We start from the raw sequence: 57135 nt of genomic DNA, 5'->3' as shown, positions 1-57135 counted from the left end.
ATGGCGAGCACGATCACGGCCATCTGCAGCGCCGGACCCGCCGCCGCTCCCGTGCCAACATCCACCTGGCCGGGCACCGAAACACCCTGGAGGACGTAGGACCGGAGCACCACCTGCAGCGGGTTCATGGAGCTGTCATTGATGTAGAGGATGGCGTTGAAGAACGCATTCCAGTAGCCCACCCCGTAGAACAGCGCGATGACGGCGGTGACGGCCTTGGACATCGGCAGCACGATCTGCGTCAGGGTGCGCCATTCGCTGGCGCCGTCAATCCGGGCGCTGTCCAGGATCCCCCGGTCAATGCCCATGAAGAAGCCGCGCAGGATGATGATGTTGAACACCGAGATGCTGCTGGGCAGGATCAGTGCCCAGTAGGTGTTGATCAGGCCCAGGCCGGACACCAGCAGGTAGGCCGGGATGATGCCGGCGCTGAAGAACATGGTGATCAGCAGTGTGAACAGGATGGGCGTGTGGGCGAAGGACCCCGGCCGGGACAGGCCGTACGCGCAGAGAATGGACACCACCATGCTCAGCGCCGTGCCGGTGGCCGTGACGCCCACGCTGACCAGCACCGCCCTGGTGACCACCCCGCCGCTGAGGATCTGCTGGTAGGCGGCGAACGAGATTTCCCCGGGGACCAGGACCAGCCCGCCGGCCTGGGTGATGGTGGCCTGGGAGGAGATGCTGGTCAGCACGATCGTGTACAGCGGCCCCAGGACCGCAAGGACGACGACGGCGAGCACCACGATCTTGCCGGCCTTCGCCGCCGCTCCGGGTTCTTCATCCCAGATGGGGCGTTCCGGTTTGGTGCGCGGCTGCCTGGGCAGTTTGGCGCCTGCTGGAGTGGGTGCCTTGCTGGTTAGTGTGCTCATTTGGAATAGACACCGCTCTCACCGAAGATGTGGGCAACTTTGTTGGCAGTCAGGATCAGGGCCAGGCTCACCAGGCCCTTGATGAGGCCGGCGGCGGCCGCGTAGCTCCAGTCGCCGTTCTGCACGCCGGTGTAATACACGAAGGTGTCCAGGACTTCGGAGGCCTCCGCGCCCACGGCGTCCCGCTGCAGGATCATCTGCTCGAAACCAACGGTCAGCGAGTCCCCCAGCCGTAGGATCAGCAGCAGAACGATGACGCTGCGGAGTCCGGGAAGGGTGACATGCCACATCCGCTTCCACCGGCCGGCCCCGTCCACGGCGGCTGCCTCGTACTGGGCGGGATCGATGGCGCTGAGGGCTGCGAGGAACACGATGATGCCCCAGCCGGCGTCCTTCCAGACGGCCTGGGAGGTGAGCAGGAACAGGAACGTGTCCGGGTTGGTCATGATGTCCACGGCCTGCCAGCCGTTGGCGCGCAGCGACTGGTTCAGCAGCCCTGCCCCGCCGAAGATCTGCTGGAACACGGAGACCACCAGGACCCAGGAAAAGAAGTGCGGCAGGTACACCACGGCCTGGATGGCCGCCCTGAGCCGCGGGTTGACCAGGGAGTTGAGCAGCATGGCCAGGGCGATGGGGATGGGGAAGAAGAACACCAGCTGGAACGCCGTGATCACCAGGGTGTTCTTGACGGCGTGCCAGAAGTCGGGGTCTGCCAGCACCCGCGCGAAGTTGTCCATCCCCACCCAGGGGCTGGCCGGAATCCCCACATACGGGGAGTAGTCCTGGAAGGCCACCACGTTGCCCAGCATGGGAAGGTAGGCGAAGATCGCCAACAGGATCACGGCGGGCAGTGCCATGAACACCAGGGAACGGTCCCTGTTAAACCGCAGTTTGAGGTTGGCCTTAGGCCTCAGCGCAGGCGCGGCCGTGCTGCCGCCACCTGAGCCGCCGTCACCCCGCGGCCCGGCATCCTGCGCCGCAGCACCCAACCCGCCAGCCGCCGTCGTACTTCCTGCCGAGTGCCCACCGTCCTGCGCCGCGGCGACCTCCTGCCGCGGCGCTGCTGTGCGCTCTGTTCCGGTGCTCATCCGTGCCATCGCCTAGGCCAGGAATCCGGCGTAGAAGTCCCGGAGTTCGTCGCCGCCCTTGCTCTTCCAGGTGGCGAGTTCTGCGTCGAGGTCCTTCATGCTCTTGCGTCCGCGGATGATGTCCTTGGCAAGGTCGTCGAACGGCTTGGACAGCGAGCCGAACTTGGCCGGTTCCTGGATCTGCATGCCGAAGAAGGCGTCCTCCACAACGTTGCGTGCCTGTCGCGCCTCCCACTGGGACTGGGACTGCACCAGCCCCGGGTACTGGACCATGGAGTTTACGATCGGGGCGTTCACCAGGAACGCGTAGGTGCTGGTGACCTCCTCGGTGCCCTTGGCCGTGGCCTTCGGGATGCCCTGGGCGTCCCGGGTGAAATGCACGCCCTCCACGCCGTTGTTGATCAGCACGTTCTCCTCGGTGCCGAACGGGGCCGCCATGAAGTTGGCCAGCGCCAGCATCTCCTCCACCTTGGCGGGGTCCGTTTTCTTGATGAAGCTGAAGATCGCTGCCGGCTGGGCCCGGAACAGGGTGGGTTTGCCGCCGTCCGGTGCGAAGTAGTCCATGGGCTGCATGTTGAACGTCGGGTTGGAGGGAAGGACGCGGGCCAGGGCCTCGTGCCAGGAGCCCATGCCGTCCGAGGCCATCAGGGAGGCGCCGGATTCGAAGCGCTGCTTGGACTGCTGCGCGTTGCCGGCCACGGCGTCCGGGTGGACCGAGCCGTCGGCGAACAGTTTCGCCGTCCACTCAAGCGCAGCGCGGTACTCGTCCGTTTCCACCTTGTTCTGCAGCTTGCCGTCCACCTGCTTCCACTTGGGGACAACGCCGTGCATGATCTGCGCGCCGGTCCAGACGTCCTCGGAACCCCAGCGGTTCTTGGATTCGTCCGTGAGTTCCTTGGCCAGCGTGCGGTATTCGTCGGCGGATGTGGGCGGCTTGACACCGAGCTCCTCGAAGAGGTCAGCGCGGTAGAAGATGGCGTCCGAGATCAGGGCACCGGGGTAGGGCAGTCCGTAGAGGCCGCCTTCGAAGCAGCCCATCTTCCATGCCGCCGTTGGAATGTTTGCCAGGTTGGGGTACTTGTTGACCTTGTCCCCGGCGATGAACTCGGAGAGGTCCTGGAAGACGCCCGCGGCTGCCTGCCCGAAGCGCGGTGGCAGGTTCCATCCCGGAATGACCATCCAGTCCGGGACGTCCTTGGGCGAGGCCAGGACTGTCTGCACCTTGTCCGCGTAGGCGTTGCCGTCGTTGACCTGGAAGTTGATGGTGGCGCCGAGCTTTTCGTTGACCGCCTGGTAGTAGCTGTTCTGCGGCAATGCGGGCGGGACAGCCCACCAGGCGGGCGTCATGGCGGTGTAGGTTCCGCCGCTTCCGGGAGGGGTGGGGACGGACTTGACCAGGGACGAGGGGATGCTGGTGAAGCCCGGCGTGGAGCCCTTCACGGAGGGGATGTCCGGGGTGACCAGCTCCAGCGGCTTGTAGGCCGGCACCAGCTTGGCCACCGTCTCGGCCAGGCTGCCGGAGGTGGTTGCCTGCGGCGCGGGGCCGCTGGAGCAAGCCGTCAGCGCAGCCGGTGCAGCGGCGAGGAAGACCGCACCGCTGAGGATGCCAAGGAAGGAGCGGCGGTTGACGCCGGCGGAGGCCTCGTTGAGCAGGCGGCTGGCGGATTTATGGGGGCGTCCCCTTGACGGGTCTACCTGGGAACCAAGCATGACGGCACTCCTTTGTGTGAGCCAATGAGGGAAGGATTCAACGATTCATCGAACCGATTCGACTTAGGCCAGCGTATGACACCCGCACGGGATCCGGCAAGGGCAAATGTGTTGCAACTCACAAGCGGGAATGCAACACTGGGTGTCGCCAAGATTTGTATAAGCGATTCGATACCCGCCGATTGGACTGCCGTGCGTTTAGAACCCGCCACCCTCGCCTCCCCGGCCGCCGACGCCGGGACTGGATATGCTGCAGAGCTGGCCCACCAGATCCTCAACACGCTGTCCCTTGAGCAGAAGGTGGCCATGCTGCACCAGCACGCTCCGGCTGTTCCGGAGCTGGGGCTGGCGCCTTTCCACACGGGCGCGGAGGCAGCGCACGGTGTTGCCTGGCTCGGACCGGCCACCGTCTTTCCGCAGCCGGTGGGCATGGCCGCCACCTGGGATGTCGGCCTGATCGAACGGCTCGGCGAGGCCACTGGCCGTGAGCTCCGCGGGAAGAAGGCGGAGGATCCGTCCGTGGGCCTGAACGCCTGGGCGCCGGTGGTGAACCCGCTCAGGCACCCCTTGTGGGGGCGCAACGAGGAAGGCTTCTCCGAGGACCCGCACCTCACGGCGGAGCTGGCCGGCGCCTACTGCCGCGGCCTCAAAGGCAGGGACTCACACACGTGGCTGACGGTTCCCACCCTCAAGCATTTCCTCGGCTACAACAACGAGCTGGACAGGAACGTCACCTCCAGCAACCTCAGCCCCCGGGTCCTGCACGAGTACGAGCTCCCCGCCTACCGCTCCCCCATCGAGGAGGGCGTGGCAGGGGCGGTGATGCTCTCCTACAACCTGGTCAACGGCCGGCCCGCGCACGTCTCCGATCTGGTGAAGTCCGAGCTGCGGCAGTGGCACAACGGGGAGTCGGTCACCATCGTGACGGACGCCGGCGCGCCCGGCTCCCTCTTCCGGGCGGAGAAGTATTTCGACGACGGCCCGGCAGCCTATGCGGCCGCCCTCCACGCAGGAGTGGACAGCTTCACGGACGACGGCGACAACCCGGCGCCGTCCATCGCCTACCTTAACGAGGCGCTTGCGAAGGGCCTGATCAGCGAGGCCGACATTGACCGGGCGGTGCTGCGGCTCCTCACGCTCCGTGCCAGGACTGGCGAGTTCACGCCGGAAAGTGATCCCTATGCCTCCATCGGGGCGGACGCCATCGGCGCGCCCGCGCACGTGCAGCTGGCACGGGAAGCAGCCGCAAAGTCCGTGGTGGTGCTGCGCAACGATGCCGGGACCGGGGCCGCCTCCGGCACCGGCCTGCTCCCGCTGGGCAGCGAGCCCGGAACCATCGCCGTCATCGGGACGCTGGGGACACGGATGCTGAGCGACTGGTACAGCGGAACCCTGCAGGACGAGGTCAGCATCGCCGAAGGACTGGCCCGCCGCTACGGCGGAAGCACGGGAGCCGGCGTCGTTGCCGAGGAGGGTGCCGACGTCGTGGCCCTGCGGAGCATCCGGACCGGAGGCTACCTGGGCGGGGACGGCACTGCTGTCCTGACCGCAAAGGCCGCTGTTCCGGGCGCGGCGGAGCGTTTTATCGTCAAGGACTGGGGCAAGGGCGAGCTGACCCTCCAGTCCGGACTGACCGGAAAGTTCGTGACGGACACCGGGGACGGGTACCTGCGCGCCACGGCTGGCCGTGTGGGCGGCTGGGTGGTTCAGGAGACGTTCCGGCTGGACCGTGCCGCAGACGGCACGGCCGCGCTGCAGCATGTGGGGACCGGGAAATGGCTGCGTGTTGAAGCCGGCACGGCGAGCGCTGCCCTTGTTCCCGACGCCGGCACAGCCGACCGCTTTGTGCTCCGTACGCTCAAGTCCGGCCACGAGGCCGCCCGGCAGGCCGCCGCGAATGCCCGCACCGCCGTCGTGGTGGTGGGAAACGACCCCCACCTCGGGGGCCGGGAGACGCTGGACCGCACCACACTGGACCTTCCGCTGGCAGACCAGGAACTGGTCCGCGTGGTGCGTGAGGCCAACCCGCGCACGGTGCTGGTGGTTGTGTCCTCCTACCCTTATGCCCTCGGGGCGCTCGCGGATACGCCGGCCACCGTCTGGACGTCCCACGGCGGGCAGGAGCTGGGCAACGGCGTGGCGGATGTCCTGAGCGGTGATGCCGAGCCGTCCGGGCGGCTGCCGCAGACCTGGTTCCACGGGGACGGGGACCTGGCCGACATCCTTGACTACGACATCATCACCTCGCGCTCCACCTACCTGTACAGCCGCGCGGAACCCTTGTACGCGCTGGGGCACGGCCTGACGTATGGCGAGGTGCACTACGAGTCCCTGGCCCTGCGCGAACTGCCTGGCGAAGGCCCCCAGGGCCCGGACCAGGCCGAACTGGCGGTGGAGCTGCGCAACACCGGCACGCGCCCGGCGTCGGAACTGGTGCAGGTGTACGCGTCGGCACCGGGCCACCGTTTCAAGTTCCCCCGCCGCCTGCTGGTGGGCCACCAGCGCGTGGAGGTTCCGGCGGGAGGCGCGGCCACGGCAAGGATCCGGGTTCCGCTTCACAGGCTGGCAACCTACAGCGTGGTGGAGGAGCGGATGCTGGTGGAACCCGGTACGTACCAGCTTCTGGTGGGTGCGTCCGCGGAGGATCTTCCGCTGGCCGTGCCGTTCACCGTAGCCGGAAAAGCCCGTCCCGGGCGCCGCGCCGGGCAGTGGTTCCGGGCGGAGAACTTCGACTCCTGCCACAACCTGGCTCTGGTGCCCGAGACACCACTGGCCGGCACAGCGGTAGCTCCGGCGGACACCACCCGGCCCGGCTGGGCGGTCTACCGCGGCTGGGAGCCGGCCCCTGCCGACGGCAGCCAGGTGCTGCTTGACGTAGCTTCCAGCGAACCCGCAGGCTCTGCCGGCCTGGCGCGCATCCAAGTACCCGGACCAGCGGACACCTGGAACACCGTGGGGAGCGCCAAGGTTGTTCAGGGCTACAACGGTGAGCTTCGGATCCGGCTTCGTTCCGGCACAGCCATAGGCGAAGGCAACGGCGCCTTCCGGCTGGTTCTGGAAGGCGCCGCTACGGTGAGCCGGGTGCAGCTGGCCTAACCGGCCGGGACGGCCGTCCTAGGCGTCGGCCATCTCAGCGTCCGCTTCTTCGAACTCCACGGCTGCCACGATTTCCTGTGTTTCGGGGTTGATCATGAAGGCCTCGTCCTCCTCCTCGACCATCAGGAACCCGCCGTGGTCGGTTGAGAAGTGCCAAGCCAGGGCACGTTCGCCGTTGTGGACGTAATTGGGATCGCCCATGGTGATCGTCAGGAGTTCATACCCGGCAATGCTGCACAGTTCACGGATGATGACCTCGAAGTCGGGCGCGTGCTCCAGGGCCTCGGCGTCCGCCTGTGCCTGGCGCTCCGGCAGATCGGGAATCATTGACGCAAGCCGCTCGATGTACGCGCCGACCTCTTCGTCGTCCAGCACCAGCAGCTCGGCCTGGCCGCGGAGCCAGGCGGCGTTGAGTGCCGTAATGTTCTCCCGTTCCAGCAGCTCCTCAAACTCGCCGTCGAGCTCCTCCATCCGGAGGACGCCGTCGGGAACTTCCTCGGAGTCCTCATCCAGGCCGCCGTCCAGGTAGCGCTCCTCATCCTCCTCGGACAAATCATCAAATGCCTCCACTGCCCGGTTGAACAGGTCAAGATGGGCAGGGGCGCCCATGCCCGCCATGCCTTCCCGGACCAGGGTGTCCGTTTCGGAGCGGTCGACGGCGGTGAACACGTACTGCGCGAAGCCTCCCTCCAATGCCTGGGCCAGGTAGAAATCCACGTAGTAGCTGCGGACGGCGACAGGCGACATCTCCTCGGTCCGCAGCAGGGCGGCGTGCATGGCATCCACAATGCCGACGTTGGCCTCCACCACGTCCTCGTCACTCGAGTCGATGCTGCTGCTGGTCAGGACGACGGGCTGCTGGCTGGTGATCATGGCAATCCTCACGGCTTTGGCGGATGGTTCTCGGAACGTTTTTCACGCTACGCGGACCGGGCATGCTCACCGTTGAGGGGGAAATGAACGTCCGGCGAAGTTTACGTCGCCGGCAGGTTTTCCTTCCGCCGGCCGTGGTGGCTGCCCTTGCCGCCGGACGGCCCGCCCACCGAGCCGCGCTTGACGAGGGTCGCGGCGAATTCGGGTTTGGCCGCCGGCGCCTTCCTGCCCTGGATCTGCCGGATGAGGGCCTCTGCGGCAGCAACGCCCATCTCGTACACAGGCTGCGCGATCACCGTCAACGGCGGCCTGGTGAGGCGGGTCCAGGCGAAATCGTCGTACATGAGGAACGAGACGTCATCCGGGATAGTGAGGCCGAGGTCCTGGATGGCCTCCATAACACTGAGTCCGATCAGGCCGTCGGAGGCGATGATGGCCGTTGCAGGGTCCGGCAGCTGCAGCAGTTCACGCGTGATCTTCTTGATGGTTTCCGGCCCGTCGGCATTGAAGCGCACCAGATCGTCGGGTTCCTTGAGGCCCGCTTCCCGGAACGCCCGCATGATTCCGTCCCGCCGGTCCGAGATCTGGGAAGAGCCCAGGGACAGACCCGTAGCGTAGGAGTCATCCGTCCGGAGCGTAGAGATGAAGGCGATCCGGCTGTGTCCGGCCTCAATCAAATAACGGGTTGATTCATGGGAGATGCTTTCCATGTCCACGGCCACCGTGTCCACGTTCAGGCTCCTGGCCGTGCGGTCCAGCAGGACCAGCGGCCTTCCCGAATGGTGGACGTCCTGCAGGTGCCGGGTCTCAACGGAGGAAGCGGGGGCGACGATCAGGCCGTCAACCCGCTTGTCCAGCAGCACCCTGACGGCGTCCACTTCCGCCGCCCAGTCTTCGTCCGTATTGACCAGGATGACGTTGAAGCCGCTCTTCTTGGCGGTGTCCGTGATTCCCCGGGTGGCCAGGCCGAAATGGGGGTTTTCGATGTCGCCCACCACCACGCCGATGGTGTTGGACTTTCCCGTGTTCATGCTGCGGGCAAGCTCGTTGGGCCGGTAGTTCAGCTCCTCCGCTGCAGCCAGCACCCGCTCGCGCACGTCCTCGCTCACCGCCCCGTAGTTGCCCAGGGCGCGGGCGGCCTGGGCTTTGGACACCTGCGCGGCTTTGGCGACGTCGGCAACAGTGACGTCGCGTCGACGTGAAGCATCAGTACTCATGTCGGCCTTTCGTAATGGACCCTTGACGCCCTTAGTGGCGTCGATTACATTTCTATCCATCGATGTGAGTCCGGTCTCAATCGTAGGCATTGAGACCGGACTCAGCAAGGGTTTCCGGCAAACCCGCCACGGCGGATCTCGATCCTCCATCTCCCCGCATCCTCACGATTGGAAAACTCGCTGTGATTACTCGAACCACTGTGCGCCCCATGGCGCTCATTGCCGCGGCTGTTGCCGCCGTCCTGGCACTCTCCGGTTGCGGAGGCTCCTCATCAGCCTCCTCCTCACCGGCCGAAAACCCCTACGGCCTGATTGAGCCCGGGTCCATCCGCGTTGCGAGCCTCGGCGACTCGAAGCCCTACACCTTCACGGACGCCCAGGGTAAGTTCACCGGCTTCGACGTGGAGCTCTTCACGGACGTTGCCGCCCGCGCCGGCGTGGACAATGTGGTCTTCACCGGGCAGGACTTCTCGGGCCTGCTGGCCGCCGTCGCAAACGGGCAGTTCGACGCCGGTGTGGCCGCCATCGGCATCACGGACAAGCGCAAGGAAACGGTGGACTTCTCTGACGGCTACCTGGCCGGATACCTGACGGTCATCACCACCAAGTCCTCCGGCATCAACAACGCCGACGGACTGTCCGGCAAGCGCCTTGGCGTGGTGCAGGGAACGCTGCAGGAAGCCTACGCGGTGAAGAATTTCACCTCGGCAAGCCTGGTGCGGTTCCCGGACAACAACACGGCGGTCTCGGCCGTCAACAGCGGTTCCGTGGATGCGCACTTCCTGGACTACGAGGCCGCAAAGTCCTACCAGGAACAGTTCGGCCTGGTCAGCGCCGCGGACATCCCGTCCTTCGACGCGCCGGCCGGGTTCGCCGTCGCCAAGGGCAAGACCGCCCTCAAGGAAGCCCTGAACAAGGGCCTGGCCGAGGCCATGGAGGACGGCACCTGGAAGAAGCTCTACGAGAAGTGGTTCCCGGGTTCCCCAATGCCCGAGCAGTACCTCCCGAAGGCAGAACAGACCGCAACCCCGGCCCCGACAGCAAGCAAGTAGACCACGGGTATGCCCGGGCGGGCCGAACGTTTCCACACCAAGGCCCGCCCGGCTGCCACCGGCACAACTAACACCTGAGAGCATTCAATGGACTGGCTCAACACCATCATCCGCACCTTCTTCGACTTCGGCGCCATGGCCGAAGTCCTGCCCCAGCTTCTGGCGGTAGGCCTCCTCAACACCCTCATCATCTCCGTCGCCGCCACCGTTATTGGCGTGGTCCTGGGCATGGTGGTGGCCGTCATGGGCATTTCACCGTCCAGGTGGCTGCGCATCCCGGCCCGCATCTACACGGACCTCTTCCGCGGCCTGCCGGCCATCCTGACCATCCTCCTGATCGGCCAGGGCTTTGCCCGGCTCAGCCAGTCGATCTTTGGCCCCTCGCCGTACCCCCTGGGCATCATCGCCCTAAGCCTGATTGCCAGCGCCTACATCGGCGAAATTTTCCGCGCCGGCATCCAGAGCGTGGACAAGGGCCAGGGCGAAGCATGCCGCGCGCTGGGAATGAGCTACGGCAAATCCATGGCACTGGTGGTCATCCCCCAGGGCATCCGCCGCGTACTGCCGGCGCTGGTAAACCAGTTCATCGCCATCGTCAAGGACTCCTCGCTGGTCTACTTCCTGGGGCTGCTGGTCAGCGAACGCGAACTCTTCCGTGTTGGCCAGGATGCCGCGGTACTCTCCGGGAACCTCTCCCCCCTGGTGATGGCGGGCGTCTTCTACCTCATCATCACCGTGCCGCTCACCCACCTTGTCAACTACTTCGACAGCCGCTTCCGCGCAGGAAAACGCCGCCCCTCGGCCCCCACCAGCGGCCTCAACGAAGTCAAGGAACTCGACGCGGCATCGCCGCTCACTACCGGGAGCAACACATGATCACCACCACCAGCGCCAACCCCACCGCTGACATCGACACCTTCCACGGCTCCAGCCTGGAGCTGAAGAACCTGACCATGGCCTACGGGGACATAGAGGTCCTCCGCAACGTCAGCCTTACCGTGGCACCCGGCACCACCACCTGCATCATCGGCCCGTCCGGTTCCGGCAAGTCCACCCTCCTCCGTGGCGTCAACAGGCTGCATGAACCCAAAAGCGGGGATGTTGTCCTGGCCGGGGACAGCGCACTGAAGGTCAACCCGGACATCCTGCGCAGCCGGATCGGGATGGTGTTCCAGCACTTCAACCTCTTCCCGGACCACACCGCCCTGGAGAACGTGGCCCTCGCACTCTGGAGCGTCAAGAAGATGTCCAAGGCGGAGGCAAGGGAACGTGCACGCCGCCGGCTGGCCGAAGTGGGACTCGCCGAACGCGCCGACCACCGCCCCCGGGACCTTTCGGGCGGGCAGCAGCAGCGCGTCGCCATTGCCCGCGCCCTCGCCATGGAACCGGAAGTGATGCTCTTCGACGAAGCCACCAGCGCCCTAGACCCCGAGCTCGTCAAAGGAGTCCTGACCCTCATGGCCTCGCTCGCCAAACGGGGAATGACCATGGTGGTGGTGACGCATGAGATGGGTTTCGCCCGGAAGGTTGCCGACCAGGTGGTCTTCATGGATGAAGGCGAAGTGGTGGAATCGGGCACGCCCGCGGAGATCTTCGACAACCCACGCAGCGAACGCCTCCAGCGCTTCCTTTCCGAGGTCCTCTGATGGGCACCGCAGTACAGGGACCTATCCGTACCGCCGTCGTCGGCTTTGGCATCTCGGGACGGGTCTTCCATGCACCCCTGATCGAGGCGGACCCCGCTTTCTCGCTTGATGTGATCGTCACCGCGGACCCGGATCGCGCCGCCGCAGCGGCCTCCCGCTACCCGAAGGCGCGCATCGTGCCCACGGCGGAGGCCATGTTCGCGCTGGCGGCAGACCTGGACCTGGTGGTCCTGGGAACCCCTCCGGCCACGCATTTTGGGATGGCTTCGACGGCGATCGCCCACAGGCTGCATGTGGTGGTGGACAAGCCGTTCGTCACCACCTCGGCCCACGGGGAGGAACTCATGGGCCAGGCGGCCGAGGCTGGGGTGCAGCTGACGGTCTTCCAGAACCGCCGCTGGGACGCTGATTTCCTGACCCTCAGGAAGCTCCTGGATGCAGGCGCGCTGGGCGAGGTCCGGACGTTCGAATCGCGCTTCGAGTGGTGGCGCCCCGAAGGCTTCGGGAACTGGCGCGACTCCGCCACCACAGCCGAAGGCGGCGGGATCCTCCACGACCTTGGCGCCCACCTCATTGACCAGGCGGTCCAGCTCTTCGGACCCGTGGCGCACAGCTACGGCGAAACAGCACACCGGGGGCTGGCCCCGGACGCGGCCGACACGGAAGCCTTCGTGTCCCTGCTGCACCATTCGGGGGTGCGCTCCCGGCTGTGGATGAACGGCATGGCTGCCCAGGCAGGCCCGCGCTTCCACGTCCTGGGCTCACACGCCGGCTACACAAAGTGGGGACTGGACGGCCAGGAGCCCGCGCTCGACGCCGGACTGCCGCCGTCGGACCCGGCATACGGCGTTGAACCCCAGGAGTCTTGGGGGCTCCTGGGAGTCGACGGCGCAACGCGCGCCGTGCCCGCCGAGCGGGGCGCGTATCCCCAGTTCTACCGGCTCCTCTCCGGAGCCCTCCTGCACGGCAGGCCGGTCCCTGTTGACCCGGCGGACGCCGTCGCGGTCCTCAAAGTCTTCGAAGAAGTCCATGCCCTCGCCTGACGTACGTCGCCACGGCACATCTTCACACCACCAATCTTCCACACCAGGAAAGCGAGCCACCATGTCCTCCACGAGCCCCGCCAGGAAAGTCGCCGTCATCGGCGGCGGAATCCTGGGCGTTTCCACCGCCGTCCATCTGGCAAAGGGAGGCGCCCAGGTAACGCTTGCCACGTCCGGCCCGCTGGCGAGCGGAGCCTCCGGCCGCTCGATCGCCTGGCTCAACTCCTCCGGCGCCCGCTCCGCCGCGTACCACTACCTGCGGATGCTTGCGATCGACCGCTACCGCACCTGGAGCGCACACCATCCCGAAAGCCGCGGCTACCTGAGGTTCGATGGTGCGCTGAAATGGGCCGGCCCGGACGAAACCTTCCGCGAAACCTTCGCCTTCGAGCGGTCGGGCGGATACCACTCCGTCTGGGTGGACAGCACGGACGTCGCCCGGATCGCCCCGGATGTGGACGCCGCTGCCGTGGCCGGCGAGGGTGCCATCTATAACCCTGGTGAAGGCTGGGTCAATATGCCCGACTTCATTGCGGCATTGGCTTCCGAGGCGGCGGACAACGGTGCGGTGATCATCGAGAACGCCGGGGATGTCCGGGTGGATGTGCGGGACGGCGCCGCGGCCGGCGTCATCCTCGGTGACGGGACGCGGCTGGAAGCCGACCAGGTGGTGCTGGCAACCGGCGGTGAGGTCCCGGCCCAGCTCGCAGCCCTGGGTGTGACGGTTCCAGATGCCACGCCGGCCGCCTTCGTGGTGTTCACCGAACCGCTCGACGTGAAAGTCCAGACCGTGCTGAACACCCCCCGCGTCGCTGTGCGGCCCATGCCTGACGGCAGGCTGGTACTTGATGCGGACTGGGCAGAGCAGTCCGTGATCATCGAAGATGACGGATCCTTCACGGTTCCCGAGGAGTCCGTCCAGGGCCTGCTCGAGGAGGCCTCGAAGGTACTCGCGGGGAATCCCCGGCTGACCGCCCAGCGGGTGGCTGCCGGCCTGAAACCCATTCCCGGTGACGGTGAGCCGGTGGTGGGCCCGGTGTCTTCGATACCGGGCCTGCACACGGTTTTTACCCATTCGGGCGCGACGCTGGGGCTGATCCTCGGTGAGCTCCTCGCGGAGGAAATCCTGACCGGAACCCCCTCTCCCGTGCTCGCCGCCTTCCGGCTTGACCGGTTCGACGGCGGCACCCCGGACCGGGATGCCGTGGGGACGGGCGCCTGGGCGCCGGTGCACCAGAGCTGACAGGCCGGGAGGTGGTGCGGGCCTGGGCCCCACCCCTCTCGGGCCGGTTGCGGCATCCCGGCTGCAGTTGCATCCCTGGTTGTCCGTCTGATCCCATCCTGCGCCCTCAAAGAGCCGGCGGCGCTCCCCGCCCCGCCGGCGAACTAAGATGGATCAGATGACCAACCACCGGCCCGGCCCCGCCGTGGCCTGCTGAAAGTAGCGCGCACCATGCCATCCCAACCGGACGAGAGTGCGGCACTGGCAATACAGACTCCCGCCATCAACGACCGCTCCCTGGCGGCCGGGCTGGCGTATGCCATGGGAAGCCGCGTCTCGGGCATCTCGTTCGACGCCGCCACCGGGCTCATGCTGGGCAAGGTCCGCGGCGGCGCGGATCTGCCCTACTCCACCACGGCCAAGCTGGTCCGCAAGGGCGGCGGCTGGAGCTGCACCGTGGGCGTGTGCAGCTGCCCGGTCCGCAAGGACTGCAAGCACGTGGCAGCGCTGCTCTTCGCCGCCGAGGACAACCCGGCCATCCGGGTCCAGCTGCTCACGCCGTCAACCTCCACCCAGGTGTCCCGCAACCCCTCCGTTTCTGCGCTGTCCGACTGGGAGCAGGCCCTCAGCCCGCTGATCTCCCAGCCGGGAGCCACCCCGTCCAACGCCGGGGTTCCGCTGGCACTCCAGTTCGAGGTGGAAGAACCGGCGCCGCACTTTTCCTACACAGGCCGGCGTGATCCGCAGCGCAGCGTCCGCCAGCTCAAGGCCCGGCCCGTCATCATGGGCGCCAAGGGCAAGTGGATCCGCGGCGATGTCTCCTGGACCACGCTGAACTACCTAAACTTCCGGCGCGAGTGCAACCCCGCGCACGTGGAATGGCTGCAGGAGTTCCTGGCTGCCCATTCCGCCGCGGCCAACCGGACGTACAACTCCTCCGGCTTCTGGCTGGGGCTGAACTCCTTCGCAGGGAAGAACCTGTGGAGCCTGCTGGAAGACGCCGGCAAAATCGGCCTCGCACTGGTCCACTCGCGCGGCACTGAGCCGGTGCGCCTCGCAGCGTCGCCCGCCGCCGTCGGCCTTAATCTGAGCCGTTACGGCTCGCCGTTGGCCGCCCCTTCCGCAGCGGACGAGACGGCACCCGCTGCAGCGGCCAAGGACCAGTCGTCCGACGGCGGGCTGGAACTTTCGCCCACCATCGCCGTTGAGGGCGTGGAGATTGATCCGGCGTCAGTGGGAACCATCGGCCGCCCCGCCCACGGGATTTTCTTCACCACCGATGCCCTGGCCACCGACGGCGGTGCGCTGCCCGGCGTTGGCGAGGCCACTGCGGGCGAAAACGTGATTACGCTGGCTGCCCTGGAAGGTGGCCTGAGCGAGGAACTTCTGACGTTCGTGACCGCGGGCAGCACGCTGCATATTCCGGCCAAGGACGAGTCCCGGTTCCTGACGGGCTTCTACCCGAAGCTGAAGCAGACGGCCCGGGTCACCGCCCGGGACGAGTCCGTGGAGCTCCCGGCGCTGGCCGTCCCGACCCTGTCCCTGCTGGCCAACTACGGCGCGGACCACAGGGTGCGGCTGCACTGGGAGTGGCACTACAAGAGCGGAAACCTGGTCACGGCGCAGCCCCTCTGGCGGCACCCCGGCGACCACGGCTACCGCGACGACACCGCCGAGGCCCGGATCCTGGAAGGCCTGGGCCAGCCGTGGGACGTGGTACCGGCCCTGGGTGAGTCCGCCACCGGCGGCTGGGGCACGCCGCGGCTGGCGGCGTCCGCGGAACTGAAGGGCCTGGACACCCTGGCGTTCACCGAGGAAGTCCTGCCCCGGCTGCGCGAAGCCCCGGACGTCGAGGTGGACACCGTCGGCGAGATTGCTGAGTACCGTGAGGCCGAGGAAGCGCCGGTGGTATCCATTTCCACCAAGGCCACCGAGCAGCGCGACTGGTTCGACCTCGGCATCCAGATCACCCTGGAGGGGCAGCCGGTCTCCTTCGCGGCAGTCTTCTCCGCGCTGGCGTCCGGCCAGACCAAGATGCTGCTGCCCAGCGGCGCCTACTTCTCCCTGGACCTGCCCGAGCTGCACCAGCTGCGCGCACTGATCGAGGAGGCGCGCTCCCTGCAGGACAACAAGGACGCACCCCTGCAGATCAGCCGGTTCCAGGCCGGGCTGTGGGACGAGCTTGCCCAGTTGGGAATCGTGGATGAGCAGGCGGCCGCGTGGCGTTCAGCGGTGGGCGGCCTGCTTGAAGGCGGCGTGGACGGCCTGCCGTTGCCCGCCACCCTTAATGCAGAGCTCCGGCCGTACCAGCTGGAGGGCTTCAACTGGCTCACGTTCCTGTACCGGCACAGCCTGGGTGGAATCCTCGCCGACGACATGGGCCTGGGCAAGACGGTGCAGGCGCTCGCCCTGATGTGCGCGGCAAAGGAGCTCTCGCTGGCGGCAGCCGGGCAGAATGCGGCGTCCGACGCCGGTGCTCCCTTTTTGGTGGTTGCCCCCACCAGCGTGGTGGGCAACTGGGCAGCGGAAGCGGCGCGTTTCGCCCCGGGCCTGAAAGTCCACGCCGTCAGCGAGACGTTCGCCAAGAGCAACCAGGCCCCGGCTGAGGCACTGGCCGGCGCCGATATTGTGATCACCTCCTACGCCCTGTTCCGGATCGACTACGAGGCCTACGCCTCCCGCACCTGGTCCGGCCTGGTGCTGGACGAGGCGCAGTTCGTGAAGAACCACCAGTCCAAGGCGTACCAGTGCGCCCGCAAACTCCCGGCGGCTTTCAAGCTGGCCATCACGGGCACGCCGCTGGAGAACAACCTGATGGAGTTCTGGGCGCTTACCTCGATCGTTGCGCCCGGACTGTTCTCCAGCCCCAAGCGCTTTGCCGAGTACTACCAGAAGCCCGTGGAGAAGAACGGTGACAAGGGGCAGCTGGACAAGCTCCGCCGTCGGGTCCGTCCGCTGATGATGCGCCGCACCAAGGACCAGGTGATCAAGGACCTGCCGCCCAAGCAGGAGCAGATCCTGGAAGTGGTGCTCAACCCGCGCCACCAGAAGGTGTACCAGACGCACCTGCAGCGCGAACGGCAGAAGATCCTGGGGCTGATCGAGGACGTGAACAAGAACCGGTTCACAATCTTCCAGTCACTGACCCTGCTGCGGCAGCTCAGCCTGGACGCCTCTCTGGTGGACCCGGCGCTTTCTGCAGTGCGGTCAAGCAAGCTGGACGTGCTGTTCGAGCAGCTGGAGGACCTGGTGGCAGAGGGGCACCGGGCACTGATCTTCAGCCAGTTCACGGGGTTCCTGGGGAAGGTCCGGGAGCGGCTGGACGAGGAAAAAATCGAGTACTGCTACCTCGACGGCGGCACCCGCAACCGTGCGGACGTGGTCAACGAGTTCAAGAACGGCAGCGCTCCGGTGTTCCTGATTTCGCTGAAGGCCGGCGGGTTTGGGCTGAACCTCACCGAGGCCGACTACGTGTTCCTGCTGGACCCGTGGTGGAACCCGGCTTCCGAAGCGCAGGCCGTGGACCGGACCCACCGCATTGGCCAGGCACGGAACGTGATGGTCTACCGGCTGGTTGCCAAGGACACCATCGAGGAAAAGGTCATGGCGCTCAAGGCCCGGAAGTCGCAGCTGTTTTCCGATGTCATGGAAGGCGATGCCCTGGCCGGCGGCGCCATCACGGCGGAGGACCTCGCGGGGCTGTTCAAGGAGTAGCGGGGAAGGCGGGGCTTTGGGCCCTACGCCTGCACCAGGACTGGACCTAGTCTGGGACCAGCAGAGCGACTGGCGGGCGCCTGCCGAATCCCGGGAGGCAATCCGTGAAATCGGCCAACGCGAGCATCATCGCCGGCATCGTCCTGATCTCGGCGGGCGTGCTGCTGCTGCTGGACCTGCTCAATGTCATCGAGAGCGCCGCCTATGTGCCGATGCTGATCTTCGCCGCCATAGGGGCCGTGTTCCTGTCCGTCTTCATCCGTAGCCCGGAGAACTGGTGGGCCGCGATCCCCGGCTCGGTGTTCCTGGGCCTGGCAGCCGTGATCGCCGCCTCCCAGTTTACGGACGGCGGCGCCGGCGCGAGTTTCCTGTTCCTCTTCATGGCCGCCGGGTTCGCCGCGGTCTACCTGCGCCAGCGGGGCAACTGGTGGGCTGTGATCCCCAGCGGCGTGATGCTCACGCTGGCAGTTATTGTTACCCTCCCGCAGGATCTGCAGGGCATGCCCGTGGCCGCCGTCCTGTTCCTGGGCCTGGCGGCCACCTTCGGTGTGCTGTCACTGGTTCCCGTTCCCGACGCCGGTCCCGCCGGGCGGATGAAGTGGCCCCTGATCCCGGCGGCCGTCCTGGGCGTGCTGGGCGTGATCTTCGCCCTGCAGTCGACGGCACTGCTCATCGCCGCGGACATCCTGGTCCTGACCCTCATGCTCATGGCGGGCATAGCTTTGTTGGTCTACGCTTACCGCGCCCTTCATGGCGGCCACGGCAAGGCGCACGGCTAAGCTGAAGGCTCCAAGGAACTACAACGTTGGAGAACCAGTGCAAGAGCCCCTCACTCCCCTGCGCCCGGACGCCTTCGGGACGCCCTACCGTGACCCCGTTTGGGACGGCCCAACGGATCCCATCCTGGTTCCCGACCACCTCACCGGCGACTGGGTGCTTTTCTACACCCAGCGCCGGGCCACGGCGCCCGGGTTGTCAGGCGTGGAGTGGGTGCACGGCACGGCCATCGGCGCGGCCCGCTCATCCGACGGCGGCGCAACCTGGGAGTACCAGGGCACCGTGGGCGGACTGGTGCCGCCGGAGACTGAACTTCCGGCAACCCTCTGGGCGCCCGACGTCGTACGCATCGGCGACGAGTGGCTGATGTACATCAGCGTCCTGGGCGGGGTGCGGAAGGACTGGACCGGCAACGCAGAAATCGTGCAGTTTGCCAGCAGGGACCTGGTGCACTGGGAGCATCTCGGCCCCATCAACCTCGATTCGCCACGAGTGATTGACGCCGCCGTCGCACGCTGCGGGGATGGCCGCTACCGGCTCTGGTACAAGGACGAGGCACGCGGCTCCAACACCTACAGCGCGGTGAGCGATACCCCGCGCGACCCCTCGTCCTGGACGCTGGAAGGCCTCACCATTCCCGGCCGTCCGCACGAAGGGCCCAAGGTCTTTGCGCTTGAGGGAACGTACTGGATGATCGTGGACGAGTGGCGGGGCCAGGGCATTTACCGTTCGGCGGACGGCACGGGCAACTGGGTCCGGCAGGAGCACCTCGACGGCCTGATCCTCACCCAGCCGGAGCACGTGGACGGGCGGCCCGTCGTCGGACGCCACGCGGACGTGGTGTCCCTCGAACCGGGTGATGACGGTAAAGAGCGGGCCCTTCTGGCCTACTTCACCCACCCTCACTGGGGCGGCGAGGACATCGACACCATGGCCATGGACCCCAAGATCTGCCTGAGCCACGTCCGCGGTGCCGTTTTGGAGGTCCGGGACGGGAACCTCGTCTGCAGCGAGCACTGAACAACATAGGCATGACAAAGGGCCAAACCCCTGGAACTATAAGCCGGCTGCTGCCGGCACCGGTCCAGGGGTGGCCCTCTGCCTGACTCGTGCTCCGGATAACGCCCATCCGGAATCTTTGCGAAACCTAAGCGCGCTGCGGAGAGCCCAGCTCCACCGGATCCTCATCCGTAAGGTAAGCGAGCTCGGAATGTGCCGCCAGGTCGATGCCGCGCATCTCGTCCTCCGGGTTGATCCGCAGGCCGATCGTCTTGTCCAGGATCTTGGCGAGCACCCAGGTGATGCCGAAGGAGTAGACCAGAACGGTCACCGTTGCCAGGGACTGGACGCCGAGCAGTTCCACGCCGCCGCCGTAGAAGAGCCCGCTGACACCGTTCGGCGCCACATCGGTGGCAAAGAAGCCGATCAGCAGCGTGCCCAGGATGCCGCCCACCAGGTGGACACCAACGACGTCGAGCGAGTCGTCGTAGCCCAGGCGGTACTTCAGTTCAATGGCCAGCGAGCAGACGGCCCCGGCGATCGCGCCGATGGCCACCGCGCCCAGCGGGCTTACCGCACCGCAGGCGGGGGTAATGGCCACGAGTGCTGAGATCAGGCCGGAGGCTGCACCCATGCTGGTGGCTGCGCCGCGGCGGAGCCGTTCCACCAGGGCCCAGGCCAGGAGGCCGGCCGAGGCAGCCACAGCGGTGTTGAGGAAGACCACCGACGCCGAGTGGCCGGCAGACAGCGCCGAACCGGCGTTGAAACCGAACCAGCCGACCCACAGGAGGCCTGCACCCACCAGCACCAGCGGCCGGCTGTGCGGCTTCGCGTGCTCCACCTTGGGCCAGCCCGAGCTCTTGCCCAGGACCAGTGCCAGGGCCAGGGCGGCCGCGCCGGCGTTCATGTGCACCGCGGTGCCGCCGGCAAAGTCGATGGCCTCGATGCCGCTGGCAATCCAGCCGCCGGTCACGCTGCCGTCCTCGGAGGAGAACGCGAACACCCAGTGCGCCACCGGGAAGTAGACGATGGTGGCCCAGATGCCGGCGAACAGCATCCACGCGCCGAACTTCATGCGTCCGGCAGCCGCGCCGGCCACCAGCGCGGTGGTGACGCAGGCGAAGAACAGCTGGAAGGCCGCGAACAGGGCCACCGGAATGGACGCCTCTGCGTCCTCAGCCATCAGCTGCCCCAGGCCGGGGAACTCTGTGACGTCACCGATCAGGCCCAGGCCGCCCACTGAATTGCCAAAGGCCAGCGAGTATCCGAACAGTGCCCAGAGGACGGCCACCAGGCTGGCGCCGCCGAAGCACATCATCATCATGTTGAGAATGCGGCGCGAGCCCACCATGCCCCCGTAGAACAGGGCAAGGGCGGGGATCATCATGCAGACCAGCGCTGCGCTGGCCAAAATCCAAGCGACATTTCCCGAATCCATGGGAAACCCCTTTCGTGATGCGAGGAGAGAACGCCAAATCGCCCGTTGGAGCCACTCCGGAGGAGGGACGCGGAGTCAGTACCACGTTCATCGGAGGGCAGCTATTGCCGTCTGGTTCCAACTGTATGGCGGCAGGAATGGGCTGGGTTTCCGGTGTGTTAAATGATCGTTTCGGTCATCCACACGCGAGTTTCAGCCGTCCCGCTGACCGCAGGAGTGCTGGCCAGGGGTGGGGAAGCCGGAGTGCTGGGCCGGAGTGCTGGGCCAGAAGGACCCTACTTGGCGGAGATGGCCAGGAACGTGATGGGAAGGTCCAGCAGCTCCAGCGGCCCGTGCGGCCCTTCGCCGTCCAGCAGCAGGGAATCGCCGGGCTCCATGGCGTACTCGTAGGAGCCGTGGCCGTACACCATCCTGCCGGCGAGCATGTAGATGAACTCCGTGCCGGGGTGCTGGAACAGCGGGAATACGTCGGAAGCGTCCGTGAGCGTCACCAGCGTGGGTTCCAGGGCATCGGTCCGGCCCTTCAGAGTGCCAAGGACGCGGTATTCGTGGCCGTGCTGGGTGCCGCTGCGGACGGTGAGGCTTCCCTGGCCGCTCTTGGTGAAGGTGGCGTCGCGGTCCGTGTCCGCGCCGCGGAACAATGCGGTGACCGGCACTTTCAGTCCGTCAGCAAGGCGCTGCAGCGTGGTCAGGGAACATGAGGTGGTGGCAGTTTCCACACGCGAAATCATTGCCTTGGAGAGGCCTGTCCGGGCGGCCAGTTCCGCCGAGGACAGCCCGGCCGCCGTGCGGTAGTGGCGCACCTGGGCTGCGATGACCTGCTCCAGCCGGCCTGCAGCCTGCCCGTCAGCCCGCGCCCCTTCGTGCGGCGCTTCCGGCGCCTCTTCCTGCCCGCTGGCGGAATCGGCTGCCTGTTCGGCTGCGTGGTCGGTCATAGCAGCCATCTTAGGCACGGAACCGGGAGGGAGGACGACGACGGCGGCGCTACCTGGGTGCGCGGGTGTCGCCTGCCAGCCCCGCGAGGGAGTCCGCCAGCGCATGTGCGCCGGCCTCGGCATCCCGGTCCTCCACCAGCTCTTCGGGGGAATGCGAAATGCCGGTGGGATTGCGGACGAAGATCATGGCCGTCGGCAGGTGTGAGCTGAGGACGCCGGCGTCGTGCCCTGCACCAGTGGCCAGAATTGGCGCAGCCGGAAGCAGTTCCTGCAGCCGGTCGCGCAGCCCGCCGTCGAAATGCACGGTGGGGCTGAGCGATTCCATGGTCAGGTCCGCGGTGCAGCCCTCCTCCGCGGCGAACACCTGCGCAGTCAGCCCGATGGCTTCCACCAGTGCCGCGGTGACGGAGTCGTCAGGGTGCCGGGCATCGATCCACAGGTCCACGCGGGAGGCGATCACATTGGTGCCACAGGGCACCGGCTGGACCCTGCCCACGGTGGCCCTGGCGTCGCGGTACTTCCGGGCGGTATCTCGGATGCCGACCACCACTTTGGCTGCCGCAATCATCGGATCCCTGCGGTCCTTCATCAGGGTGGTGCCGGCGTGGTTGCCCTGGCCGCTGATGCTCAGCTTCCAGCGGCCGTGGCCCAGGATGGAGGAGCCGATTGCCACGGGCTGGTCCAGGTCAATCAGTCCCCTGCCCTGTTCCACGTGCAGTTCCACAAAAACGCCCAACTGCTGGAGCGTCCCGTAGTCCGCTCCGACCAGGCGCGGGTCCTGGCTGTTCGCAGCGGCGACGTCAGCATAGGTGTTGCCGTCGGGGTCCTTGAGCCGGCGCGCCTTGTCCGGGTCCAGGGCTCCGGTGAGGAGTCGGGAACCCAGGCAGGCAACGCCAAACCGGGAGCCTTCCTCTTCCGGGAAGACCGCGATGGCCAGCGGGCGCCGGGGCCGGAGTCCGCGGGTTTTGAGGATGTCGACGGCGACCAGCGCCGATGCGACGCCGAGCGGGCCGTCGTACTCGCCGCCGCCGGGAACGGAATCCAAGTGGCTTCCGGTGACGACGGCGTCCTTCCGGGTGCGTGCTGCGGTATCCCACCAGGCCCAGATGATGCCGTTGTGGTCCGTGTGGACATCCAGGCCGCGCCGTTCTGCCTGCTCAACGAACCAGCCGCGGAGGTCCGTCTCGGCGGTGGAGAACACCGGACGCGAGTACCCGCCCCGTGAGGCGTCCCTGCCGATGGTGGAGATGTCACGAAGGAGGCCGGCAACAGTGGGGGTGCTTGTCCGGCCCGAAGGCAGGGCATCCGCCGTGGGGTCCGTTGTGGCATCCGCCGTGGGTATTGTCTGTGGAAGGCTCACTGGTATCCGTTCTAGGTGGTCACAGCTGCTGGGGACGCGGTCCGGAACCGGTCCGGAACACCGCCGGAGCCGTCGGCCAGATCCGCCGCCCACTGCCCGATCAGCGGCGCGAATTTGGCGCCGTGGCCGGAACAGGGGGAGACGATTGTCAGGTTGTCCACGCGGTCGATGAGGAAGTCCTCATTGGGCGTGTTGGTGAACAGGCAGGTTGTTTCGGCGTAGGGCTGCGGGTCCAGGCCGGGCAGGTAGCGCTGCACGTACTCCACGACCCGGCGGCGGTTGGCGGGGTCCACTTCGCCGGTCTGCCGTGCCGCGGAAGGAATCAGCTTGCCGCCGTTGTACTCCGCCACTTTCTGCCCGGCGAAGCCGGCATCCCGCCCGCCGGGAAGGCCATAGGCCTGGATGTCCGCAGCCTTGTGGATGAAGGTAGGCCGGCACCCGGCACCCGGCGCAGCGCCGCCGTCGTCATCCTTGGAGGCGTCATCCTTGGGGGCGTGGTCCGCAGGGGCGTGGTCCCGGTATTTGAAGTGGAAGGCCTGCTCCTGCCGGACGGTGACCTCCGGGAGCCCGGCCAGGAAACCTGCCGGAAGGGACAGTTGTCCCAGCAGCGCCGGCAGCCAGCCGCCGGCGCTGATCACTACATTGCCGGCGTCGTGCGTTTGCCCAGTGGTTGAGTGCAGCCGGTAACCGGCACCCGTCCGCTCCACCCTTTGCAGCTCCCAGTTCGCCAGCAGCCGGGCGCCGTGCTCGACGGCGAGGCCTACCATCGCGTTGACGGCGCCTTCCGCGTCGATCACCCCCGCGCCGGGGTGCCAGAGGACTTCGGTGTCGAAGGCGATCTGCGGCCAGCGTGCGCGGGCGTCGGCCGCGGACAGGAGTTCGTGCTCGATCCCTTCCCCAGCCAGCACCGAGGCCAGCAGCCGGGGATTGCGCTCCGGGCCGTAGTCCACGGCGCCGAACGGAGTGATCAGGGGCGCCCCGCACGCGGCAGAGAGTCCGTCCCACAGGCCCTTCGATTCCACCACCGCGCGGGTGTAGAAGGGGTCGGGGTAGGCGTAGCGGAAGATCCGGGCGGACCCGTGGGAACTGCCGTCGTGGCTGGCCGGGACGTTGCGTTCCAGGATGGTCACCTGGTGCCCCCGGACGGCCAGCTGCCAGGCGGTGGCGGCACCGGCCAGCCCGGCGCCCACCACCACAAAATCTGACGCGCCGGAAAAAGCCTCAGGCATCAGAAGCTTCCCTGCACTCCGGGGATCCACGAGGTGCCGGCCAGCGGCACGCGGGCCATGGCGGACGCCTCGATGGTGAGCGCCACCAGGTCCTCGGGCTCCAGGTTGTGCAGGTGCGACTTCCCGCAGGCCCGGGCAATGGTCTGGGCCTCCATGGTGAGGACGCGCAGGTAGTTTGCCAGCCGCTTGCCGGCAGCCACCGGGTCCAGCCGGGAGGACAGTTCCGGATCCTGGGTGGTGATGCCGGCGGGGTCGCGGCCGTCCTGGAAGTCATCGTAGAAACCGGCGGCGGAGCCGAGCGCGGAGTACTCGGCGGCAAAACGGGGATCGTTGTCGCCGAGGGCGATCAGCGCAGCCGTGCCAATGGCCACGGCATCAGCGCCGAGGGCCATGGCCTTGGCGACGTCCGCCCCGGTACGGATGCCGCCGGAGACGATGAGCTGGACTTTCCGGTGCACACCGAGCTCCTGCAGTGCCTGGACGGCCTGCGGGATGGCGGCAAGGGTGGGGATCCCGACGTTTTCGATAAACACCTGCTGCGTCGCCGCCGTCCCGCCCTGCATGCCATCCACCACAACAACGTCGGCGCCGGACTTCACCGCGAGGGCGGTGTCGTAGTACGGCCGGGAAGCGCCGATCTTGACGTAGATGGGGGTCTTCCAGTCGGTGATTTCGCGCAGTTCGCCGATCTTGATTTCAAGGTCGTCCGGGCCGGTCCAGTCCGGGTGGCGGCTCGCCGAGCGCTGGTCGATCCCGACCGGAAGGGTGCGCATCCCGGCGACGCGTTCGGTGATCTTCTGGCCCAGCAGCATGCCGCCGCCGCCGGGCTTGGCGCCCTGGCCAAGCACGATCTCGATGGCGTCGGCCTTGCGGAGGTCGTCCGGGTTCATGCCGTAGCGGGACGGGAGGTACTGGTACACCAGGTGCTTGGACTGGCCTCGCTCCTCAGGCGTCATGCCGCCGTCGCCCGTTGTTGTGGAGGTTCCCACCTCCGAAGCGCCGCGGCCCAGCGCCTCCTTGGCGTTGGCGGAGAGCGCGCCGAAGCTCATGCCGGCGATGGTGACCGGGGTCTGCAGGTGCAGCGGGCGGGTGGCGTGCCGGTCGCCGAGGACGACGTCGGTATCGCACTTTTCGCGGTAGCCCTCCAGCGGGTAGCGGGACATGGAGGCGCCGAGGAACAGCAGGTCATCAAAGTGCGGGACCTTGCGCTTGGCGCCCCAGCCGCGGATGTCGTAGACGCCGGTGGCGGCGGCGCGCTGGATGTCCGCGATGGTGGCGCGGTCGAACGTGGCGGATTCGCGGAGGCCCAGTTCAGCAATGTTCTGGGTGGGCGCCTGCTGCGGAACGGAGGTGATGGTCATGGTGGGCTCCTAGTACGACGTCGAGTTGTCGACGTGGAAGTGGTAGAGGTTCCGGGCTGAGCCGTAGCGCTTGAAATCGGAAGGATTGTCCGTGCGGCCGGCGGCGGCGAGCAGCTCCGCGAGTTCTGCGAGGTGCTCTGGCATCACCGGTTTTTCGATGCAGTCCGCGCCGAGGGAGGCCACGGTGCCTTTGACGTAGATCCGTGCCTCGTAGATGGAGTCGCCCAGGGCGTCCCCGGCGTCGCCGCAGACCACCAGCCGCCCGGCCTGCGCCATGAACGCGGACATGTGGCCGATGTTGCCGCCCACCACGATGTCCACGCCCTTCATGGAGATCCCGCAGCGGGCGCCGGCGTTGCCGTCGATGACCACCAGACCACCGTGGCCGGTGGCGGCTGCTGACTGGGAAGCATCTCCCTTGACGTGGACGCGGCCGGACATGATGTTCTCCGCAAGGCCGACGCCGGCGTTGCCGTTGATGGTGACGTCGCCTTTCTGGTGCATCCCGGCTGCGTAGTAGCCGGCGTGGCCGTCGATGGTCACCTGGATGTCCGCGTCGATGCCGACGGCGAGGCTGTGCTTGCCGCCGGGGCTGGCCACGGCCCAGGATTGACCGTCAACCGCGTTGTGGACGGCCTGGTTCAGTTCCCGGACGCTGGTGGCGGCCAGGTCCACGGTGGTGGCCTCCGGCTCCCGGGCTTCCGGGGCGGCGGTTGCCGTGCTTTCGGGGGCTGTCAGAGTGACCATGTGTAGACCTTTCCGGGTTCCGGTTCAAAGATGCGGGCGTTGCTGATGCCGGGAAGGCCGGCCAGGGCGCGGTATTCGGAGGCCATGGCCACGTAGTCGTCCGTTTCGGCGATGATGGCCGGTTTACAGGCGATGGGGTCGCGGACCACGGCCATGCTGTCCGCGGTGGTGACCACCAGGGTGTAGAAACCGTCCAGGACCTTGCCGAGGTTCACCAGGGCTTCCTCCAGGGTGTCGCCCTGCTTCAGCCGGGAGGCGACGTAGCGGGCGCCCACTTCGGTGTCGTTTTCGGAGTCGAACACCACGCCTTCGCGCCTGAGCTCGCGGCGGACAGTGGCGTGGTTGGAGAAGGAGCCGTTGTGGACCAGGCAGAGGTCGTCGGCAACCGAGAACGGGTGGGAGCCGCCGGCGGTAACAGCGGACTCGGTGGCCATCCGGGTGTGGGACAGTCCCTGGCTTCCCGCCATCGCCTCCAGTCCGTGCTCGGCGGCGATTTCCATGGGGTGGCCCACGCTTTTCATGACCGCTACATGCTCGCCGCGGCCAATGATGGTGGCGCCGGGCAGGGTTTCGCTGACCGCTTTCACCAGCAGATCAGTCCCGACGGCGGCGCTCACCAGGGTGGTATCGCCCACCACTTGGACGGCTGCTGCCGCACCGGCCGGAAGCGCGCCGGCAAGGAGAGCCGCGACGCCGGCGGTGATGTCCGCCGTCGTCATTCCCTGGTCCTTGCCCAGCAGGCTGAGGGTGGACGTACCCGGGGAAACCAGGCCGGGGGTGTTGTAGACGGCCAGGCCGGCGGAGTCCGGTCCGCGGTCCACGATCTGGCACAGCATGGAGGACAGCAGGCTGCCCATTTGGGGGTGCAGCGAGGGGTTGCGCAGCTGCAGCGCGGCGATTCCGCACATGGTGGGGTCCTTACTCAATAGCGTCTGGTGGTGTGACTGGATGGAGGACTGGTCAGATCGACGTCAAATACGTGCGTATTTCCCAGTCGCTGACCTGGTTGTGCCAGCTCAGGAATTCCTCTTCCTTGGCGTCCGCGTAGTACCTGCCGATCTCCGGGTTGCCGCTGAGGCTGGCCAGGATGACGGGGTCCTGCCGCAGGGCTTCCACGGCGTGGAGAAGGGTGGCCGGCAGCTGGTGCGCGTCAGGCCGGGACTCGCCGGGACCGGACGGGGCACCCGGATCGGAGGCTTTCTCCACGCCGTCCAGCCCGGCGGAAATCGCGGTGGCAATGGCCAGGTACGGGTTGGCTGAGCCGTCCCCGGAGCGCAGCTCGATCCGCTTGTTGTCCGGGACACGGATCATGTGGGTGCGGTCGTTGCCGCCGAAAGATGCCTTGCGGGGTGACCACGTGGCACCCGAGGAACTGGTGGTGGCGCCTGTCCTTTTGTAGGAATTCACTGTCGGGGCGAGGAACGCCTGAAGTGCCGGAGCGTGCTCCAGGATGCCGGCGATGAAGGAGTAGGCGAGGCCGGAAATCCCAAGGCCCCTGCCGTCGTCGTTGCTTCCCCCGCCGGTTGCGCCGCCGTCGCCTGCACCGCTGCCCGCTGCCGGAAACAGCGCCTCCGCGCCGGACCACAGGGACAGGTGGAAGTGCAGGCCGGTGCCGGTGCGGTCGGTGAAGGGCTTGGGCATGAAGGTGGCCGTCATGCCGCGCTGTTCGGCCAGGATGTTCAGGATGTAGCGGAGGGTGACCACCCGGTCCGCCGTGGTGAGGGCATCGGCGTAGTTGAAGTTCTGCTCGAACTGGCCGGCAGCGTCCTCGTGGTCATTGGCATAGTTGCCCCAGCCCAGGCCGTTCATCGCTTCGGAAATGCCGGTGAGGTGGTCATACATGCGGGTGACGCCGCGGGCGTCGTAGCAGGGGCGGGGCGAATCGTCCCGGCCGTCGGCGGTACTCAGCGTCCCGTCGTCGTTCTTCTTCACCAGGAAGTACTCCACCTCGGCCCCCACCTTTGCCTGCATGCCCTTCTCCGCCAAGCGGGCCAGGGTGTTCTTCAGGATCACCCGAGGGGCGTAGGGCCAGGGCTTGCCGTTGACGTGCGGGTCGCAGTGGATGATGGCCAGGCCCTCCTTGATGAAGGGGACCGGGGTGAAAGAGGCGAGGTCCGGCACGGCGATCAGGTCCGGGTCCTGCGGCTTCTGGCCCATCAGGCCCGCAGCATAGCCAGCGAAGCCCATGGCACCGTCTTCGAGTTCGTCGGCGGCTTCAACGGGGACCAGCTTGGCGCAGGGTTTGCCGGTCATGTCCACGAAGGTGGCCAGCAGGAAGCGGACGCCGTGGGCCTTGGCGATGTCCGCCAGGGAAATCGTGGGCGCCCCGGAAACCTCGCGTTCTTCGGCGAAGGGCGGAGCGGTTACAGCAGGGGTTGCGACACTGGTCATCGAAACGTTCCTGTTCATTGGGTTAGCTATCAGTAAACCTTGTTGCACCAGAGTATCCAAAGTGGTGTTTCGCGTGATCGGCGGCAATGTTAATTCGGTGTTTCGTGGCGAGCTCGCCGGCGCCGGGGCAGATCCGGCAGGCAGCAACACCTCCCGCCCCATGCCAACCGGACCCCGGCAGACAGCTAAGCTGGGGAAACCCGGCAGCACGGCGAGTGCACCGCACGGGTTCGGCGGGTCCGGCAGTGAGGATCCCCGTCACTGGCCGCGGGAGGAATACGTAATGGCGCGAGCGACAGTCCAGGACGTCGCTAAGACGGCCGGCGTCTCCGTGGGGACCGTCTCCCGCGTCCTCAACGGCAGCCCGGCCGTCAGTGAGTCGAGCAAGGCAAAGGTGGCCGCGGCTATCCGCCAGCTCAACTACCGGCCCCTCGCCTCCGCCCGCGACCTGCGCCGCGACCGCACCATGCGGATCCTCGCCCTGGCCAAGAACTTGTACTCGCCGGTCATCAGCGAAGTCTTCCGCGGCGCCGGGGATGCTGCCGCCTTGTCCGGCTACGTCACCCTCATCGCCCCGACAGCCGGGGACAGGGAGCGCGAACAGCAGCTGGTGGACATGCTGCGCAACGGCTCCGTGGACGGGCTGATCATGTTTTCGCCAACAATGCCGGACGAAGACGTCGAGGAGATGGCTGAACAGCTGAGCGTGGTCCAGGTCTGCGAGATCGCTGACGCCGAGGCAGCATTCGGCGTCTCCATCGACGACCGGCAGGCAGCCTTCGACATCACGAGGCACCTCATCAGGACCGGCGGCCGGCGGATGGCGATGATCGGCACCAGGGTGGCCCGGTCCGGCCGGCTCCGCGAGGAAGGCTTCCGCAAGGCTGTGGCCGAAGCGGGCTTGTCTCCCGACCACATGCTTTTCACGGACGGGGACTTCGATTTCCATGCCGGCCGGCGCCTCGCCCGGGAGCTTCTCAGCTTGCGCCCCCTGCCCGACGCCGTGTTCTGCGGCAGCGACACAGTGGCTGCCGGATGCGTCCGCGAAATTACCGACGCGGGGTTGCGGGTACCCGGCGACATTGCCGTCGCAGGGTTTGACGACTCCATCCAGGCGGAGATGTGCGTCCCGGAGCTCACCACCATCAGGCAGCCGGCCTACGCCATGGGGCAGCTGGCTTTTGAAGCACTCCTGGCGCGCATGACCGAGCCGGAAGGGTACCGCCGCGGGCGGACCTTCCTCCCCCACGAGCTGGTGGTCCGGGACTCCACCAACGGCTGAGGCCAAGGGTTGACAGTCCAACGTGGCTCCTGTCACACTTCTTTGGAATCGATTCCAAACACGGGCGGGCGTTGCTTTTCCTCCATTGTGGAATCGATTCCAAACTGACCCTCGAAAAAGAAGCCAGCCAGGCAAAGGAGCCACTCGTGGACTTGATTCGACCTACCTCTCCGTTGCAGGAGGACACCACCGCCGCATCCGTGCCCAGCGCGAGCAAGAGCGGGACGGGCGGCGCATCCCGGCGGCGCACGCGCATCACCGCTGCCGCGGCTGCGGCCATGGCTGCCGGCCTGCTGCTGACCGCGTGCGGTGGCGGAGCTGCCACCCAGGCAACGGAGGCACCCGCCGCGGATCCGGCGTCGGCCGCCAACGCCACCGGCAGCCTCAACGTCTGCGGCGGCAAGGACGCCTCCGGCATCTACAAGGGCACGGTTGAGGCCTTCACCAAGGCCAACGGCAAGGTCACCGCCAAATACACCGAAATCGGGGCCACCACCGATGAGGCCCGCACGCAGGCCGTGCAGCGGCTCGAAGGCAAGTCCTCGGAGTGCGACATCTTCGTCACGGACGTCATCTGGACCTCCGAGTTCGCATCCCAGGGCTGGATCCTTGACCAAACCGAGCTCGTGGAGACCAACAAGGACCGCTTTATCCCCTCCACGGTGGAGACCGCCAAGTACGAGGACAAGTACTGGGCTTCCCCGTTCTTCACCAACGCCGGACTGGTCTACTACCAGAAGGACAAGGTGGCCAAACCCGAAACCTGGCAGCAGCTCTATGCTGAAGCGGCCGGGGCTGAGGGGAACAGCTTCGTCTACCAGGGCAAGCAGTACGAGGGCCTTACGGTGAACTTCCTTGAAATGCTCTACAGCGCCGGCGGAGAGGTGCTGGACGAAAACGGCGAAGTCAAGATCGATTCACCGGAGACCCGTGAAGTCCTCGACTTCATGGTGCAGGGCCTCGAGGACGGCGCGGCGGACCGCGCCGTGCTGACCTACAACGAGGACCCGGCACGCCTGGCCTACGAGTCCGGCAACTTTGGCTACCAGCGCAACTGGCCGCACGTCTACCGCCTGCTCAACGCCACCCCGCTGGCGGGCACCTTCGGCGTTGCCCCGCTTCCGGCCTGGGAAGGCGGCAAGGCCTCCGGCGTCCTGGGCGGCTGGAACCTGGCCATCTCGGCCCACTCGGCAAACCAGGCCGGCGCTGTGGCCTTCATTGATTTCGCCACCACCCCGGACTGGCAGAAGCACGTGGCCATGGACTTCTCGCAGGCCCCCGTCAGCGAGGCAGCCTATGCAGACCCCGAGGTCCTGGCCAAGATGCCGTTTGCCACCGAACTGCTCGCCTCGGTGAAGGGTGCCAAGCCGCGCCCGATCTCCCCGGTCTACCCGCAGATCTCCCAGGCGATCTACAAGAACGTCTACGCCGTGCTCTCCGGCACCGCCACCACCGAGGATGCGGTGAAGACGATGGCCGAAGAGCTCACGGCCGCAAAGGCGAGCTTCTGAGCATGGCAACCAAGTCCCTGTCCCCCGTCCGCCGGGGATCCAGCCGCGGCGTCAGCGGCCGTGACCGGGAGGAGCGGCGCCTGGCGTTCCGGATGACCGCTCCGTCCCTGGTCCTCATGGCCCTGGTGGCGGCAGTCCCCATCGGCTACGCCCTCTGGCTGTCCCTCAACCAGTACAGCGTCCGTACCGCCGGCCTGTCACGCTTCGTCGGGCTGGACAATTACATCGCAGCCCTCACCGGGCCGCACTGGTGGGCTGCCTTCGGCCAGACCTTCCTCTTTGCAGGGCTTTCGGTCTCACTCGAACTGGTGCTTGGCACGGCCATGGCACTGCTGCTCAACCTTGCCTTCAAGGGCCGCGCACTCCTGCGCGCCGTGGTGCTGCTGCCCTATGCGGTGGTGACGGTTGTCAGCGCCATCACCTGGGAAACGATGTTCCAGCCCAACCTGGGCCTGGTCACCAATGTCCTGTCAACGCTGGGCCTTCCCGGCGGGGACGTCGTCTGGCTCGGCGAGCACGGCTATGCGATGGCCGTGATCGTCCTTGCCGATGTCTGGAAGACGACGCCGTTCGCGGCCCTCATCATCCTGGCCGGTTTGCAGGTCATTTCGGCCGAGACCTACGAGGCCGCGGAACTTGACGGCGCCAGCAAGTGGCAGGCCTTCCTTTACGTCACCCTGCCCCTGCTCCGCCCGGCGATTGTGCTGGCGGCGATCTTCCGCACCATGGATGCCCTGCGCGTCTTCGACCTGCCGTTCGTGCTCACCCGCGGGGCCAACGGCACCGAATCAATGTCCATGCTGGCCTACACCGAGTTGCGCGAAAACCGGCTGGTGGGTGAAGGATCGGCCCTGTCCATCCTCACCTTCCTCACTGTCATGGTGGTCTCAGTGGTGTACATCCGCTTTGCAGGGGGCAACATCCGTGAAGTTGCCAAGGAGGAACAATGAGCACGCTGACCCCACAGCGCACGGCGGCGGAACCCGCCGCCCCAGGCGCACGGACACCCCGGCGCAGGCCGCGCGGCAGGGCGGAGCTGCATCCGGTGGTGTGGGTATTCGTCATCGCCGTGATGGGCTTCTCGCTCATACCGTTCTACTGGCTGGTCAACACCTCCCTCAAGAAGGGCGTGAGCCTGTCCCAGGGGGAACTCTTCCCAAGCCAGCCGACCTTCGAGAACTATGCGGCCGTGTTCCAGAACGCGGAGTTCCTCCTGGCCCTGCGCAACTCGGTGATCATCGCCGTCGTCACCACCACGGTGGCCCTGGTGCTGGCATCCTTCGCCGCCTATGCCCTGGCCAGGCTCAAAATGCGCCGCAAGGCGCTGATCCTTACCCTCGTCCTCTCTGTCACCACCTTCCCGGCCATTGCCATCGCGGCTCCGCTGTTCTCCATCTGGCGGGAAATCGGCCTGTACGACACACTCCTGGGCCTGATCATCCCGAAACTGACCTTCGCCTTGCCCCTGGCGATCTACACGCTGACCTCCTTCTTCAAGGAGATCCCGCGCGAACTGGAGGAATCGGCTTACATGGACGGTGCCACGCCGTTTACCGCCTTCCGCAAAGTCATCCTGCCCCTGGCCGTCCCGGGCCTTGCCACGACGGCGATCCTCGTGTTCATCTCGGTATGGAACGAATTCCTGCTTGCCGTCACCCTAACCACGTCCCCCGAGGCCCGTCCGGTCCCCGTGGCCATAGCGTTCTTCAGCGGGACCAGCGAATTTGACCAGCCGCTGGGCACCATCAGTGCGGCCTCGGTGATCATCACGGTCCCGCTGGTAGTCCTGGTGCTCCTGTGCCAGAAACGCATTGTCTCCGGCATGACCGCCGGCGCCGTCAAGGGCTAAAACCCAAAAGTTCCCACCCACAAGAAAAGGAAAAACCCCGTGAGTAACGAGCAGTCCCCCAGCCTGCAGGCTTCTGCCCTGCAAGAACCACACTCCAAGGAACTGAGGGTAGGCGTTGTCGGCATCGGCTGGGCCGGACAGCAGCACCTCATGGCCTACAACGCCCTGGACGGCGTCCGCATCGTGGCGCTGGCGGGAATGGAGGAGGAACTCCGCAACTCCCTGCAGGCCGAATATTCCATTCCCAACGCGTTCGCTGACTGGAAGGACATGCTGGAGCACGGCGGGCTGGACGCGATCAGCGTGGCAGTGCCCACCTTCCTGCACGCGCCCATCGCCATCGCCGCCCTGGAACGGGGAATCCACGTGCTGAGCGAGAAGCCCATCGCACGCAACGCCGTCGAAGGCCAGGCCATGGTGGATGCCGCCCGCAAGGCGGGGCGCGTCCTGGACGTCGCCTTCAACCACCGCCGCCGCGGCGACATCAAGGCGCTCAAGGGTGTCATTGACGACGGCGGGCTGGGCCGGCCGTATTATGCCAAGGCCTCCTGGCTCCGCCGCTCCGGCATCCCCACGCTGGGCAGCTGGTTCACCAACCCGGAGCTCGCCGGCGGCGGACCGCTGGCGGACATCGGCGTCCACGCACTGGACTATGCCCTGCACCTTCTCGGTGAGCCCAAGGTGGTGGCCGTCTCCGCCGCCACGCACTCTGAGCTGGGCCCCCAGGGGCGGGGCGGCGGAAGCCGGTACTCGGCGCAGGCCACCAGCCACGCGTTCGAGGTTGAGGACTTCGCGTCGGCATTCCTCCGGCTGGAGGGCGGCGGCACGCTGGTGATCGAGGCCAGCTGGGCAACCTACCGGGAAACGGACGACCTTTTGGACTTCACCGTCTACGGCACCGACGGCGGAGCCGAGCTCAAGGTGCAGGGCGCGCCCTTCCCGCCCGTGGGCCAGCTGCGGGTCTTCACCGACAAGGAGGGCGAATCCGCCGACTACGTGCCGCCGGTGCTTCCGGGCCGCGCCCATGACGCAGTGGTGGAAGACTTCGTAACGGCAGTGCGCGGCGGCGAGCAGGCCTGGGGCGAGCACGACGGCTCCCTGGCGCTGTACCGGGCACAGATCATCGATGCGTGCTACCAATCGGCACGCGAACAGAGGGAGGTTCGTCTCTAATGACCGACAAGCTGAGAATCCGCGTCTGGAACGAGGGCGTCCACGAGGCCATCAACGAGCCCTCCCACATCGGGGAGATCTACCCCGACGGCATCCACGGCGCCATCGCGGCAGGGCTCCGCTCCCACTACCCCGAGGCGGAGATCACGACGGCGGTGCTGGCCACCGACGACGAGCACGGCCTGGACGAGGAGGTGCTCGCGGAGACGGACGTCCTGCTCTGGTGGGGACACATGGCCCACCACGAGGTGAGCGACGCCGTCGTCGAACGCGTCCACCGGCACGTGCTCGGCGGGATGGGGCTCATCGTGCTCCACTCGGGGCACTTCGCCAAGGTCTTCACCAAGCTGCTGGGCACCACCTGCTCGCTGGCATGGCGGAACGACGGCGAGCGGGAGCTTGTGTGGACCGTGAAGCCGTCACATCCCATTGCCGAAGGCGTGGACAGCCCCATTGTCATCCCCGAGCAGGAGATGTACGGGGAACTGTTCGACATTCCGGACCCGGACGACCTGATCTTCATCAGCTCGTTCGCAGGCGGCGAGGTGTTCCGTTCCGGCGTGACCTTCACCCGCGGCAAGGGACGCATCTTCTACTTCAGCCCGGGCGACCAGGAGTACCCGGTGTACCACCACCCGCAGATCCAGCGGGTCCTGGCCAACGGCGTGAAGTGGGCGGCCCAGCCGGAGCTGCACCGCGCCGTCCCGGAGGTCACCAACCCTGCGCGGAACTGGTTCGGGGAGGCCTAGGACTCTTGTCCAGGTATGCAGGCTTCCGAGGCCTCTAAGTCGTCTTATCTGGACAAAAACTCCATTGCCGCGGCGGATTTCCCCATAGCCGGGGCGGGTTCCAGCAGGTAAAACTGAGAGATGACTACCCCAGAGCTGGTGCTAGGCCCCATGATGCGGTACGTGGACCAGACCTCGGCGAGCATCTGGGTGGAAACCCGGGACGCCGCCAGCGTGACGGTCAGCGCCGGAGCCGGGGAGTGGGAAGCGCGGACCTTCGCCGTCCACGGCCACCACTACGCCCTGGTGGAAGTGGACGGCCTGGAGTCCGGAACGGTGACGCCCTACACGGTGGCAGTCAACGGAATCCCAGTATGGCCCGAGCCCGGAACGCGGTTCCTGCCGCCGGTGATCGCCACGCTCAAACCCGGCAAGCCCCTGCGCCTGGCCTTTGGTTCCTGCCGCACCAGCGTCCCCCATGACGAATCGGGCAACCGGAGCCACGGGGTGGACGCGCTGCGGGCCTACGCCCTGGAAATGGGCTCCGGCGGCAAGGAGCCCTGGCCGGACCTGGTGGCGTTCCTGGGGGACCAGGTGTACGCCGATTCCACCAGCGACCAGATGCAGGAATTCATCAGAGCCCGGCGGGACATCACGGCGCCTCCGGGCGAGGAGCTCAAGGACTTCGAGGAGTACGCACACCTCTACTACCTGGCCTGGTCCGACCCCGCCAACCGATGGCTGCTGTCCACGCTGCCCAGTGCCATGATCTTCGACGACCATGACATCCGTGACGACTGGAATGCGTCGCTGAGCTGGCGGGAGGCCATGGAGAAAATGGACTGGTGGCATGGGCGGATCGTGGCGGGGCTTGCGTCCTACTGGGTGTACCAGCACCTGGGAAACCTGTCCCCCCAGGAGCGCGCCTCGGATGCGATCTGGCAGAAGATTGCCGCCCACCGCGGGGACGGAGAGCCGGACGTCAGCACCGAGCTCGACAGTTTCGCAGAACGGGCGGACCAGGATCCGGAAACCTACCGGTGGAGTTTCTGCCGCGACTTTGGCGACACCCGGCTGCTCGTGGTGGATTCCCGCGCCGCCCGGAACCTGGACCCGAACCACCGCGCCCTGCTGGATAAAGCCGAGATGGCCTGGCTGGATGCCCGGATGCGCGGCGGTTTCCGCCACCTGCTGGTGGCAACATCCCTGCCGTTCCTCCTGCCCATGGGACTGCACCACCTGGAGGCCTGGGACGAGGCAGTCTCCGAAGGCGCCTGGGGCAGGCTCCCGGCGCGGCTCGGTGAAAAACTCCGCCAGGCCGCGGACCTGGAGCATTGGGGCGCCTTCCAGGAGAGCTTCCGGCGGGTGGCCGCGATGGCCAAGGAAGTGGCCGACGGCGGGCGCGGGCCTGCCCCGGACAGCGTCACCTTCCTGTCCGGGGACGTGCATTTTTCCTACGTCTCCGAGGTGGAGCGGACTGCGGGCAGCCGCATCATCCAGGCGGTCTGCTCACCCATCCGCAATCCGCTCCCGCGGCTGATGCGGTCCTTCGGCGCCGTGATGTCCTACGGCCTGGCCACGCCGATCGGAGCATTGGCCGCACGCTCAGCCAAGGTCCCGGACCCGCCGTTCCGCTGGTCCGGGATCAAGGGCCCGTGGTTCGACAACAACCTGGCCTGCCTCGAAGTGGTGCCGGAAGGGCTGAAGCTGTGGTGGCAGCGGGGCGTCGTGGAGGGAGGCGACAACCTCAATCCGCGCCTGGAACGCGTGGCCGAAATAACCGTCACGTCACGCAGTGCGGGGCGTGCTGCCGTTACGCCCTCTTAGATCAGGCCCTGGGCCAGCATCGCGTCGGCAACCTTCACGAACCCGCCGATGTTGGCGCCGAGCACGTAGTTGCCCGGATCGCCGTACTCGTCAGCCGTGGAGGCGCACCGGTCGTGGATGCCCACCATGATCTCCGTGAGCCGCTCTTCAGTGTGCTCGAAGGACCACGAATCACGGCTGGCGTTCTGCTGCATTTCCAGCGCCGAGGTGGCCACCCCGCCGGCATTTGCCGCCTTGCCGGGGCCAAAGAGCACGCCTGCGTCCTGGAAGACTGACACGGCCTCGCGGGTGGACGGCATGTTGGCGCCTTCCCCGATCGCAAGGAGCCCGTTGCGCACCAGCCTGGCGGCAGCGTCGCCGTCGAGCTCGTTCTGCGTGGCGCAGGGCAGCGCCACGGACGCGTCCACGTCCCAGACGGAGCCGCCCTCCACGTAGGAGACGCCGGCGCGGCGTTCGGCGTAGTCCTTGAGGCGCCCGCGTTCCACTTCCTTGACTTCGCGGAGAAGCGCGACGTCGATGCCCGCCTCATCCACCACATAGCCGGAGGAATCGGAACAGGCCACCGCGGTGGCACCCAGGGACTGGGCCTTGGCGATCGCGTTGATGGCCACGTTGCCGGAGCCGGAGACCACCACGCGCTGGCCGTCGAAGGACGCCCCGCGGGTCTTCAGCATTTCCTGCGTGAAGATTACCGTTCCAAAACCCGTGGCTTCCGGCCGGACCAGGGATCCGCCCCAGGAAATGCCCTTCCCGGTGAGGACGCCGGATTCGTAGCGGTTGGTGATGCGCTTGTACTGGCCGAACAGGTATCCGATTTCGCGGCCGCCCACGCCGATGTCACCGGCCGGAACGTCCGTGTATTCACCAATGTGCCGGTACAGCTCGGTCATGAAGGACTGGCAGAACCGCATGACCTCGCCGTCGCTGCGGCCGCGGGGGTCGAAGTCCGAGCCGCCCTTGCCGCCGCCGATCGGCATGCCGGTAAGGGCGTTCTTGAAGATTTGTTCAAAGCCCAGGAACTTGACGATGCCCAGGTAGACCGAGGGGTGGAACCGCAGCCCGCCCTTGTACGGGCCCAGCGCCGAGTTGAATTCCACCCGGAAACCGCGGTTGATCTGCACCCGGCCTGAATCATCGGTCCAGGGGACGCGGAAGATGATCTGGCGCTCCGGTTCGCAGAGCCGCTCCAGGATGGCCGCCTCAAGGAATTCAGGGTGCCTGTCATGGACGGGCCCCAGGCTTTCGAAGACCTCAACTACTGCCTGATGGAACTCCGTTTCGCCGGGGTTCCTGGCCAGGACGGTGTCCCTGATGGCCTCCAGCCGTGCATCCATGAACTTTTCCTTACCGTGGCGCAACGTGGACGGCCGCACGGGGGCGGCATCGTCCCAAATAGTTTACGCTTCAACCTAACCTATTATGACCGGACATAGTTAAGCCGCCCGAAAGCTATGCCCTAATGTCCGTATTGTGACAGAAATATTCCGCTTAGTGATAATTGCCGTGACGATTCCGACTGGATCCCGCTGATGCCGCACGTCTGCCTCCTCCTCTCCGGCGCCGCCCTCCTGGTCAACGGGCTCGCCACCCTGGGGCACCTGCCCCGCCGCGACGCAGCCGTCCTGAGCCTGCTGGTGGGAACCGTGCAACTGGTGCTCGGCGTCGTCGTACTGTCCCTGGACGGTGCAGGCGGCACAACACCGGCAGCCGCCGGGATCCTGCTCTTCGGGTTGACCTACGCCTACGTGGGCCTGGCCACCCTGCTGGACCTTGGACCAAAAGGGGTGGGCTGGTTCTGCGGGATGGTTGCGTTCGTTGCCGTGCTGCTTGCCTTCTTCTGGCTCCCTGCCGATCTCCTCCTCGCGGTGCTGTGGCTGGCGTGGGCGGTGCTCTGGGGCCTGATGTTCGCCTCCCTGGCGCTGGGCCGGAGCCGGCTGGACCCCTTCATGGGCTGGGCACTGGTCCTGGCAAGCCAGGTGACGGCCACTGTACCGGCCTTCCTGGGGATCGCCGGGCTCTGGCCGTACAGTGCCCAGGTTGCCGCTGCCGCCGCCGGCCTGCTGGGACTCCTGTTCCTCGCCGCAGGGGTATTGGCCCGGCGCCGGCCGGCAAGGGAATTGCCCGAACCGGACAAACCCGGAACCCTGGCTGCACTGCCCCGGGAGGCACGGCGCTAGGAGGCACGCAACTGGCAGGCCCGGGACTGGGCGGCACAGCACTGGGCGCCGTGGCATACTGCCGTAACCAGTGCCTGCCGGATCCGCCGGCTGATGGCCGGAAGGGGTTTCGATGCAGGAATTCGTCATGGTGGACGAAACGGTGCGGCAGCATGTCCTTGACGCCCTGGCGCGGGCGGGCAACTCCGCAGATCCTGACTTCCTTCGGAGGTTCGAGGCTCACTTCCCGGAACTGTACCGCCTGTTCCGGTCCCTGTACGAATCCCGGCAGGACTGGCTGGACCAGCTGATTGCCCTGGTGGTGGAGAGCGCCCGCTCGTGGCAGGAGCGCCCCGCCGACCTGAAGGCCCTGGACGCCCGGCGGGAGGCGGACAGCGGCTGGTTCCTGTCCAACGCCATGCTGGGCGGCGTCTGCTATGTGGACCGGTATGCGGACAGCCTGGACGGGCTCCGCAAGCACATCCCGTACTTCAAGGAACTGGGGCTGACCTACCTGCACCTCATGCCGCTGTTCCTCGCGCCGGAGCCGCACTCCGACGGCGGCTACGCGGTGTCGAGCTACCGCCAGGTCAACCCGAAGCTGGGCACCATGGAACAGCTCCGCGACCTTGCGGCTGAGTTCCGCGGCCACGGCATCAGCCTGGTGGTGGACTTCATCTTCAACCACACCTCCGACGAGCACGAGTGGGCCCGGCGGGCCGCTGCCGGCGACCCGAAGTACAGCGACTACTACTGGATCTACCCGGACCGGACCATGCCGGACGCCTTCGAGCAGAACGTGCGCGAGATCTTCCCGGAGAACCACCCGGGGTCCTTCATCCGGATGGAGGACGGCCGCTGGGTGTGGGCCACCTTCCACACGTACCAGTGGGACCTGAACTACTCCAACCCGGACGTGTTCCGGGCGATGGCCGGGGAGATGCTGTTCCTGGCCAACCAGGGCGTGGATATCCTGCGGATGGATGCGGTGGCTTTCATCTGGAAGCAGCTGGGCACCCCCTGCGAGAACCTGCCCGAGGCCCACATCCTCCTGCAGGCCTTCAACGCCGTGTGCCGGCTGGCCGCCCCCTCACTGCTGTTCAAGTCCGAGGCGATCGTGCATCCGGACGAGGTGGCGCTCTACATCGATCCCGCCGAATGCCAGCTTTCCTACAACCCGCTGCAGATGGCGCTGATCTGGGAATCCCTGGCCACCCGGGACGTCTCGCTCCTGGCCCAGGCACTGGAGCGGCGGCACAACATCCCGGACGGCACCTCCTGGGTGAACTACGTCCGCAGCCACGACGACATCGGCTGGACGTTTGCCGACGAAGACGCAGCGGAACTGGGCATCAACGGCTTCGACCACCGCCGCTTCCTGAACTCCTTCTACGTCAACCGCTTCCCCGGCAGCTTCGCCCGCGGGGTGCCGTTCCAGGACAACCCCAAGACCGGTGACTGCCGCATCTCAGGGACGACGGCGTCGCTGTGCGGCATGGAGGTGGAGCCGGCTGAGGCGGTGGAGCGGATCCTCCTGGCCCACTCGGTTGCCTTCAGCACCGGCGGCATCCCCCTGCTGTACCTCGGCGACGAAGTGGGACAGCTCAACGACTACGGGTACGCGAAGGAGGAAGGGCACGACGCCGACAGCCGCTGGGTGCACCGGCCCCACTATCCGGAGGAGCAGTACGCCCGGCGGCACGACGCTGCCACGCCGGAAGCGGCGGTATACGCGGGCCTGAAGCGGATGATCGAGGTGCGCGCGGCCGCTCCCGAACTCGCGGGAACAACGCTTCTCGATTTCGGTACCCACAACCGGGGCGTCCTGGCCTACCAGCGGCCGGCAAGTGCAGCCGACGGCGGCGAAACGCGGGTCCTGGCCCTCGCCAACTTCAGCGACGAACCCCAGTCCCTGCCCGCCGAAACCTTCTCCGGGTTCTCGGGCGCCGCCGTCGACCTTCTCTCCGAAGCGGCGCTGCAGCTGGACGAGGGCGTCACGCTCCTCCCCCGCCAGTACCTCTGGCTGCGCGTCACTCCCGTTTGACCCCGCCCCTCCCAACTGGGTCGCAGCAGATGTCCTTTTGGGCCCCGAAACCGACATCTACTGCTACCCAGTTGGGCCTGCGGGGGCGGGTCGTGAAACCATACGGATCATGGCCCAGAAGATTGCGTACCAGGGTGAGCCCGGCGCCAACTCCAATATCGCGTGCAAGCAGATGTTCCCGGACATGGAAAGCGTGCCCTGCGCGAGTTTCGAGGATGCGTTTGAACTCGTAGCCAGCGGCGAGGCGGAGCTGGCCATGATCCCCATCGAGAACTCCATTGCCGGGCGGGTGGCGGACATCCATATCCTGCTGCCCCAGTCCAACCTGCAGATCGTGGGCGAATTCTTCCTGCCCATCCACTTCGACCTGCTGGGCATCCCGGGCAGCACCATCGGGGACGCCACCGAGGTCCACAGCCACATCCACGCCCTGGGCCAGTGCCGGAAGCTCATCCGCGAGCACGGCCTCAAACCCGTCATCGCCGGCGACACCGCAGGTTCTGCCCGGGAAGTGGCCGAGTGGAACGATCCTCGCAAGCTGTCCCTGGCGCCGCCGCTCGCCGCGCAGATCTACGGCCTGGAAGTCCTGGCCTCACGGGTTGAGGACGACCCCTCCAACACCACCCGCTTCGTGGTCCTGGCCCGCGAAAAGGAGCTGCCGGCCCGGGATGAACTCTCCGGACCGGCCGTCACCAGCTTTGTGTTCCGCGTCCGCAACGTCCCCTCCGCCCTGTACAAGGCACTGGGCGGCTTCGCCACCAACGGCGTGAACATGACACGGCTGGAAAGCTACATGGTGGGCAACGAGTTTGCCGCCACCATGTTCATGGCCGACGTCGAAGGCCACCCCGGGGACCTGCCGCTCAAGCTTGCCCTTGAGGAACTGGACTTTTTCACCACGGAGGTGCGGATCCTCGGCGTCTATGCGGCCGCGGAGTACCGGACGGGTCAGACGGTCAGCGGCTGACCTGCCCCGTGCCGCTTCAGGAGCGGCCCGAAGAACTCCGCCAGCTCAGTGGTGGCCGTCAGCGGCAGGACGTTGGCCACGTACTGGTCCGGCCGCACCACCACCACAACACCCCCGCGGTCCAGGCCCCGCAGCTCGAAGATGTCAGCTTTGGGGTCGGTGCCGTAAACCTTCTCGTAGTCCGTCAGCTTGAACGGGCCCACCTGGGGCTTGAAGACTGACGGCACCGCGTTGATGTCCAGCTCTGTGTGCGGCTGCTGGTAGACCACCTTCACGTCGAACCAGGCGTCAGGATCAGCGTCCGACGGCGTTGCGGCCAGCGGCGATTCCGTCGCCTCCGCGAGCCATGCGGCCAGCTTGTCCGTGGCGGACCCTGTGCCGGGGAGGGCGGGATCGGCGAATACGTAGATCCGCCACCGGCCGTCCGCCGTGGCGTGGTGGCCCAAGTGGATGGGGTTGGTGTCGCCCACCCGCACTACGGGGGCCGACTTGAAGCGTTTACCCACCGGGAAACCTGCGGCCAGGTCCTGGTGGTCCGGGCTGCCGACAATGAGCGACGGGGTGTACTGCGTCATGAAGCCGGCCGGGAACTCGGCGGTACTGACGTAGAAATCCTCCAGGTCCGAAGGGTGGGCGAACTCCTCGGGCTTCTTGGCCATCATGGTTGACCACTCTTTGTCGAAGTCGATGAGGTTTTTCGCCACCACCTGGCGCTCCTCCGAGTAGGTGGACAGCAGGCTTTCCGGGCTGCGGCCTTCCAGCACGTGCCCCAGCTTCCAGGCCAGGTTGAAACCGTCCTGCATCGATACGTTCATGCCCTGTCCCGCCTTCGCGCTGTGCGTGTGGCAGGCGTCGCCCGTGATGAACACCCGCGGCGTCTGCTTGCCGCGCTGGTCCGGAAGGACGTCGTCAAACCTGTCCGTCAGGCGGTGGCCCACCTCGTACACGCTGTGCCACGCCACGTTCCGGACATCAAGGGTGTAGGGGTGGAGGATCTCGTTGGCCTGGTGGATGATCTGCTCAATGGTGGTGGCGCGCACGGCGCCCTTGTTGTCCGGATCCACCACGCCAAGGTCCACATACATGCGGAAGAGGAAGCCTCCCTCACGGGGGATCAGCAGAATGCTGCCCTTTTCGCCCTGGATGGCGCATTTGGTGCGGATGTCCGGGAAGTCCGTAACCGCAAGGACGTCCATGACGCCCCAGGCATGGTTGGCGGCATCGCCGGCAAGGTGGCACCCGATCGCGTCCCGGACCTTGCTCCGCGCGCCGTCCGCACCGATGACGTACTTGGCGCGGACCACCCGCTCCTGGCCTTCGCCGGCCCCGTCGGAGTGCGCCAGGGTCACGGTGACGGGATACTCCCCCTGTCCGGTGACCTCAAGGCCGCGGAACTCGTAGCCGTAGTCCGGCACCATGCGGGTGGGCGAGTTGGCCATGAACTCCGCGAAGTAGTCAAGGACCCGGGCCTGGTTGACGATCAGGTGCGGGAACTCGCTGATTCCCATTTCGTCGTCCACTGCGCGGGCGGCCCGGACGATGCGGGAGCGGTCCTCGGGGTCCGGCTTCCAGAACGCCATCTCGGTGATCCGGTAGGCCTCGGCGATGATGCGCTCGGCGAACCCGAAGGCCTGGAAGGTCTCAACGCTGCGGGCCTGGATCCCGTCAGCCTGGCCGATGGGAAGCCGTCCCGCCCGGCGCTCGATAATGCGCGTGGTCACGTTGGGGAACTGCGAGAGCTGTGCGGCGGCGAGCATGCCGGCGGGCCCGGTGCCCACAATGAGCACGTCAACCTCGTCCGGGAGCTCAGCTGGGCGGTTGATGCCGACGCCGGCTGCCGGCCTGACGCGCGGGTCTCCGGATACATAGCCGTGGTGGTGGAACTGCACGGGTTTCCTCACTTCGTTGTGTGGGTGTTCAGGCGAATCAATGTTCGATAATAGAATTTCAGTTTCCATATAAGAAAGCTGTGCGACTGAGCACCACAGTACGCCACCTGTGATGCGGACGACAAGGGTGCCCGGATGCGCCAAAATTCGGGGTTGACGGACGGCCCGGCGAGCGCGATAGTGATCGTATACGATTTCGTACCTCGCAAGGAGATACATTGGAGCACGTCCACGGAGACACCCTGGCAGGGGCCCGCAAGGTGATCGCGGTGCACATCAACTACCCCAGCCGGGCAGCCCAGCGGGGGCGCACTCCAGCGCAGCCGTCCTACTTCCTGAAGCCGCCGTCGTCGCTCGCCCTCAGCGGCAGCGCTGTTGAACGGCCGGCGGGATGCGAACTGCTCGGCTACGAAGGCGAGATTGCCCTGGTCATCGGCAAGGCCGCCCGGCGCGTCAGCCTGAAGGACGCCTGGAGCCACGTTGCCGCCGTGACCGCCAGCAACGATCTTGGCGTCTACGACCTCCGCTACGCGGACAAGGGTTCCAACCTGCGCTCCAAGGGCGGCGACGGGTTCACGCCGGTGGGCCCGGCACTGATCCCGGCAGACGCCGTCGACCCCTCCCGCCTGCGCCTCCGCACCTGGCACAACGGCCAGCTGGTCCAGGACGACACCACCGGGGACCTGCTCTTCCCGTTCAGCCGGCTGGTGGCGGACCTTTCGCAGCTGCTCACGCTCGAAGAAGGGGACATCATCCTCACCGGCACTCCGGCGGGCGCGTCCGTGGCAAGGCCCGGCGATGTGCTGGAGGTGGAGGTGGGCACCGTGGACGGCAGCCTCACCACCGGCCGGCTGGTCACCCGGGTGGAGGAAGGCACGACGCCGTTCGCGGACTTTGGTGCCTGCCCCAAAGTTGATGACCTGCAAAGGGAGGAGGCGTGGGGTTCGCGCGAGGCTGCGGGGCTGTCTGCCCCTGCCAGCGTCCTTACCCCTGGGCTGAAAGCCAAGCTGGAGTCCGTGGCCACGGCCACCCTGTCCTCGCAGCTGCGCAAGCGCGGCCTCAACAACGTGAGCATTGACGGCCTGCAGGCCACCCGGCCTGACCGCCGCGTGGTGGGCCTGGCCCGGACCCTGCGCTACGTGCCCAACCGGGAGGACCTCTTCAAGACCCACGGCGGCGGTTTCAATGCCCAGAAACGGGCCATCGACTCCGTGAACGAGGGCGAGATCCTGGTCATGGAGGCGCGCGGCGAAAAGGGCACCGGAACCGTGGGCGACATCCTGGCCCTGCGTGCCCAGGTCCGCGGCGCCGCAGCGATCATTACCGACGGCGGCGTCCGCGACTACACCGCCGTTGCCGGGCTGGAGATGCCCACCTACTTCGCCAACCCGCACCCGGCGGTGCTGGGCCGCCGCCATATCCCCTGGGACACGGACATCACCATCGCCTGCGGCGGGGCCACCGTCCAGCCCGGGGACATCATCGTGGCCGACTCCGACGGCATCCTGGTGATCCCGCCGGCCATCGCCGAAGAACTCGTGGAGGACTGCATCGCACAGGAGCAGGAAGAAGCCTTCATCTTCGAGATGGTCAAGCAGGGCAACAGCGTGGACGGCCTCTACCCTATGAACGCCGAGTGGCAGGCACGGTATGAGGAGTGGAAAGCAGGCAAGGCCAATGGCTGAAACAGTGCTGGCCGCAGGCAGCAAGTCCCAACAGGCCTACGAAGCGGTGAAGGCCCGGATCGTGGAGGGCACCTACTCCCCCGGCTACAGGCTGGTCCTGGGGAGCATCGCCAAAGACCTGGGGGTCAGTGTGGTTCCGGTCCGGGAAGCCATCCGGCGGCTGGAGGCAGAGGGGCTGGTGACGTTTGAACGGAACGTCGGCGCCACCGTGGCCGGGATCGATCCCACCGAATACCTCTACACGATGCAGACCCTGAGCATTGTGGAGGGTGCCGCCACCGCGCTGTCCGCTCCACTGATCGATACGGTGGCCATTGCCCGTGCCCGGGTTGTGAATGAGCAGATGCGTGAATGCCTCAACCACTTTGACCCCGTCAGGTTCACTAGGCTCAACCAGGATTTCCACAGCATCCTGTTCGAACACTGCCCCAACCCGCACATCCTGGACCTGGTCCACCGCGGCTGGAACCGGCTGGCAGCGCTGCGGTCCTCCACCTTCCGTTTTGTCCCGGGCCGCGCCCATGAATCGGTGAACGAGCACGAGGCGCTGCTCCAGCTCATCGAGTCCGGAGCCGCCGCCGACGAGATCGAGAAAGCCGCGCGGCTCCACCGCTCCGCCACCTTGGACGCCTACCTGGCACAAAGCAAGCAGTAAACCTACAAGTTAGGACCCAATGATGACCTCTCCCGTAGAAACGCCCAGCACCCATTACGTGCCGCAGGACCTGCCCACCTCCATCCAGCACTACATCAACGGCCAGTTCGTTGATTCCGTGGGCGGAGCGACCTTCGATGTCCTGGATCCGGTGTCCAACAGGAACTACGCCACCGCCGCGGCAGGCCAGAAGGAGGACATCGACCTCGCCGTCGCCGCCGCCCGCGAAGCTTTCGTCAACGGCCCCTGGCCGAAGATGAAGCCCCGCGAACGCGCCCGCATCCTGAACAGGATCGCCGACGCCGTCGAGGCGCAGGAAGCCCGGCTCGCCGAGCTCGAGACCTTCGACACCGGGCTGCCCATTACCCAGGCCAAGGGCCAGGCGCTGCGGGCGGCGGAGAACTTCCGGTTCTTCGCGGACCTGATAGTTGCCCAGTTCGACGACGCCATGAAAGTCCCCGGCTCACAGATCAACTACGTGAACCGCAAGCCGATCGGCGTCGCCGGGCTGATCACCCCGTGGAACACGCCGTTCATGCTGGAGTCCTGGAAGCTGGCACCGGCCCTGGCCACCGGCAACACCGTGGTCCTCAAACCGGCCGAGTTCACCCCGCTGTCGGCATCGCTGTGGGCCACCATCTTCAAGGACGCAGGCCTGCCCGACGGCGTCTTCAACCTGGTCAACGGACTGGGCGAGGAAGCCGGCGACGCCCTGGTGAAGCACCCGGACGTCCCGCTGATCTCCTTCACCGGCGAGACCACCACCGGCCAGACCATCTTCCGCAACGCCGCCGCCAATCTTAAGGGCCTGTCCATGGAGCTCGGCGGCAAGTCCCCCTGCGTGGTGTTTGCCGACGCCGAGCTGGACGCCGCGATCGACTCTGCACTCTTCGGGGTCTTCTCCTTGAACGGCGAACGCTGCACCGCCGGCTCCCGCATCCTGGTGGAGCGCGCCATCTACGACGAGTTCTGCCAAAAGTACGCCGCGCGTGCCAAGAACATCGTGGTCGGCGACCCGCACGACCCCAAAACCGAGGTGGGCGCCCTGGTCCACCCGGAACACTACGAAAAGGTGGCCTCCTACGTGGAGGTCGGCAAGTCCGAAGGCCGGCTGCTGGCGGGCGGCGGCCGCCCCGACCACCTGCCCGAAGGCAACTACATCGCACCTACCGTGTTTGCCGACGTCGCACCCGATGCGCGGATCTTCCAGGAGGAAATCTTCGGTCCAGTCGTGGCCATCACCCCGTTCGACAACGACGACGAAGCCCTCGCCCTGGCCAACAACACCCGTTACGGCCTGGCCGCCTACATCTGGACGCAAAACCTGACCCGGGCGCACAACTTCTCCCAGAACGTGGAGGCCGGCATGGTGTGGCTGAACAGCCACAACGTCCGTGACCTGCGCACCCCGTTTGGCGGCGTCAAGGCCTCCGGCCTGGGCCATGAGGGCGGCTACCGTTCCATCGACTTCTACACCGACCAGCAGGCCGTCCACATCACGCTCGGCACCGTCCACACGCCCAAGTTCGGCAGCATCGAGGACTCCGCCGCCAACGAAGGCTGAGCACCGGCACCCACGCCAGCCCGCCGGCGTCGTCCTTTCCCAAAAACCTTTCAAAGAAGAGAGACCATCATGACCAACTTCGTTCCCACCCCTTCCGTCCCGGCACCGGACATTGTCCGCTGCGCCTACATGGAAATCGTGGTCACCGACCTCGCCAAGTCCCGCGCCTTCTACGTGGACATGCTCGGCCTGCACGTCACCGAAGAGGACGAGAACGCGATCTACCTGCGGACCCTCGAGGAGTTCATCCACCACAACCTGGTGCTGCGCAAGGGACCCGTCGCCGCCGTCGCTGCTTTCGCCTACCGGGTGAAGTCCCCCGCCGAGGTGGACGCCGCCGAGGCGTATTACAAGGAACTGGGCTGCCGCACCGAGCGCCGCAAGGAAGGCTTCACCAAGGGGGTGGGCGACTCCGTCCGCGTGGAGGATCCGCTGGGTTTCCCATATGAGTTCTTCTACGAAGTGGAGCACGTGGAGCGCCTCACCCAGCGCTACGACCTCTACTCCGCCGGCGAACTGGTCCGCCTGGACCACTTCAACCAGGTCACCCCGGACGTTCCCCGCGGCCGCAAGTACCTGGAGGACCTGGGCTTCCGCGTCTCCGAGGACATCCAGGATTCCGACGGCGTCACCTACGCCGCGTGGATGCACCGCAAGCAGACGGTCCACGACACCGCCCTGACCGGCGGCAACGGCCCCCGGATGCACCACGTCGCGTTCGCCACCCACGAGAAGCACAACATCATCCAGATCTGCGACAAGATGGGCGCCCTGCGCATCAGCGACCGGATTGAACGCGGCCCCGGCCGGCACGGCGTCTCCAACGCCTTCTACCTCTACATCCTGGATCCGGACGGCCACCGCGTGGAGATCTACACGCAGGACTACTACACCGGCGACCCGGACAACCCCACCATCACCTGGGATGTGCACGACAACCAGCGCCGCGACTGGTGGGGCAACCCCGTCGTCCCGTCCTGGTACACCGAGGCCTCCCTGGTCCTGGACCTGGACGGCAAACCCCAGCCCGTCATCGAGCGCGAGGAAAAGTCTGAGATGGCCGTCACGGTGGGTGCCGACGGCTTCTCCTACACCCGCAAGGATGGAGCTCCTGAAGAGGACCGGACCGGTTTCAAGCTTGGGGCGCAGCTGTAGCCATGCTGGATGACAAGACGATCGAGGCCATCGCGGACGAGCTGGTGGAGGCAGGCCGGAACCGGAAGCCTGTTCCGCGCCTGACGGCCCGGTACCCGGACATGACCGTGGAGGACTCCTACGCGGTCCAGCAGTTGTGGCGGCGGCGGAACGAGGAAGCCGGCCGGACCCTGGTGGGGCGCAAGATCGGCCTGACGTCCAAGGCCATGCAAGCCGCTACCGGCATCACAGAACCGGATTACGGCGCCATCTTTGATGACATGGTGCTGGAAACCGGGTGTTCCGTGGAGTGGGACAAATACACCCATCCGCGGGTGGAGGTGGAGCTGGCGTTCGTGTTGAAGGACGGGTTGAAAGGCCCCGGTGTCACTATCTTCGATGTCCTGAATGCCACCGACTACGTGGTTCCAGCCCTGGAAATCCTTGATTCGCGGATCGAGATGGAGGGCCGGACCATCGTGGACACCATCTCGGACAACGCCGCCATGGGCGCCATGGTGGTGGGCGGACGTCCCGTCAAGCCCGACGCCGTGGACCTGCGCTGGGTTTCGGCCATCCTCTACAAGAACCAGACAGTGGAGGAAACCGGGGTGGCCGCGGGAGTCCTGGACCATCCGGCGAACGGCGTGCACTGGCTGGCCAACAAGATCGCCGCCCACGGGGATTCACTGCAGGCCGGTGACATCATTCTGGCAGGGTCCTTCACCCGCCCGCTCTGGGTGTACAAGGGCGACACCGTGCACGCCGACTACGGACCCCTGGGGAGTGTCACATGCCGTTTCGACTAGGGGACACCTTCCGGGATGCACTTGCTGCACAAAAAGGTGAAGCTGGCCGGCCGCTGGCAGGAATGTGGGTCTGCTCCGGCAGCCCGCTGATCGCCGAGCTCTGCGCCGGGTCCGGCCTGGACTGGCTGCTGGTGGATGCCGAGCACAGCCCCAACGGACTCGAATCCGTCCTGGCCCAGCTGCAGGCCATCCACGGCTACCCGGTCCAGGTGATGGTCCGCCCGCCCGTCAACGACGCCGTGGTGATCAAGCAGTACCTGGACCTGGGGGTGCAGAACCTGCTCGTCCCCATGGTGAACTCGGTTGCCGAGGCGGAGGCTGCGGTGGCAGCCACGCGCTATCCGCCGCACGGCGTCCGCGGGGTCGGCTCCGCACTGGCCCGGGCCGCCCGCTGGAACCGGGTGCCGGACTACCTGGCCCGCGCCAACGAAACCATCAGCGTCACGGTGCAGATCGAATCGACGGCGGCGGTGGACGCGGTGGAGGACATCCTGAAGGTGGGCGGCGTGGACGCCATCTTTGTCGGCCCGTCGGACCTCGCCGCCTCCATGGGACTGCTGGGACAGCAGGAACACCCCGAGGTGCGCGCCGCCGTCGAACACTGCCTGGCTGCCGCCAAAGCGGCCGGCAAGCCCGCCGGCGTCAACGCCTTCAACCCGGATACTGCCCGGCACTATCTCGACGCCGGGGCCAACTTCATCCTGGTGGGCGCCGACGTCGCGCTCCTGGCAAGGGGTTCCGAAGCCCTCGCCGCTCGGTACGTCCAGGCGGAGAACACCAAGCCAGCAGACGGCGGCGCCCCCGCTAGTTACTGACTTAAACACAAGGACCGCACCAGGGCAGTTTGGGGGACCTGCCCCGGCGCGGGGTCTGTTGTTCCGCCTGGCTAGGCGAGGGAGAGGAAGAGCTTCTCCAGCTCTTTCCTGTCCATGGTGTTGTCCTCGCGGACAATGCACTGTTCCAGGCCGCTTGCGATGATCGCGAAACCTGCCCTGTCCAGCGCCTTGGAGACGGCAGCGAGCTGCGTGACGATGTCCTTGCAGTCCCTGCCCTCCTCCAGCATCCGCGTGACAGCGGCGAGCTGCCCTTGGGCGCGCTTGAGGCGGTTGACCACTGGGGCCAGTTCAGTCGAGTCGAGTTCCATGAGGTCTCCGTAGGTGGGGTTCTTGCCTCCAACTATATACCCCTCGGGGTGTTTTGACTACCCCCGGGGGTATCTGTAATACTCGGTGGGGTATTCATCATTCCCCTATCGAGAGGCCAGCAATGACTTCCCCTTCGACGGCACCCGCTGTTACCGCCCTTGCTCCCGAGACCCTGCGTTCCTGGATGGACCAGCACCAGGACCTCGTGGTGATTGACGTGCGTTCGGCTGCTGAGTTCGAGTCCATGCACATCCGCGGCTCCTACAACGTGCCGCTGCCGCTGCTGTCCGAGCACACCGACGAGCTCGCCGCCCGCCTTGGATCCCGCGTGGTCCTGGTCTGCCAGTCCGGAGCCCGCGCCGAGCAGGCCCGCCAGCGGCTGGGCAAATCCGGGATCGACGGCGCCTACGTGCTGACCGGCGGGGCGCCCGGCTTCGCCGCTGCCGGCGGTGACGTGGTCAAGGGCAAGAACCGCTGGGACCTGGAGCGGCAGGTCCGCCTTGTCGCCGGGTCCCTGGTGGTCCTGGGCCTGGCCGGCGGCAAGTTCGTCTCCCCGAAGATCCGGACGCTCGCCGGGGTCATCGGTACGGGCCTGACCTTCTCCGCAGCCACCAACACCTGCGCCATGGGCCAGGCGATCTCGGCGATGCCGTGGAACAAGGCGGCCAAGGAACCCACCCGCGAAAGCGCCATCCTTACCCTGCCCGTCAACACCGAGGTGAATGCCGAGGCCAAGGCATCATGACAGCCACCCTCATCCTGGTCCTGGCCCTCTCGGTGGTCATCGGGCTCTCGCTCGGCGTCCTGGGCGGCGGCGGATCAATCCTGACCGTCCCGATCCTGGTCTACGTGGCCGGGTTCGAGGCCAAGGAAGCGATCGCGGCGTCCCTGTTCGTCGTCGGCGTCACCTCCGCGGTCAGCGTGCTCAGCCACGCCCGCGGCGGCAGGGTGATGTGGCGGACCGGCCTGATCTTCGGCGCCGCCGGCATGGCCGGCGCGTTCGTCGGGGGCCTGCTGGGCGGGCACATCCCCGGCCAGATCCTGCTCATCGCCTTCGCCATCATGATGGTGGCCACCTCTGTGGCCATGCTCCGCGGCCGGAAGAAAAAGAACGACGACGACGGCGCGCCGGTCAAGCACGACCTGCCCCTGGGCAGGGTCCTGCTGGACGGCGCGGTCGTCGGGCTGATCACCGGCCTGGTCGGCGCGGGCGGCGGATTCCTCGTGGTCCCGGCCCTGGCACTGCTCGGCGGCCTGCCGATGTCCGTGGCAGTGGGCACCTCCCTGGTGGTCATCGCCATGAAGTCCTTCGCCGGACTCGCCGGATACCTCACCACCGTCCAGCTCGACTGGGGCATCACCCTCGGCGTCACGGCCGCCGCGATCGTTGGCAGCCTCATTGGTTCGAAGCTGGCCGGCCGGATCCCCGAAGCCGCTCTGCGGAAGGCCTTCGGCTGGTTCGTCCTGGCCATGGGAACCTTCGTCCTCATCCAGCAGGCCCCGGCCGACCTGCGCTGGTTCATCGCCGCCGGAGTCGCAGCCCTCACCGCAGCCACCGCGGGCATCTGCTGGTTCTTCATCAGCTCCTGCCCCCTGCGCAGCCGCACCGGCCGCCGCAGCAAAATCCCCTCACCCGCCTAGACCAACCACCCCTACCCAAGGAGAACACCATGGGCCTCATCAGCTCCCTGAAAAAAGCCTTCAGCAAGCCCTACACAACGGTCTCAGTAGCTGAGGCCAAGGATCTCCTGTCCTCAGGCGCCGCGCTGATCGATGTCCGCTCTGCCCAGGAATGGCGCTCCGGACGGGCTCCCCAGGCGAAGCACATCCCGCTGGACCGGCTGCAGGCCAGCACCGCGGGAATCAACAAGAACAAGCCCGTGATCGCTGTCTGTGCCTCCGGGGTTCGCTCCGCGTCAGCGGCACGGCTCCTTGCCTCCCAGGGGTACCAGGCCTACTCCCTGCGCGGCGGCATGGGCGCCTGGCGCTCGGCCGGCGAGCCCGTCCGCTAGCACCAGCACACAATCTTTCGAAGGAGAAACATCATGGCTGAAATCACCATCGCCGAAGCCGAACAGCGGCGCTCCAGCGCCCGCATCCTCGATGTCCGCGAGGACTTCGAGGTCGAGGAAGGCATGATCCCCGGCGCCCTGCACATCCCCATGGGCCAGCTGCAGGCACGCCTGTCCGAGCTGGACCCCGCAGTCCCCGTCATCGCGGTCTGCCGCAGCGGCAACCGTTCAGCCCGCGTGGCCGACGCCCTCAACGGAGCCGGCTACACCGCCGACACCATGGCCGGCGGCATGATCGCCTGGGCCCGCGCCGGCCTCCCCACCACCTGACCCTTACCGCCCGGCCCACACGCACACCAAGACAACCCCCGAAAGGACACGAAAGACGATGGCAACCATCGACGTCACCGAACAGAGCTTCGCCCAGACCCTGGAGAGCAACGAGATCGTCTTCGTTGACTTCTGGGCAGCATGGTGCGGCCTGTGCCGCATGTTCGCCCCCACCTACGGGGCCGCGGCCGAACGGCACCCGGACATCACCTTCGCCAAGGTGGACACCGAAGCAGAACAGGCCCTGGCCGCAGCGGCGAGCATCACCTCCATCCCCACCCTGATGGCCTTCAAGGACAAAACCCTCGTTTTCTCCCAGCCCGGAGCCCTCAACGCCACCGGCCTGGAAGAAGTCATCCAGGCCGTCAAGAACCTGGACATGGACAAACTCCGGGCAGATGCAGCCCAGCAGCCCGCCTGACGCGGGAGCACCACGGGAACCATTGCGCACCATCACCGCGGACGGCCTCGCCGAAATCTGGCCCGCCGCCACGGTAGTGGATGTCAGGAGCCGGGAGGAGCATTCAACCGCTTTCATCCCGGGCAGCCTGAACATCCCGCTGGATGAGCTGGGCTCCCGCCTGGTAGACCTGCCCAACGAAACCCTGTACCTGCTGTGCGGCTCCGGCAAGCGCAGCAGCCAGGCCGCCCGGATGCTCATTGACCGCGGGTACACCGCCGTGAACGTCGCAGGCGGGATCACCGAGTGGTACCGCAACGGCCATCCCGTCACTTACGCGCCGGCGTCGGAAACCACGCCGAAGCCCCCACGGAGGCGCACCCTTACGGGCCTCCTGGATTTTTTCCGGGGACGCCTGCACCACAATTCCTGACCGGCAGGAGTCCCCTTGCTGGATACCCCCCGGGGTATTACACTGGAAGCAAGAAATCCCCCACCACCTACTCCACGAAGGAGAGCACCAGATGCTTATCGAGCGCATTTACGATGAAGACCTCGCCCAGGCCAGCTACCTGATCGGCTGCCAGGCCAAGGGTGAAGCGATTGTGGTGGACGGCCGCCGCGACATCGCGGTGTACCAGGATCTGGCCGCGAAGAACGGCATGAAGATCGTGGCCGTCACTGAAACCCACATCCACGCCGACTACCTCTCCGGCACCCGTGAGCTGGCCGCCGCCACCGGCGCGAAGATCTACGTCTCCGGCGAGGGCGGACCGGACTGGCAGTACGAATTCGACGGCGAACGCCTTCACGACGGCGACGCCATCACCCTGGGCAACATCACCATCAAGGCCCTCCACACCCCCGGCCACACCCCCGAGCACCTGTCCTTCCTGGTCACCGACGGCGCCTTCAGCGACCAGCCCGGCTACCTGCTCTCAGGCGACTTCGTCTTCTCCGGCGATCTCGGCCGCCCGGACCTGCTGGACGAGGCAGCCGGCGGCATCGACACCCGCTTCGAAGGCGCAAAGCAGCTCTTCGCCAGCCTGCGGGACAAGTTCCTCACCCTGCCGGACTACGTGCAGGTCCACCCCGCCCACGGCGCCGGCAGCGCCTGCGGCAAGGCCCTGGGTGCCATCCCCTCCTCCACCGTGGGCTACGAGCGGCTCTACGCCTGGTGGGGCCCCTACCTCGCCGCCAACGACGAACAGGGCTTCATCAACGAACTCCTCGACGGCCAGCCCGACGCCCACGCCTACTTCGGCCGGATGAAGCGCGAAAACCGTGAAGGCCCCGCCATCATGGGCGAGCGCACCCCGCTGCCCGAGCTCGCCCCGGGCACCGTCGCAGCAGGCCTGGCAGCAGACACCCTGACCTTCATCGACACCCGCCCCAACAGCGACGTCCACGAAGCCACGGTTGCCCGCTCCCTGAACGTCCCGGCCGGCAAGTCCGTGGCCAGCTACGGCGCCTGGGTAGTCAACCCTGAGACCGACAAGAACCCCTTGGTGCTGCTCGCACCGGACCAGGAAGCCGCCATGGACATGTGGGACCACCTGGTCCGCGTCGGCATCGACAACGTCGCCGGCTACCTCACCAGCATCGAAGGGCTCCCCACCGCCACCCCGAAACTCATCCAGCCCGAGGAACTCGACGGCTTCGACGCCGCCATGATCCTGGACGTCCGCAACAAAACCGAGCACACCGCCGGACACATCCCTGGCTCCTACCAGCTCAGCGGCGGCCGCGTCATGTGGCATCTGGACGAACTCCCCGCCAACGGCACCATCATCACCTACTGCCAGTCCGGAGTCCGGAACTCAGTAGCAGCCAGCGCCCTGCGCCGGGCCGGATACGACGTCGTCGAACTCGACGGCAGCTACGCAGCCTGGGACGCCTTCCAGCAGACCCGACAGAACGCCGTCTCAGCAAAGTAGACCCCTAAGACCGCCCGGGCAGGACCCCCTCCTGCCCGGGCAGCCCGGGCGCGCCCCCGCGCGTCCGGGCATCCTTATATCCCCACCACGAAATATCCCCACCACGAACGGAGAACTCCGCATGCAGGGCAGGACAATCCCACGCCATGGCCGGGGGTCAGGCGGTACCGTGCTGGGGCTTCGGCAAAACCTGGCACAGTTCATGCTGCTGGTGGCGGTCAACGCCCTGGTGGGCGGCACACTGGGCCAGGAGCGCACCGTGCTGCCGCTGCTCGCGGACCAGGTCTTCGGCCTGGACCAGTACACCACCGCCCTGACGTACATCATGGCGTTCGGGCTGGCCAAGGCCGCCACCAACTACTTCGCCGGAACACTCTCGGACCGCTACGGCCGGAAACCGGTACTCATTGCCGGCTGGCTCATTGCCCTCCCGGTCCCGCTCCTGCTGATCTTCGGCGATTCCTGGGGCCTGATCGTGGCAGCCAACGTGGTGCTGGGCATCAGCCAGGGCCTCACCTGGTCCACCACCGTAATGATGAAGATGGACCTCGTGGGCCCCGAACGCCGGGGCCTGGCCATGGGACTCAACGAAGCTGCCGGCTACCTCGGGGTTGCCGGCACGGCGCTGGCCACCGGCTACATCGCCTCAACCTACGGACTGCGGCCCTGGCCCTTCCTGCTCGGGGCAGCGTTCATCGCCATCGGCCTGGGGCTGTCCGTGCTGGCAGTGCGCGAGACACACCACCACGCCAAAACCGAGGCTGCCAGCCACGTCTCCGTCCACGCAGGAGCCCGGGCCGGCCTGAGCAGCCGCGAAGTCTTTACGCTCACCAGCTTCCGCGACAGGTCGCTTTCCTCCGTCAGCCAGGCCGGGCTGGTGAACAACCTCAACGACGGCCTCGCCTGGGGACTTTTTCCCGTCCTGTTCGCCGCTGCGGGATTGAGCATCGAACGCATCGGAATCCTCGCCGCGGTCTACCCGGCCGTCTGGGGTGCGGGGCAAATGGTTACGGGCCCGCTCTCGGACCGGATCGGCCGCAAACCGCTCATCGCCGGAGGCATGCTGGTCCAGGCCGGTGCGCTGGCCATGGTCGCCGTCGGGCAGGATTTTGGAACCTGGCTCGCAGCGCTGGTCCTGCTCGGCGCCGGCACGGCGATGGTCTACCCCACCCTCCTCGCGGCAATCGGCGACGTCGCCCATCCACTCTGGCGGGCACGTTCCGTGGGGATCTACCGGCTGTGGCGGGACGGGGGCTTTGCTGTGGGAG

49 protein-coding genes (2 of these 49 running past the window's edge) are annotated in these 57135 nt (G+C 66.8%); 33 read left to right on the top strand and 16 right to left on the bottom strand.

Annotated elements, in window-relative coordinates; translation table 11 throughout:
* The 3 genes in view from WHH00_RS00755 to WHH00_RS00745 are tightly spaced (at most 12 nt apart) and all read right to left on the bottom strand, a layout consistent with a single transcriptional unit that may run on beyond the window.
* Positions 1-872, bottom strand: the 5' portion of a protein-coding gene (locus tag WHH00_RS00755) for a carbohydrate ABC transporter permease (protein WP_406635642.1). 79 nt of this gene lie to the left of the window's left edge; 872 of the gene's 951 nt are visible here — the first part of the coding sequence; it begins with the start codon at positions 870-872; the stop codon falls past the left edge of the window.
* On the bottom strand, positions 869-1960 hold the full coding sequence (locus WHH00_RS00750) for an ABC transporter permease subunit (RefSeq protein WP_350004002.1): 1092 nt from the start codon (positions 1958-1960) through the stop codon (positions 869-871). The genes WHH00_RS00755 and WHH00_RS00750 overlap by 4 nt, the downstream gene beginning before the upstream one ends.
* Before the next feature lie 12 nt (positions 1961-1972).
* Positions 1973-3670, bottom strand: a complete 1698-nt coding sequence (locus tag WHH00_RS00745; RefSeq protein ID WP_406635640.1) for an extracellular solute-binding protein — start codon at positions 3668-3670, stop codon at positions 1973-1975.
* 192 nt (positions 3671-3862) lie between these two features.
* Between WHH00_RS00745 and WHH00_RS00740 the strand changes: the two genes are divergently transcribed.
* Positions 3863-6766 (top strand): glycoside hydrolase family 3 C-terminal domain-containing protein, encoded by a 2904-nt coding sequence (locus tag WHH00_RS00740; RefSeq protein ID WP_406635638.1) that lies wholly within the window; start codon positions 3863-3865, stop codon positions 6764-6766.
* A gap of 18 nt (positions 6767-6784) precedes the next feature.
* Here the strand turns inward: WHH00_RS00740 and WHH00_RS00735 are convergent, their stop codons facing one another.
* Complete coding sequence (locus tag WHH00_RS00735; protein ID WP_406635636.1) at positions 6785-7639, bottom strand: hypothetical protein; 855 nt, start codon at positions 7637-7639, stop codon at positions 6785-6787.
* A 101-nt stretch (positions 7640-7740) separates the two neighbouring features.
* A complete protein-coding gene (locus WHH00_RS00730; protein ID WP_406635634.1) occupies positions 7741-8856 on the bottom strand; it encodes a LacI family DNA-binding transcriptional regulator in 1116 nt (371 codons plus the stop codon).
* 209 nt (positions 8857-9065) lie between these two features.
* Here WHH00_RS00730 and WHH00_RS00725 point away from each other — a divergent pair, with 209 nt between their 5' ends.
* From WHH00_RS00725 to WHH00_RS00690, 8 genes are all read left to right on the top strand, one after another.
* Positions 9066-9908 carry an ABC transporter substrate-binding protein gene (locus WHH00_RS00725; RefSeq protein WP_406638455.1) on the top strand — a complete coding sequence of 281 codons (843 nt, stop codon included), beginning with the start codon at positions 9066-9068 and terminating at the stop codon, positions 9906-9908.
* Between the two features lie 87 nt (positions 9909-9995).
* Entirely contained in the window at positions 9996-10784 is a 789-nt protein-coding gene (locus WHH00_RS00720; RefSeq protein ID WP_066279665.1) for an amino acid ABC transporter permease, read from the top strand.
* Positions 10781-11554, top strand: coding sequence for an amino acid ABC transporter ATP-binding protein (locus WHH00_RS00715; RefSeq protein ID WP_202986609.1), 774 nt, complete (start codon positions 10781-10783; stop codon positions 11552-11554). Before WHH00_RS00720 ends, WHH00_RS00715 begins: the two co-directional genes overlap by 4 nt.
* Positions 11554-12597 (top strand): Gfo/Idh/MocA family oxidoreductase, encoded by a 1044-nt coding sequence (locus WHH00_RS00710; protein WP_406635631.1) that lies wholly within the window; start codon positions 11554-11556, stop codon positions 12595-12597. The genes WHH00_RS00715 and WHH00_RS00710 overlap by 1 nt, the downstream gene beginning before the upstream one ends.
* Before the next feature lie 61 nt (positions 12598-12658).
* Entirely contained in the window at positions 12659-13840 is a 1182-nt protein-coding gene (locus WHH00_RS00705) for an NAD(P)/FAD-dependent oxidoreductase (RefSeq protein ID WP_406635629.1), read from the top strand.
* A 210-nt stretch (positions 13841-14050) separates the two neighbouring features.
* Entirely contained in the window at positions 14051-17533 is a 3483-nt protein-coding gene (locus tag WHH00_RS00700) for an SNF2-related protein (protein WP_406635627.1), read from the top strand.
* Between the two features lie 104 nt (positions 17534-17637).
* The gene (locus WHH00_RS00695) at positions 17638-18312 is read left to right on the top strand and encodes a hypothetical protein (protein WP_406635625.1); all 675 of its coding nucleotides are present in this window, start codon (positions 17638-17640) and stop codon (positions 18310-18312) included.
* Between the two features lie 37 nt (positions 18313-18349).
* Positions 18350-19330, top strand: coding sequence for a glycoside hydrolase (locus tag WHH00_RS00690; protein ID WP_406635623.1), 981 nt, complete (start codon positions 18350-18352; stop codon positions 19328-19330).
* A 127-nt stretch (positions 19331-19457) separates the two neighbouring features.
* On the opposite strand, the gene amt is transcribed toward WHH00_RS00690, so the two are convergent.
* The 8 genes from amt to glnT all read right to left on the bottom strand — a co-directional run bounded on the left by amt (position 19458) and on the right by glnT (position 28770).
* Complete coding sequence (gene amt, locus WHH00_RS00685) at positions 19458-20747, bottom strand: ammonium transporter (protein WP_400516011.1); 1290 nt, start codon at positions 20745-20747, stop codon at positions 19458-19460.
* 275 nt (positions 20748-21022) lie between these two features.
* Positions 21023-21682: a helix-turn-helix domain-containing protein gene (locus WHH00_RS00680; protein WP_406635621.1), complete on the bottom strand. Its 660-nt coding sequence runs from the start codon at positions 21680-21682 to the stop codon at positions 21023-21025.
* A 49-nt stretch (positions 21683-21731) separates the two neighbouring features.
* Positions 21732-22982, bottom strand: a complete 1251-nt coding sequence (locus WHH00_RS00675) for an allantoate amidohydrolase (protein WP_406638453.1) — start codon at positions 22980-22982, stop codon at positions 21732-21734.
* A 71-nt stretch (positions 22983-23053) separates the two neighbouring features.
* Positions 23054-24271: an FAD-dependent oxidoreductase gene (locus tag WHH00_RS00670; RefSeq protein ID WP_406635619.1), complete on the bottom strand. Its 1218-nt coding sequence runs from the start codon at positions 24269-24271 to the stop codon at positions 23054-23056.
* Positions 24271-25632, bottom strand: coding sequence for an FMN-binding glutamate synthase family protein (locus WHH00_RS00665; protein WP_231455263.1), 1362 nt, complete (start codon positions 25630-25632; stop codon positions 24271-24273). The genes WHH00_RS00670 and WHH00_RS00665 overlap by 1 nt, the downstream gene beginning before the upstream one ends.
* 9 nt (positions 25633-25641) lie before the next feature.
* Positions 25642-26379: a protein glxC gene (locus tag WHH00_RS00660; RefSeq protein ID WP_406635617.1), complete on the bottom strand. Its 738-nt coding sequence runs from the start codon at positions 26377-26379 to the stop codon at positions 25642-25644.
* Entirely contained in the window at positions 26367-27287 is a 921-nt protein-coding gene (locus WHH00_RS00655) for a glutamine amidotransferase (protein ID WP_406635615.1), read from the bottom strand. The genes WHH00_RS00660 and WHH00_RS00655 overlap by 13 nt, the downstream gene beginning before the upstream one ends.
* A 52-nt stretch (positions 27288-27339) precedes the next feature.
* Positions 27340-28770, bottom strand: coding sequence for a type III glutamate--ammonia ligase (glnT, locus tag WHH00_RS00650; RefSeq protein ID WP_406635613.1), 1431 nt, complete (start codon positions 28768-28770; stop codon positions 27340-27342).
* Positions 28771-29053: 283 nt separating this feature from the next.
* On the opposite strand from glnT, the gene WHH00_RS00645 reads away from it, so the two are divergent.
* From WHH00_RS00645 to WHH00_RS00615, 7 genes are all read left to right on the top strand, one after another.
* The gene (locus WHH00_RS00645; RefSeq protein WP_406635611.1) at positions 29054-30052 is read left to right on the top strand and encodes a LacI family DNA-binding transcriptional regulator; all 999 of its coding nucleotides are present in this window, start codon (positions 29054-29056) and stop codon (positions 30050-30052) included.
* Positions 30053-30198: 146 nt separating this feature from the next.
* Positions 30199-31563: an ABC transporter substrate-binding protein gene (locus WHH00_RS00640; protein WP_406635609.1), complete on the top strand. Its 1365-nt coding sequence runs from the start codon at positions 30199-30201 to the stop codon at positions 31561-31563.
* A gap of 2 nt (positions 31564-31565) precedes the next feature.
* A complete protein-coding gene (locus tag WHH00_RS00635; protein WP_406635607.1) occupies positions 31566-32513 on the top strand; it encodes a carbohydrate ABC transporter permease in 948 nt (315 codons plus the stop codon).
* Positions 32510-33412, top strand: a complete 903-nt coding sequence (locus WHH00_RS00630) for a carbohydrate ABC transporter permease (protein ID WP_406635605.1) — start codon at positions 32510-32512, stop codon at positions 33410-33412. The genes WHH00_RS00635 and WHH00_RS00630 overlap by 4 nt, the downstream gene beginning before the upstream one ends.
* Before the next feature lie 39 nt (positions 33413-33451).
* Positions 33452-34585: a Gfo/Idh/MocA family protein gene (locus WHH00_RS00625; protein ID WP_374200938.1), complete on the top strand. Its 1134-nt coding sequence runs from the start codon at positions 33452-33454 to the stop codon at positions 34583-34585.
* Positions 34585-35334, top strand: a complete 750-nt coding sequence (locus WHH00_RS00620) for a ThuA domain-containing protein (RefSeq protein WP_406635602.1) — start codon at positions 34585-34587, stop codon at positions 35332-35334. Before WHH00_RS00625 ends, WHH00_RS00620 begins: the two co-directional genes overlap by 1 nt.
* 120 nt (positions 35335-35454) lie before the next feature.
* Positions 35455-37140 carry an alkaline phosphatase D family protein gene (locus WHH00_RS00615; RefSeq protein ID WP_406635600.1) on the top strand — a complete coding sequence of 562 codons (1686 nt, stop codon included), beginning with the start codon at positions 35455-35457 and terminating at the stop codon, positions 37138-37140.
* On the opposite strand, the gene gdhA is transcribed toward WHH00_RS00615, so the two are convergent.
* Complete coding sequence (gene gdhA / locus WHH00_RS00610) at positions 37137-38474, bottom strand: NADP-specific glutamate dehydrogenase (RefSeq protein ID WP_406635599.1); 1338 nt, start codon at positions 38472-38474, stop codon at positions 37137-37139. The two genes, WHH00_RS00615 and gdhA, sit on opposite strands and share 4 nt — an antisense overlap.
* A gap of 195 nt (positions 38475-38669) precedes the next feature.
* Between gdhA and WHH00_RS00605 the strand changes: the two genes are divergently transcribed.
* The 3 genes from WHH00_RS00605 to WHH00_RS00595 all read left to right on the top strand — a co-directional run bounded on the left by WHH00_RS00605 (position 38670) and on the right by WHH00_RS00595 (position 42307).
* Positions 38670-39317 (top strand): AmiS/UreI family transporter, encoded by a 648-nt coding sequence (locus tag WHH00_RS00605; RefSeq protein WP_406635597.1) that lies wholly within the window; start codon positions 38670-38672, stop codon positions 39315-39317.
* Positions 39318-39429: 112 nt separating this feature from the next.
* Entirely contained in the window at positions 39430-41340 is a 1911-nt protein-coding gene (locus tag WHH00_RS00600) for an alpha-amylase family glycosyl hydrolase (protein WP_406635595.1), read from the top strand.
* A gap of 109 nt (positions 41341-41449) precedes the next feature.
* Entirely contained in the window at positions 41450-42307 is an 858-nt protein-coding gene (locus WHH00_RS00595; protein ID WP_406635593.1) for a prephenate dehydratase, read from the top strand.
* Here WHH00_RS00595 and WHH00_RS00590 read toward each other — a convergent pair.
* Complete coding sequence (locus tag WHH00_RS00590; protein WP_406635591.1) at positions 42289-44196, bottom strand: FAD-binding monooxygenase; 1908 nt, start codon at positions 44194-44196, stop codon at positions 42289-42291. The two genes, WHH00_RS00595 and WHH00_RS00590, sit on opposite strands and share 19 nt — an antisense overlap.
* A gap of 218 nt (positions 44197-44414) precedes the next feature.
* On the opposite strand from WHH00_RS00590, the gene WHH00_RS00585 reads away from it, so the two are divergent.
* From WHH00_RS00585 to WHH00_RS00560, 6 genes are all read left to right on the top strand, one after another.
* Positions 44415-45881, top strand: a complete 1467-nt coding sequence (locus WHH00_RS00585; protein ID WP_406635589.1) for a fumarylacetoacetate hydrolase family protein — start codon at positions 44415-44417, stop codon at positions 45879-45881.
* Positions 45874-46536 carry a GntR family transcriptional regulator gene (locus WHH00_RS00580; protein WP_406635587.1) on the top strand — a complete coding sequence of 221 codons (663 nt, stop codon included), beginning with the start codon at positions 45874-45876 and terminating at the stop codon, positions 46534-46536. The genes WHH00_RS00585 and WHH00_RS00580 overlap by 8 nt, the downstream gene beginning before the upstream one ends.
* A 22-nt stretch (positions 46537-46558) precedes the next feature.
* Positions 46559-48100, top strand: coding sequence for a 5-carboxymethyl-2-hydroxymuconate semialdehyde dehydrogenase (hpaE, locus tag WHH00_RS00575; RefSeq protein WP_406635585.1), 1542 nt, complete (start codon positions 46559-46561; stop codon positions 48098-48100).
* A gap of 69 nt (positions 48101-48169) precedes the next feature.
* Positions 48170-49255 carry a 3,4-dihydroxyphenylacetate 2,3-dioxygenase gene (gene hpaD / locus WHH00_RS00570; RefSeq protein WP_406635583.1) on the top strand — a complete coding sequence of 362 codons (1086 nt, stop codon included), beginning with the start codon at positions 48170-48172 and terminating at the stop codon, positions 49253-49255.
* Positions 49256-49257: 2 nt separating this feature from the next.
* Entirely contained in the window at positions 49258-50043 is a 786-nt protein-coding gene (gene hpaH, locus WHH00_RS00565; RefSeq protein WP_350004048.1) for a 2-oxo-hept-4-ene-1,7-dioate hydratase, read from the top strand.
* The gene (locus tag WHH00_RS00560; RefSeq protein WP_406635581.1) at positions 50028-50858 is read left to right on the top strand and encodes an HpcH/HpaI aldolase family protein; all 831 of its coding nucleotides are present in this window, start codon (positions 50028-50030) and stop codon (positions 50856-50858) included. The genes hpaH and WHH00_RS00560 overlap by 16 nt, the downstream gene beginning before the upstream one ends.
* A 71-nt stretch (positions 50859-50929) precedes the next feature.
* Here WHH00_RS00560 and WHH00_RS00555 read toward each other — a convergent pair whose 3' ends face one another.
* Positions 50930-51187 carry a metal-sensitive transcriptional regulator gene (locus WHH00_RS00555; RefSeq protein ID WP_013602647.1) on the bottom strand — a complete coding sequence of 86 codons (258 nt, stop codon included), beginning with the start codon at positions 51185-51187 and terminating at the stop codon, positions 50930-50932.
* Positions 51188-51309: 122 nt separating this feature from the next.
* Here WHH00_RS00555 and WHH00_RS00550 point away from each other — a divergent pair, with 122 nt between their 5' ends.
* From WHH00_RS00550 to WHH00_RS00515, 8 genes are all read left to right on the top strand, one after another.
* Positions 51310-51933 (top strand): rhodanese-like domain-containing protein, encoded by a 624-nt coding sequence (locus WHH00_RS00550; protein ID WP_406635579.1) that lies wholly within the window; start codon positions 51310-51312, stop codon positions 51931-51933.
* Positions 51930-52829: a sulfite exporter TauE/SafE family protein gene (locus tag WHH00_RS00545; RefSeq protein WP_406635577.1), complete on the top strand. Its 900-nt coding sequence runs from the start codon at positions 51930-51932 to the stop codon at positions 52827-52829. Before WHH00_RS00550 ends, WHH00_RS00545 begins: the two co-directional genes overlap by 4 nt.
* A gap of 29 nt (positions 52830-52858) precedes the next feature.
* On the top strand, positions 52859-53200 hold the full coding sequence (locus WHH00_RS00540) for a rhodanese-like domain-containing protein (RefSeq protein ID WP_231455286.1): 342 nt from the start codon (positions 52859-52861) through the stop codon (positions 53198-53200).
* A 33-nt stretch (positions 53201-53233) separates the two neighbouring features.
* Positions 53234-53530 carry a rhodanese-like domain-containing protein gene (locus tag WHH00_RS00535; RefSeq protein WP_406635575.1) on the top strand — a complete coding sequence of 99 codons (297 nt, stop codon included), beginning with the start codon at positions 53234-53236 and terminating at the stop codon, positions 53528-53530.
* Positions 53531-53588: 58 nt separating this feature from the next.
* Positions 53589-53951 carry a thioredoxin family protein gene (locus WHH00_RS00530; RefSeq protein ID WP_406635573.1) on the top strand — a complete coding sequence of 121 codons (363 nt, stop codon included), beginning with the start codon at positions 53589-53591 and terminating at the stop codon, positions 53949-53951.
* Positions 53929-54363, top strand: coding sequence for a rhodanese-like domain-containing protein (locus tag WHH00_RS00525; RefSeq protein ID WP_406635571.1), 435 nt, complete (start codon positions 53929-53931; stop codon positions 54361-54363). The genes WHH00_RS00530 and WHH00_RS00525 overlap by 23 nt, the downstream gene beginning before the upstream one ends.
* A 91-nt stretch (positions 54364-54454) precedes the next feature.
* The gene (locus WHH00_RS00520) at positions 54455-55867 is read left to right on the top strand and encodes a rhodanese-like domain-containing protein (RefSeq protein ID WP_406635569.1); all 1413 of its coding nucleotides are present in this window, start codon (positions 54455-54457) and stop codon (positions 55865-55867) included.
* Positions 55868-55988: 121 nt separating this feature from the next.
* Positions 55989-57135, top strand: partial view of an MFS transporter gene (locus WHH00_RS00515; RefSeq protein ID WP_406635567.1) — the 5' portion only. It continues 134 nt past the right edge of the window; 1147 of the gene's 1281 nt are visible here — the first part of the coding sequence; its start codon is at positions 55989-55991; its stop codon lies off the right edge, out of view.

This window comes from Pseudarthrobacter quantipunctorum (assembly GCF_045291495.1).
GTDB classification, from domain to species: Bacteria; Actinomycetota; Actinomycetes; order Actinomycetales; family Micrococcaceae; genus Arthrobacter; species Arthrobacter quantipunctorum.
The sequence above is the reverse complement of the archived record's forward strand: the minus strand, read 5'-3'. Positions and strand labels throughout refer to the sequence as shown.

What these genes read in the sequence shown, in the direction of transcription:
- WHH00_RS00750 (WP_350004002.1), bottom strand. Translation starts at nt 1,960, where the DNA reads ATGAGCACCGGAACAGAGCGCACAGCAGCGCCGCGGCAGGAGGTCGCC.
- WHH00_RS00745 (WP_406635640.1), bottom strand. Translation starts at nt 3,670, where the DNA reads ATGCTTGGTTCCCAGGTAGACCCGTCAAGGGGACGCCCCCATAAATCC.
- WHH00_RS00735 (WP_406635636.1), bottom strand. Translation starts at nt 7,639, where the DNA reads ATGATCACCAGCCAGCAGCCCGTCGTCCTGACCAGCAGCAGCATCGAC.
- WHH00_RS00730 (WP_406635634.1), bottom strand. Translation starts at nt 8,856, where the DNA reads ATGAGTACTGATGCTTCACGTCGACGCGACGTCACTGTTGCCGACGTC.
- WHH00_RS00725 (WP_406638455.1), top strand. Translation starts at nt 9,066, where the DNA reads ATGGCGCTCATTGCCGCGGCTGTTGCCGCCGTCCTGGCACTCTCCGGT.
- WHH00_RS00720 (WP_066279665.1), top strand. Translation starts at nt 9,996, where the DNA reads ATGGACTGGCTCAACACCATCATCCGCACCTTCTTCGACTTCGGCGCC.
- WHH00_RS00715 (WP_202986609.1), top strand. Translation starts at nt 10,781, where the DNA reads ATGATCACCACCACCAGCGCCAACCCCACCGCTGACATCGACACCTTC.
- WHH00_RS00710 (WP_406635631.1), top strand. Translation starts at nt 11,554, where the DNA reads ATGGGCACCGCAGTACAGGGACCTATCCGTACCGCCGTCGTCGGCTTT.
- WHH00_RS00705 (WP_406635629.1), top strand. Translation starts at nt 12,659, where the DNA reads ATGTCCTCCACGAGCCCCGCCAGGAAAGTCGCCGTCATCGGCGGCGGA.
- WHH00_RS00700 (WP_406635627.1), top strand. Translation starts at nt 14,051, where the DNA reads ATGCCATCCCAACCGGACGAGAGTGCGGCACTGGCAATACAGACTCCC.
- amt (WP_400516011.1), bottom strand. Translation starts at nt 20,747, where the DNA reads ATGGATTCGGGAAATGTCGCTTGGATTTTGGCCAGCGCAGCGCTGGTC.
- WHH00_RS00680 (WP_406635621.1), bottom strand. Translation starts at nt 21,682, where the DNA reads ATGACCGACCACGCAGCCGAACAGGCAGCCGATTCCGCCAGCGGGCAG.
- WHH00_RS00670 (WP_406635619.1), bottom strand. Translation starts at nt 24,271, where the DNA reads ATGCCTGAGGCTTTTTCCGGCGCGTCAGATTTTGTGGTGGTGGGCGCC.
- WHH00_RS00665 (WP_231455263.1), bottom strand. Translation starts at nt 25,632, where the DNA reads ATGACCATCACCTCCGTTCCGCAGCAGGCGCCCACCCAGAACATTGCT.
- WHH00_RS00660 (WP_406635617.1), bottom strand. Translation starts at nt 26,379, where the DNA reads ATGGTCACTCTGACAGCCCCCGAAAGCACGGCAACCGCCGCCCCGGAA.
- WHH00_RS00655 (WP_406635615.1), bottom strand. Translation starts at nt 27,287, where the DNA reads ATGTGCGGAATCGCCGCGCTGCAGCTGCGCAACCCCTCGCTGCACCCC.
- glnT (WP_406635613.1), bottom strand. Translation starts at nt 28,770, where the DNA reads ATGACCAGTGTCGCAACCCCTGCTGTAACCGCTCCGCCCTTCGCCGAA.
- WHH00_RS00645 (WP_406635611.1), top strand. Translation starts at nt 29,054, where the DNA reads ATGGCGCGAGCGACAGTCCAGGACGTCGCTAAGACGGCCGGCGTCTCC.
- WHH00_RS00635 (WP_406635607.1), top strand. Translation starts at nt 31,566, where the DNA reads ATGGCAACCAAGTCCCTGTCCCCCGTCCGCCGGGGATCCAGCCGCGGC.
- WHH00_RS00630 (WP_406635605.1), top strand. Translation starts at nt 32,510, where the DNA reads ATGAGCACGCTGACCCCACAGCGCACGGCGGCGGAACCCGCCGCCCCA.
- WHH00_RS00620 (WP_406635602.1), top strand. Translation starts at nt 34,585, where the DNA reads ATGACCGACAAGCTGAGAATCCGCGTCTGGAACGAGGGCGTCCACGAG.
- WHH00_RS00615 (WP_406635600.1), top strand. Translation starts at nt 35,455, where the DNA reads ATGACTACCCCAGAGCTGGTGCTAGGCCCCATGATGCGGTACGTGGAC.
- gdhA (WP_406635599.1), bottom strand. Translation starts at nt 38,474, where the DNA reads ATGGATGCACGGCTGGAGGCCATCAGGGACACCGTCCTGGCCAGGAAC.
- WHH00_RS00605 (WP_406635597.1), top strand. Translation starts at nt 38,670, where the DNA reads ATGCCGCACGTCTGCCTCCTCCTCTCCGGCGCCGCCCTCCTGGTCAAC.
- WHH00_RS00600 (WP_406635595.1), top strand. Translation starts at nt 39,430, where the DNA reads ATGCAGGAATTCGTCATGGTGGACGAAACGGTGCGGCAGCATGTCCTT.
- WHH00_RS00595 (WP_406635593.1), top strand. Translation starts at nt 41,450, where the DNA reads ATGGCCCAGAAGATTGCGTACCAGGGTGAGCCCGGCGCCAACTCCAAT.
- WHH00_RS00580 (WP_406635587.1), top strand. Translation starts at nt 45,874, where the DNA reads ATGGCTGAAACAGTGCTGGCCGCAGGCAGCAAGTCCCAACAGGCCTAC.
- hpaE (WP_406635585.1), top strand. Translation starts at nt 46,559, where the DNA reads ATGACCTCTCCCGTAGAAACGCCCAGCACCCATTACGTGCCGCAGGAC.
- hpaD (WP_406635583.1), top strand. Translation starts at nt 48,170, where the DNA reads ATGACCAACTTCGTTCCCACCCCTTCCGTCCCGGCACCGGACATTGTC.
- hpaH (WP_350004048.1), top strand. Translation starts at nt 49,258, where the DNA reads ATGCTGGATGACAAGACGATCGAGGCCATCGCGGACGAGCTGGTGGAG.
- WHH00_RS00560 (WP_406635581.1), top strand. Translation starts at nt 50,028, where the DNA reads ATGCCGTTTCGACTAGGGGACACCTTCCGGGATGCACTTGCTGCACAA.
- WHH00_RS00555 (WP_013602647.1), bottom strand. Translation starts at nt 51,187, where the DNA reads ATGGAACTCGACTCGACTGAACTGGCCCCAGTGGTCAACCGCCTCAAG.
- WHH00_RS00550 (WP_406635579.1), top strand. Translation starts at nt 51,310, where the DNA reads ATGACTTCCCCTTCGACGGCACCCGCTGTTACCGCCCTTGCTCCCGAG.
- WHH00_RS00545 (WP_406635577.1), top strand. Translation starts at nt 51,930, where the DNA reads ATGACAGCCACCCTCATCCTGGTCCTGGCCCTCTCGGTGGTCATCGGG.
- WHH00_RS00540 (WP_231455286.1), top strand. Translation starts at nt 52,859, where the DNA reads ATGGGCCTCATCAGCTCCCTGAAAAAAGCCTTCAGCAAGCCCTACACA.
- WHH00_RS00535 (WP_406635575.1), top strand. Translation starts at nt 53,234, where the DNA reads ATGGCTGAAATCACCATCGCCGAAGCCGAACAGCGGCGCTCCAGCGCC.
- WHH00_RS00530 (WP_406635573.1), top strand. Translation starts at nt 53,589, where the DNA reads ATGGCAACCATCGACGTCACCGAACAGAGCTTCGCCCAGACCCTGGAG.
- WHH00_RS00525 (WP_406635571.1), top strand. Translation starts at nt 53,929, where the DNA reads ATGCAGCCCAGCAGCCCGCCTGACGCGGGAGCACCACGGGAACCATTG.
- WHH00_RS00520 (WP_406635569.1), top strand. Translation starts at nt 54,455, where the DNA reads ATGCTTATCGAGCGCATTTACGATGAAGACCTCGCCCAGGCCAGCTAC.